This window comes from Alistipes indistinctus YIT 12060, from assembly GCF_025144995.1.
GTDB lineage: Bacteria > Bacteroidota > Bacteroidia > Bacteroidales > Rikenellaceae > Alistipes_A > Alistipes_A indistinctus.
Map to the genome: position 1 here is coordinate 572683 of NZ_CP102250.1, position 57671 is coordinate 630353.

Annotated in this window: 49 protein-coding genes and 1 other RNA gene (2 of these 50 only partly in view); 38 read left to right on the plus strand and 12 right to left on the minus strand. The window is 56.5% G+C overall.

Annotation, left to right across the window (positions count from 1 at the left end; translation table 11 throughout):
- The 6 genes from ettA to NQ495_RS02730 form a co-directional block, all read left to right on the plus strand.
- Positions 1 to 1653 carry the 3' portion of an energy-dependent translational throttle protein EttA gene (ettA, locus tag NQ495_RS02705; protein ID WP_009134505.1) on the plus strand. The gene continues 21 nt to the left of window position 1, outside the view, so only the last 1653 of its 1674 coding nucleotides appear in the window; the start codon falls outside the window, past its left edge; it ends in the stop codon at positions 1651 to 1653.
- A gap of 12 nt (positions 1654 to 1665) precedes the next feature.
- Positions 1666 to 3027 carry a histidine--tRNA ligase gene (gene hisS / locus NQ495_RS02710; RefSeq protein ID WP_009134504.1) on the plus strand — a complete coding sequence of 454 codons (1362 nt, stop codon included), beginning with the start codon at positions 1666 to 1668 and terminating at the stop codon, positions 3025 to 3027.
- The gene (locus NQ495_RS02715) at positions 3024 to 4658 is read left to right on the plus strand and encodes a S41 family peptidase (RefSeq protein WP_181982246.1); all 1635 of its coding nucleotides are present in this window, start codon (positions 3024 to 3026) and stop codon (positions 4656 to 4658) included. The genes hisS and NQ495_RS02715 overlap by 4 nt, the downstream gene beginning before the upstream one ends.
- Before the next feature lie 63 nt (positions 4659 to 4721).
- Positions 4722 to 5756, plus strand: a complete 1035-nt coding sequence (locus NQ495_RS02720; RefSeq protein ID WP_009134502.1) for a tRNA(5-methylaminomethyl-2-thiouridine)-methyltransferase — start codon at positions 4722 to 4724, stop codon at positions 5754 to 5756.
- A 73-nt stretch (positions 5757 to 5829) separates the two neighbouring features.
- Positions 5830 to 6441: a YqaA family protein gene (locus NQ495_RS02725; RefSeq protein ID WP_009134501.1), complete on the plus strand. Its 612-nt coding sequence runs from the start codon at positions 5830 to 5832 to the stop codon at positions 6439 to 6441.
- On the plus strand, positions 6438 to 7184 hold the full coding sequence (locus tag NQ495_RS02730) for a shikimate dehydrogenase family protein (RefSeq protein ID WP_009134500.1): 747 nt from the start codon (positions 6438 to 6440) through the stop codon (positions 7182 to 7184). The genes NQ495_RS02725 and NQ495_RS02730 overlap by 4 nt, the downstream gene beginning before the upstream one ends.
- A gap of 194 nt (positions 7185 to 7378) precedes the next feature.
- Here the strand turns inward: NQ495_RS02730 and NQ495_RS02735 are convergent, their stop codons facing one another.
- From NQ495_RS02735 to ispE, 3 genes are all read right to left on the minus strand, one after another.
- Positions 7379 to 7693, minus strand: coding sequence for a biotin/lipoyl-containing protein (locus NQ495_RS02735; protein ID WP_009134499.1), 315 nt, complete (start codon positions 7691 to 7693; stop codon positions 7379 to 7381).
- A 35-nt stretch (positions 7694 to 7728) separates the two neighbouring features.
- Positions 7729 to 9276, minus strand: a complete 1548-nt coding sequence (locus NQ495_RS02740; RefSeq protein WP_009134498.1) for an acyl-CoA carboxylase subunit beta — start codon at positions 9274 to 9276, stop codon at positions 7729 to 7731.
- A 131-nt stretch (positions 9277 to 9407) separates the two neighbouring features.
- Complete coding sequence (ispE, locus tag NQ495_RS02745) at positions 9408 to 10229, minus strand: 4-(cytidine 5'-diphospho)-2-C-methyl-D-erythritol kinase (RefSeq protein ID WP_009134497.1); 822 nt, start codon at positions 10227 to 10229, stop codon at positions 9408 to 9410.
- A 90-nt stretch (positions 10230 to 10319) separates the two neighbouring features.
- Between ispE and NQ495_RS02750 the strand changes: the two genes are divergently transcribed.
- The 7 genes from NQ495_RS02750 to secA all read left to right on the plus strand — a co-directional run bounded on the left by NQ495_RS02750 (position 10320) and on the right by secA (position 19099).
- Positions 10320 to 11288: a GSCFA domain-containing protein gene (locus NQ495_RS02750; RefSeq protein WP_040294561.1), complete on the plus strand. Its 969-nt coding sequence runs from the start codon at positions 10320 to 10322 to the stop codon at positions 11286 to 11288.
- Between the two features lie 4 nt (positions 11289 to 11292).
- Positions 11293 to 11802 carry a hypothetical protein gene (locus NQ495_RS02755; protein ID WP_009134495.1) on the plus strand — a complete coding sequence of 170 codons (510 nt, stop codon included), beginning with the start codon at positions 11293 to 11295 and terminating at the stop codon, positions 11800 to 11802.
- 117 nt (positions 11803 to 11919) lie between these two features.
- The gene (locus NQ495_RS02760) at positions 11920 to 13557 is read left to right on the plus strand and encodes an alkaline phosphatase family protein (protein ID WP_009134494.1); all 1638 of its coding nucleotides are present in this window, start codon (positions 11920 to 11922) and stop codon (positions 13555 to 13557) included.
- A 61-nt stretch (positions 13558 to 13618) separates the two neighbouring features.
- Positions 13619 to 14041, plus strand: coding sequence for a SufE family protein (locus NQ495_RS02765; RefSeq protein ID WP_009134493.1), 423 nt, complete (start codon positions 13619 to 13621; stop codon positions 14039 to 14041).
- Between the two features lie 5 nt (positions 14042 to 14046).
- Positions 14047 to 14370 (plus strand): metal-sulfur cluster assembly factor, encoded by a 324-nt coding sequence (locus NQ495_RS02770; RefSeq protein WP_009134492.1) that lies wholly within the window; start codon positions 14047 to 14049, stop codon positions 14368 to 14370.
- 75 nt (positions 14371 to 14445) lie between these two features.
- Positions 14446 to 15741, plus strand: a complete 1296-nt coding sequence (locus NQ495_RS02775; protein ID WP_009134491.1) for a DUF2851 family protein — start codon at positions 14446 to 14448, stop codon at positions 15739 to 15741.
- Positions 15742 to 15808: 67 nt separating this feature from the next.
- Positions 15809 to 19099 carry a preprotein translocase subunit SecA gene (gene secA / locus NQ495_RS02780; RefSeq protein ID WP_009134490.1) on the plus strand — a complete coding sequence of 1097 codons (3291 nt, stop codon included), beginning with the start codon at positions 15809 to 15811 and terminating at the stop codon, positions 19097 to 19099.
- Positions 19100 to 19314: 215 nt separating this feature from the next.
- On the opposite strand, the gene xseB is transcribed toward secA, so the two are convergent.
- From xseB to prfA, 6 genes are all read right to left on the minus strand, one after another.
- Positions 19315 to 19509 carry an exodeoxyribonuclease VII small subunit gene (gene xseB, locus NQ495_RS02785; protein WP_009134489.1) on the minus strand — a complete coding sequence of 65 codons (195 nt, stop codon included), beginning with the start codon at positions 19507 to 19509 and terminating at the stop codon, positions 19315 to 19317.
- Between the two features lie 2 nt (positions 19510 to 19511).
- Positions 19512 to 20927 carry an exodeoxyribonuclease VII large subunit gene (gene xseA / locus NQ495_RS02790; RefSeq protein WP_050808007.1) on the minus strand — a complete coding sequence of 472 codons (1416 nt, stop codon included), beginning with the start codon at positions 20925 to 20927 and terminating at the stop codon, positions 19512 to 19514.
- Between the two features lie 2 nt (positions 20928 to 20929).
- On the minus strand, positions 20930 to 23116 hold the full coding sequence (locus NQ495_RS02795) for a RelA/SpoT family protein (protein WP_009134487.1): 2187 nt from the start codon (positions 23114 to 23116) through the stop codon (positions 20930 to 20932).
- 196 nt (positions 23117 to 23312) lie between these two features.
- Entirely contained in the window at positions 23313 to 24746 is a 1434-nt protein-coding gene (gene aspA / locus NQ495_RS02800) for an aspartate ammonia-lyase (protein WP_009134485.1), read from the minus strand.
- A 188-nt stretch (positions 24747 to 24934) separates the two neighbouring features.
- Positions 24935 to 25759: an orotidine-5'-phosphate decarboxylase gene (gene pyrF / locus NQ495_RS02805; RefSeq protein WP_009134484.1), complete on the minus strand. Its 825-nt coding sequence runs from the start codon at positions 25757 to 25759 to the stop codon at positions 24935 to 24937.
- Positions 25760 to 26026: 267 nt separating this feature from the next.
- Positions 26027 to 27115 carry a peptide chain release factor 1 gene (gene prfA, locus NQ495_RS02810; RefSeq protein WP_009134483.1) on the minus strand — a complete coding sequence of 363 codons (1089 nt, stop codon included), beginning with the start codon at positions 27113 to 27115 and terminating at the stop codon, positions 26027 to 26029.
- A gap of 80 nt (positions 27116 to 27195) precedes the next feature.
- Between prfA and NQ495_RS02815 the strand changes: the two genes are divergently transcribed.
- Genes NQ495_RS02815 through NQ495_RS02835 form a run of 5 tightly spaced genes read left to right on the plus strand, consistent with a single transcriptional unit; the run spans position 27196 to position 31467 of the window.
- A complete protein-coding gene (locus NQ495_RS02815; protein WP_009134482.1) occupies positions 27196 to 28134 on the plus strand; it encodes a DUF454 family protein in 939 nt (312 codons plus the stop codon).
- The gene (locus tag NQ495_RS02820; RefSeq protein ID WP_009134481.1) at positions 28118 to 28933 is read left to right on the plus strand and encodes a 1,4-dihydroxy-6-naphthoate synthase; all 816 of its coding nucleotides are present in this window, start codon (positions 28118 to 28120) and stop codon (positions 28931 to 28933) included. The genes NQ495_RS02815 and NQ495_RS02820 overlap by 17 nt, the downstream gene beginning before the upstream one ends.
- The gene (locus NQ495_RS02825; RefSeq protein WP_009134480.1) at positions 28930 to 30045 is read left to right on the plus strand and encodes an aminotransferase class I/II-fold pyridoxal phosphate-dependent enzyme; all 1116 of its coding nucleotides are present in this window, start codon (positions 28930 to 28932) and stop codon (positions 30043 to 30045) included. Before NQ495_RS02820 ends, NQ495_RS02825 begins: the two co-directional genes overlap by 4 nt.
- Positions 30027 to 30719, plus strand: a complete 693-nt coding sequence (locus NQ495_RS02830; protein ID WP_009134479.1) for a pimeloyl-ACP methyl esterase BioG family protein — start codon at positions 30027 to 30029, stop codon at positions 30717 to 30719. The genes NQ495_RS02825 and NQ495_RS02830 overlap by 19 nt, the downstream gene beginning before the upstream one ends.
- A complete protein-coding gene (locus tag NQ495_RS02835) occupies positions 30709 to 31467 on the plus strand; it encodes a methyltransferase domain-containing protein (RefSeq protein ID WP_009134478.1) in 759 nt (252 codons plus the stop codon). Before NQ495_RS02830 ends, NQ495_RS02835 begins: the two co-directional genes overlap by 11 nt.
- 125 nt (positions 31468 to 31592) lie before the next feature.
- On the opposite strand, the gene rnpB is transcribed toward NQ495_RS02835, so the two are convergent.
- An RNA gene (rnpB, locus tag NQ495_RS02840) (RNase P RNA component class A) lies at positions 31593 to 31964 on the minus strand.
- A 123-nt stretch (positions 31965 to 32087) separates the two neighbouring features.
- Here rnpB and NQ495_RS02845 point away from each other — a divergent pair.
- Complete coding sequence (locus NQ495_RS02845; RefSeq protein ID WP_040294560.1) at positions 32088 to 33293, plus strand: S-adenosylmethionine:tRNA ribosyltransferase-isomerase; 1206 nt, start codon at positions 32088 to 32090, stop codon at positions 33291 to 33293.
- Between the two features lie 44 nt (positions 33294 to 33337).
- Here the strand turns inward: NQ495_RS02845 and NQ495_RS02850 are convergent, their stop codons facing one another.
- Entirely contained in the window at positions 33338 to 34288 is a 951-nt protein-coding gene (locus NQ495_RS02850; protein ID WP_040294559.1) for a DMT family transporter, read from the minus strand.
- Positions 34289 to 34427: 139 nt separating this feature from the next.
- Between NQ495_RS02850 and NQ495_RS02855 the strand changes: the two genes are divergently transcribed.
- The 9 genes from NQ495_RS02855 (at position 34428) to NQ495_RS02895 (ending at position 47046) form a co-directional block, all read left to right on the plus strand.
- Positions 34428 to 36191 (plus strand): YgiQ family radical SAM protein, encoded by a 1764-nt coding sequence (locus tag NQ495_RS02855; RefSeq protein ID WP_009134475.1) that lies wholly within the window; start codon positions 34428 to 34430, stop codon positions 36189 to 36191.
- Between the two features lie 36 nt (positions 36192 to 36227).
- Positions 36228 to 37841, plus strand: a complete 1614-nt coding sequence (dnaB, locus tag NQ495_RS02860) for a replicative DNA helicase (RefSeq protein WP_009134474.1) — start codon at positions 36228 to 36230, stop codon at positions 37839 to 37841.
- A gap of 282 nt (positions 37842 to 38123) precedes the next feature.
- Positions 38124 to 39659 carry a YifB family Mg chelatase-like AAA ATPase gene (locus NQ495_RS02865; protein ID WP_009134473.1) on the plus strand — a complete coding sequence of 512 codons (1536 nt, stop codon included), beginning with the start codon at positions 38124 to 38126 and terminating at the stop codon, positions 39657 to 39659.
- 12 nt (positions 39660 to 39671) lie between these two features.
- The gene (locus tag NQ495_RS02870; RefSeq protein ID WP_009134472.1) at positions 39672 to 41357 is read left to right on the plus strand and encodes a ComEC/Rec2 family competence protein; all 1686 of its coding nucleotides are present in this window, start codon (positions 39672 to 39674) and stop codon (positions 41355 to 41357) included.
- Positions 41354 to 42838, plus strand: a complete 1485-nt coding sequence (locus tag NQ495_RS02875; protein WP_009134471.1) for a THUMP-like domain-containing protein — start codon at positions 41354 to 41356, stop codon at positions 42836 to 42838. The genes NQ495_RS02870 and NQ495_RS02875 overlap by 4 nt, the downstream gene beginning before the upstream one ends.
- Positions 42831 to 44297, plus strand: a complete 1467-nt coding sequence (nhaC, locus tag NQ495_RS02880) for a Na+/H+ antiporter NhaC (protein WP_009134470.1) — start codon at positions 42831 to 42833, stop codon at positions 44295 to 44297. Before NQ495_RS02875 ends, nhaC begins: the two co-directional genes overlap by 8 nt.
- A gap of 45 nt (positions 44298 to 44342) precedes the next feature.
- On the plus strand, positions 44343 to 45746 hold the full coding sequence (locus NQ495_RS02885; protein WP_009134469.1) for a YihY/virulence factor BrkB family protein: 1404 nt from the start codon (positions 44343 to 44345) through the stop codon (positions 45744 to 45746).
- Entirely contained in the window at positions 45743 to 46528 is a 786-nt protein-coding gene (locus NQ495_RS02890) for a Rossmann-like and DUF2520 domain-containing protein (RefSeq protein WP_009134468.1), read from the plus strand. Before NQ495_RS02885 ends, NQ495_RS02890 begins: the two co-directional genes overlap by 4 nt.
- Positions 46504 to 47046: a KdsC family phosphatase gene (locus tag NQ495_RS02895; protein WP_009134467.1), complete on the plus strand. Its 543-nt coding sequence runs from the start codon at positions 46504 to 46506 to the stop codon at positions 47044 to 47046. Before NQ495_RS02890 ends, NQ495_RS02895 begins: the two co-directional genes overlap by 25 nt.
- A gap of 148 nt (positions 47047 to 47194) precedes the next feature.
- Here NQ495_RS02895 and xerD read toward each other — a convergent pair whose 3' ends face one another.
- Entirely contained in the window at positions 47195 to 48097 is a 903-nt protein-coding gene (gene xerD / locus NQ495_RS02900) for a site-specific tyrosine recombinase XerD (protein WP_009134466.1), read from the minus strand.
- A 45-nt stretch (positions 48098 to 48142) separates the two neighbouring features.
- Between xerD and prmA the strand changes: the two genes are divergently transcribed.
- The 10 genes from prmA to NQ495_RS02950 form a co-directional block, all read left to right on the plus strand.
- Positions 48143 to 48970 carry a 50S ribosomal protein L11 methyltransferase gene (gene prmA, locus NQ495_RS02905; protein ID WP_009134465.1) on the plus strand — a complete coding sequence of 276 codons (828 nt, stop codon included), beginning with the start codon at positions 48143 to 48145 and terminating at the stop codon, positions 48968 to 48970.
- A gap of 398 nt (positions 48971 to 49368) precedes the next feature.
- Positions 49369 to 50556: a tryptophan synthase subunit beta gene (trpB, locus tag NQ495_RS02910; RefSeq protein WP_009134464.1), complete on the plus strand. Its 1188-nt coding sequence runs from the start codon at positions 49369 to 49371 to the stop codon at positions 50554 to 50556.
- Between the two features lie 5 nt (positions 50557 to 50561).
- Entirely contained in the window at positions 50562 to 51986 is a 1425-nt protein-coding gene (locus NQ495_RS02915) for an anthranilate synthase component I family protein (protein WP_009134463.1), read from the plus strand.
- Between the two features lie 21 nt (positions 51987 to 52007).
- Entirely contained in the window at positions 52008 to 52574 is a 567-nt protein-coding gene (locus tag NQ495_RS02920) for an anthranilate synthase component II (RefSeq protein WP_009134462.1), read from the plus strand.
- A 199-nt stretch (positions 52575 to 52773) separates the two neighbouring features.
- Positions 52774 to 53769, plus strand: coding sequence for an anthranilate phosphoribosyltransferase (gene trpD / locus NQ495_RS02925; protein ID WP_009134461.1), 996 nt, complete (start codon positions 52774 to 52776; stop codon positions 53767 to 53769).
- A 60-nt stretch (positions 53770 to 53829) separates the two neighbouring features.
- Positions 53830 to 54636 carry an indole-3-glycerol phosphate synthase TrpC gene (gene trpC, locus NQ495_RS02930; RefSeq protein WP_009134460.1) on the plus strand — a complete coding sequence of 269 codons (807 nt, stop codon included), beginning with the start codon at positions 53830 to 53832 and terminating at the stop codon, positions 54634 to 54636.
- 145 nt (positions 54637 to 54781) lie between these two features.
- A complete protein-coding gene (locus tag NQ495_RS02935) occupies positions 54782 to 55402 on the plus strand; it encodes a phosphoribosylanthranilate isomerase (RefSeq protein WP_009134459.1) in 621 nt (206 codons plus the stop codon).
- A 2-nt stretch (positions 55403 to 55404) separates the two neighbouring features.
- Entirely contained in the window at positions 55405 to 56178 is a 774-nt protein-coding gene (gene trpA, locus NQ495_RS02940; RefSeq protein ID WP_009134458.1) for a tryptophan synthase subunit alpha, read from the plus strand.
- Positions 56179 to 56359: 181 nt separating this feature from the next.
- Entirely contained in the window at positions 56360 to 56938 is a 579-nt protein-coding gene (locus NQ495_RS02945) for a porin family protein (protein ID WP_009134456.1), read from the plus strand.
- An 89-nt stretch (positions 56939 to 57027) separates the two neighbouring features.
- A protein-coding gene (locus tag NQ495_RS02950) for an SIR2 family NAD-dependent protein deacylase (protein ID WP_009134455.1) crosses the window boundary here: on the plus strand, positions 57028 to 57671 show its 5' portion. The gene runs 61 nt beyond the window's last position; only the first 644 of its 705 coding nucleotides appear in the window; the start codon lies at positions 57028 to 57030; its stop codon lies off the right edge, out of view.

A 57671-nucleotide genomic window follows, 5' to 3' on the forward strand; every position in this document is an offset into this window, starting at 1 on the left:
TTCTCAATGGTAGGCGTCAGCAAGACCTTCACCAACCAGAAAAAAGTACTGAACAACATCTACCTCTCATTTTTCTACGGCGCCAAGATCGGCATCATCGGCCTGAACGGCTCCGGAAAATCGACGTTAATGAAAATCATCGCCGGTCTGGAAAAGAATTTCCAGGGCGAAGTGGTCTTCTCTCCCGGCTACACAGTCGGCTATCTCGAACAGGAACCGCAACTGGACGACACAAAAACCGTCCGGGAAGTGGTCGAAGAGGGATGCGCCGAAGTAGTGGCACTGCTTAAAGAGTACGAAGAAGTGAATGCGAAGTTCATGGAACCGATGGACGACGACCAGATGGCGAAGCTGATCGAACGGCAAGGGGAACTGACCGAAGCGATCGACCACAAGAACGGCTGGGAGCTCGACGCCACGCTCGAACGGGCGATGGACGCACTGCGCTGTCCGGATCCCGACGAACCGGTAAAGCACCTTTCTGGCGGCGAACGGCGCCGGGTGGCACTGTGCCGTCTGCTGTTGCAGGAGCCCGACGTGCTGTTGCTCGACGAACCGACCAACCACCTCGACGCCGAAAGCATCGACTGGCTCGAACAACACCTGCAACAATACAAGGGAACGGTGATCGCCGTCACCCACGACCGCTATTTCCTCGACAACGTGGCGGGTTGGATTCTGGAACTGGACCGTGGCGAAGGGATTCCGTGGAAGGGTAATTACAGCGGCTGGCTCGAACAGAAATCGAACCGGCTGGCGCAGGAGGAGAAGCAGGAGAGCAAACGCCGCAAAACGCTCGAGCGCGAACTGGAATGGGTGCGCATGGCCCCGTCGGCCCGCCACGCGAAAAGCAAAGCGCGCCTGGCCGCTTACGACAAAATGCTCAACGAAGACACCAAACAGAAAGAAGAAAAACTCGAAATCTTCATCCCCAACGGTCCCCGTCTCGGCGACATGGTGATCGAGGCGCAGGACGTATCGATGGGCTACGGCGACCGATTGCTGTATGAGCACCTGAACTTTTCGCTGCCGCCCGCCGGTATCGTCGGCGTAATCGGCCCTAACGGCGTGGGTAAAACCACCCTGTTCCGACTCATCATGGGAATTGAAAAGCCGCTCAGCGGATCGTTCAAGGTGGGAGAAACGGTAAAACTGGCCTATGTGGACCAGCAACACTCGTCGATCGACCCCGAAAAGACGGTTTACCAAGTTATATCGCAGGACAGCGAGCTGATCCAGCTCGGCGGCCGGAGCATCAATGCGCGCGCTTACGTATCGCGGTTCAACTTCAGCGGTACGGACCAGGAGAAAAAGTGCGGCGTACTGTCGGGCGGGGAACGCAACCGCCTGCACCTGGCCCTCGCACTCAAGGAGGAGGGCAACGTACTGCTGCTCGACGAACCGACCAACGACATCGACGTGAACACGCTGCGTGCGCTGGAAGAAGGTTTGAACAATTTCGCAGGTTGTGCGGTAGTCATCTCGCACGACCGTTGGTTCCTCGACCGCATCGCGACGCACATCCTCGCTTTCGAAGGCGACTCGCAGGTCGTTTTCTTCGAGGGCAGTTACAGCGAATACGAAGAGAACAAGCGCAAACGCCTGGGCGACGACACGCCGCACAGGGTCAAATACCGCAAACTTTTAGCATAATCCCACCGACACATGACACAGAAACCCTCCATTCCCAAAGGGACACGCGACTTCGGTCCCGAAGAGATGATCAAACGCACTTACATTTTCGACACGATAAAAAGCGTATTCCGCACCTGCGGATTCCAGCCGCTCGAAACCCCTGCGATGGAAAATCTCTCCACGCTGCTGGGCAAGTACGGCGACGAAGGAGACAAGTTGCTGTTCAAAATCCTCAACTCTGGCGACTTCCTCAGTGGCATTCCGTCCGAAGAGACCGGCCAAGGGAATAGCAACGCGCTTTCGACCAAAATTTGCGAGAAAGGGTTGCGCTACGACCTGACCGTACCCTTCGCACGCTATGTGGTGCAGCATCAGAACGAAATTTCATTTCCGTTCAAACGTTATCAGATTCAGCCGGTTTGGCGCGCCGACCGGCCGCAGAAAGGACGCTACCGGGAGTTTTACCAGTGCGACGTCGATGTGATCGGCAGCCGCAGCCTGATCAACGAGGTCGAATTGATCGAAATCGTCGAAAAAGTCTTTGCCAAACTGGGAATCGCGGTAACGCTGAAGATGAACAACCGCAAAATTCTTTACGGGATCGCCGAGACGATCGGCCATGCCGACAAGATGATGGATATCACCATAGCAATCGACAAACTCGAAAAGATCGGGATCGAAGCGGTCAATGCGCAGCTGCGCGAGAATGGTATCTCGGAAGCGGCCGTGCAGGCGCTGCAGCCGATCCTGTCGCTGAGCGGCAGCAACCGCGACAAGCTGAAACAGCTGCGCGGGGTGATCGGCGCGAGCGAGACCGGACTCAAAGGAATCGAAGAGATGGAAACGATCTTCGACTACACCGAAGCGCTCGGCACTTCGCTGGAAATCGAGCTCGACCTGTCGCTGGCACGGGGATTGAATTACTATACCGGGGCGATTTTCGAGGTGAAATCGAAAGATTTCGCGATCGGAAGTATCTGCGGCGGCGGACGGTACGACGACCTAACGGGCATCTTCGGCATGCCGAACATGTCCGGTGTAGGTATTTCGTTCGGAGCGGACCGCATTTACGACGTGATGACCGGGCTCGACCTTTTCCCACCCGAAGCGAGCGGCACGACCAAGGTGTTGCTGTTGAATTTCGGCGGCGAAGAGGAACGGGCCGCACTCAAACTGACGAAAAGCCTGCGTGAAGCGGATATCGCCTGCGAGATCTACCCCGAAAATGCGAAGATGAAAAAGCAAATGGAGTATGCGAACCGCCGGGGCGTACCCTACGTGGCGATCCTCGGCAGCGACGAGTTGGCCGCCGGTACCGTCACGGTAAAAAACATGGGCTCCGGCGAGCAGCAATCCATCGCACAAGCCGAATTGATAAACCTGTTGAAATGACAAGAAAAATAAAAAGCGGGGCATTGGCCCTGGTGCTGGGCTTAACGGTCTGCTTCGGGGCACTGGCACAGATGCCGGTCCCGGCAGCGGAAACGGCATCGCCGAATGACCCGATGCTGCAATTGCAGAAGCTCAACCAGTTTTACCGCTACCTGAACGGCACATACGTAGATACGGTCCACAACGACGCATTGGTCGAAAAAGCGATCCGCGAAATGCTGTTGCAACTGGACCCCCACTCGACCTACCTGACCGCCGAGGAGATGAAAGGCGTCAAGGAGGTGTTCGACGGCAGTTTCAGCGGTATCGGCATCGAATTCAACGTCCTGAGCGATACCGTTATCGTGGTGAATGTCATCGCGGGCGGCCCGTCCGAAAAAGTCGGACTGCTACCGAACGACCGGATTGTGAAGGCGGACGGCAAGAATATCGTCGGCACGAAGCAGCTCGACGTGCCCAAAATCCTGCGCGGCCCGAAAGGCACTCGCGTCGACCTGGAGGTCGTACGGCACGGGGAGAAGGCTCCGCTGGAATTTTCGATCATCCGCGACAACATTCCGATCAACACGATCGACGCCGCTTACAAAGTCGATCCCTCGACCGGCTATATCCGGGTCAATCGCTTTGCGAACAACACCTACAAGGAGTTCCTCGAAGCCTACCAAAAACTCGGCCCGCTCGATGCACTGATCCTCGACCTGCGCAGCAACGGCGGCGGCCTGCTCGACCAGGCGATCGACCTGAGCAACTTCTTCCTGCCCGCAGGGAGCCTGATCGTTTCGACCGAAGGTCTGCGCGTGCCGCCCGGAGAGGCGAGAGCCACGGCAGACGGTCCGTTTACCACGGGAAAAGTGATCGTGCTGACGAACGAGACATCGGCATCGGGCAGCGAAATCGTGGCAGGCGCATTGCAAGACTGGGACCGGGCATTGGTTCTCGGACGTCGCACTTTCGGCAAAGGGCTCGTACAGCGCCAGTTCCCGCTGGTGGACGGTTCCGCGATCCGGCTGACTGTCGCACGCTACCATACGCCTACGGGCCGAGTCATTCAACGGCCCTTTAAAAACGGGGACCTCGAGGGGTATGAGATGGACTTCATCAACCGCTTCGGTAAAACGGGCGACACGACCCGGGTCGACTCTTCGGAAATGTTCCGGACGCTGCGCAGCGGACGTACGGTTTTCGGCGGCGGCGGAATCACGCCCGACATCACCGTCGAATACGATACGACGGAATATTCCAAATACCTGAGCAACCTGATCCGGAAAGGCATGCTGAACGAATTCGCCGTGGCTTATATGGATCGAAACCGCGATCGGCTCAGTAAGACCTATCCGACCATCGAAGCGTTCAGCCGCAATTTCAAGGTAGACGAGAAGGTACTTTCGGAGCTGACCCAGATGGCAGAGCAAAAAGGAGTTCCGTTCGACAAAGAGGGATTCGACCGCTCGGCACGCCAGATCGGAACACAAATCAAAGCCCTGCTGGCGCAGAAGCTGTGGGGTTTCAACGAATATTTCGTCATCATGAACGCTGAAAACGACGAAGTGTTCGCCAAAGCGCTCGAAGTGCTCAAGAACTGGAACCAATACGGAGACAGCACAGGTACGGTCCTTCCGCAAAAACCTTAGAACGGAAAACGACCGATTGAGACCAAAGAGCGATAAAGAGGACGGAAAAGACAAAAGGATACAATGGCAAAAAGCAAAAGCGTCCTTCTGGGATTCAGCGGCGGTATAGACAGTACCGCCGCTGCTGCTATTTTGCGGGAAGAGGGATACGACGTGCATCTCGACACGCTCGACACCACCGGGGATCCGGAATTATTGCAACGGGCACGGGAGACCGCCCGGAAACTGGGACTCCCATGGCATTGCTCGGACGTACGCGAGCGTTTCCGGAGCGAAATCATCGACTATTTTATCGACGGTTACCGCCGGGGCGAAACCCCGGCCCCCTGCACTCGCTGCAATCCGCTGATCAAATGGGAGTCCCTGTTCAGGACGGCAACAGCTTGCGGATATGACCATATCGCAACCGGACACTATTTCCGCATCCATCGGGAAGGGAACACCCGCTTCGTCCGCATGGCAGCCGATCCGGCGAAAGACCAGTCCTACTATTTGTGGGGGGTGCCGCAAGCTTGCCTGAGTATGGCCCTGACTCCGATGGGCGACCGTTTCAAGAGCGAGGTCAAAACCCGTTACTGCAATGGCGGCCTGCAACGGGAAAGCATGGGCGTCTGTTTTCTGGAAGGTCGCAGCTACCGACAGCTCCTTAGCGAAAAACTCCCGCAACTCGAACCGGGCGAGATCGTGGACAGAGAGGGACACGTGGTAGGATGCCACGGGGGATACGCTTACTACACGATCGGGCAAAAACGCGGACTGGAGACATCGCTCCCAAACGTTGCCGTCGTAGCGATCGACGTTCGGCGCAACCGGGTAATCGTCGGCAACGACTCCGAATTGCTCCACCGGACGCTGATCGTTCGGGAGAGCCATTTGCCCGACCCGCACCGGCTGTTCGATTCGCCGGACATACGGGTGAAAATCCGCGGCATCGGCCGCAACCCGGAAGGATTCGCCTCGATCCGGCCCGACGGGCACGAACGGCTGCACGTCGAATTGACGGATGCGGCCTGGGCTCCGGCCAAAGGGCAACCGGTAGTTTTCTACCAAAACGAACTGGTATTGGGGGGAGGTATTCTGGAAGATTACCGGCCCTGATCTAAATTTAACGCCGGACGCACCTGAAATCTGCCGTTTTTTTGGTAAACTTGCGTTCTCAAACCGCACGAGCATGCTGAAACGACTCTACCACTGGATCCTGAGCTGGGCCGACAGCCGTTGGGGTGCAACCGCTCTTTTTATATTGGCCTTCGCCGAATCGAGTTTTTTCCCGATTCCGCCCGACGTACTGTTGATCGCACTGTGCCTCGGATGCACAACCAAAGCATTCCGGTATGCACTGATCTGCACGGCGGGTTCGGTGTTGGGTGCACTGGCCGGTTACGCCATCGGCCATTTCCTGTGGCTTACCCCTTCGGGGGAGTTCACGGCAGTAGCGGATTTCTTTTTTCGTATTATCCCCGGCTTCACCCATACCGAATACGACAAAATCAGCGAGGTTTACAACCAATACAACTTCTGGGTGGTCTTCACCGCCGGTTTCACACCGATCCCTTATAAGCTGATTACCATCACCGCAGGAGTGTTTTCACTGAATCTTCCGATGTTCGTCCTGGCATCGGTGGTCAGCCGCGGACTCCGGTTTTTCCTGTTCGCATGGCTGATCTGGCGCTACGGCGCACCGATCAAAGTGTTCATCGACAAATATTTCAATATTCTGGCGATCGCTTTCACCGTACTGCTCATCGGCAGCTTCGTGGCTGTCAAATACCTAATCCAATGAACCGACTTTACGGACTGATCGGCTTCCCGCTGGGCCACTCCTTTTCAGCGCGATATTTCACGGAAAAATTCCAACGGGAAAACCTGTCCGGATACGAATACCGCAACTTCCCGCTGGAATCCATCCGCGAGCTTCCGGCCATGCTGGAAAACCACCCCGGACTGCTCGGATTCAACGTAACGATCCCCTATAAACAGGAGGTAATCCCCTCCCTCACCGCACTCAGTGCCGAGGCCCGCGAAATCGGGGCGGTAAACTGTGTCAAAATCACCCCGCAAGGGCTTTACGGACACAATACGGATGCCTACGGTTTCCGGAAATCTCTGCTCGGATTAATCGGCCCGATGCGGCCCGATGCGCTGATCCTGGGAACTGGCGGAGCCTCTAAGGCGGTGGGCTATGTGCTCCGCGAGTTGGGCATTGCTTATACGACGGTCTCGCGCAGCGGCGGGCCCGGCAGGCTTTGTTACAGGGAATTGACGGCAGAAGTCATGCACAGCCATCCGCTGATCGTCAATGCAACGCCGCTGGGCACCTTCCCGAAGGTAGCAGGATGTCCCGCATTGCCTTACGAGACGATCACACCCGCCCATTTCCTGTTCGACCTGGTTTACAACCCACCCCTGACAGAATTCCTGCGGCGCGGTAAAGCGCAGGGAGCCGCCATCTGCAACGGTTACGAAATGCTGGTCGGCCAGGCTGAAAAAGCCTGGGAAATCTGGAACGACCCAGCCCAGCTGTAATACTTCTGCTGCGATTCCGGAAACGATCGAACAGGATAGGCAGTAACCGGGAAAGGCACAAAAATCCAAGCGACACAGGCTTTAATAAACTGCCTACACAAAACAAGCAGGCAGTACAAGACGGCGCAAAGCCATAAAAATTCGGCCGGGCTCTAAGAGTCCGGCCGAATCCCTATACTGAATAACCGCGAGGGTTACTCCATTTCGATCATTACGGTGTGATTCGGCACGTTATCGCCTTCCTTCACATCGATTTTGAGCACCTTGCCGTCTTTGGCGGCGCGGATGTTGTTGTTCATCTTCATTGCCTTGAAGACAATCAGGATGTCACCGGCTTTCACCTGCTGCCCCTCTTTCACACAAACCTCCACGATCGTTCCCGGGATATTCGATTTGATGTGATTCGGATTTTCAGGCTCCCACGGCTTACGTGCCAGATGCTTCTTCGAAAACGTCGTCTGAAAGCATCCGTGCATCGTCTCTAATATGTCGTACTGTTTTTCTGCCATAATTTTCAGATTATAGTCACTCGCTGATACCCGGTCTAGAACGGAGGATTACCGTGCTTTTTATTAGGCTGCGAGCGGCTCTTGTGCGCGGCGACTTTCAGCGCATGCTCAATGAACATGCGGGTCTCGGCCGGAGCGATCACTGAATCGATATAACCTTTCGCGGCTGCGACATACGGATTGGCAAACTTTTCCTTGTACTCCTGGATCTTCAGTTTGCGCATTTCGGCAGGATTCTCGGCCTCCATGATATCCTTACGGAAAATGATATTGGCAGCGCCTTCGGGACCCATTACCGCGATTTCGGCGTTGGGCCATGCAAACACGAAGTCGGCACGCAGGTGGCGCGAACCCATCGCGATGTAACCACCGCCGTAAGCCTTACGTAACACGACGGTAATCGACGGAACGGTCGCCTCGCTGTAAGCGTACAGCATCTTGGCGCCGTGACGGATCACACCGGCATGCTCCTGATCCACGCCCGGCAGGTAGCCCGGCAGGTCTTCGAGGGTCACGATCGGAATATTGAACGCATCGCAGAAACGGATGAAGCGGGCGGCCTTGTCCGAAGAGTCGCAGTCGAGCACACCAGCCATCACCAACGGTTGGTTGGCGATAAAACCGACCGTTTCGCCGTTTACACGACCGAAACCGACCACGATATTGGCAGCGAAGAGCTCCATCACTTCGAGGAACTCGCTTTCATCGACCAACGCCTTGATCACGTCGCGTACGTCGTAAGGTACGGTGGGATCGGCCGGGACGATTTTGGTAATGTCGTATTCGGGCAGCGGCCGGGCCGGAGCGATCTTTTCCGCTTTGGTCGTGTTGTTGGCCGGAATCATCGAGATCAACTTGCGGATCTGAACGAAGCACTCGTCCTCGCTGGTCGCATAGAAGTGGGCGTTACCGGTCATCTCGCTATGTACTTTCGCTCCGCCGAGTTCCTCCATCGAAATCTCTTCGCCGAGAACGGTCTTAATGACTTCGGGACCGGTGATAAACATTTTGGAAATGTTCTCGACTACGAAGACGAAGTCGGTCAAGGCGGGGGAATAAACGGCACCGCCGGCACACGGGCCGAGGATCACCGAAATCTGCGGAATCACGCCGCTCGACAGGGTATTACGGAAGAAAATCTCACCGTACCCGGCCAATGCGTTGACGCCTTCCTGGATACGAGCTCCACCCGAGTCGTTGATGCCGATCAGCGGAATGCGCATGTTCAGCGCATAATCCATGATCTTGGTGATTTTACGGGCGTGCATAAAGCCGAGCGAACCGCCGGCTACGGTAAAGTCCTGTGCAAAGATGGCAACCGGAGAACCCAGAATGGTTCCGGTACCGATAATCACGCCGTCGCCGGGAAGTGATTTGTCCTGCATGCCGAAATCACGGCCATCGTGCTCGACGAACATGTCGTACTCATGGAACGAGTCGGCGTCCACCAGCGCGATGATGCGCTCACGGGCCGTCAACTTACCCATCGCTTTCTGCTTTTCGATGGCCTTGGTTCCGCCTCCGAAGCGGATGCGTTCTTTCCGCTGCTGGAGTTCGAGAACTTTATTATCCTCTACTGACATAAAATAAATTTTTAGTTAGTACTGTGGTTTCTTCATTCAAGGTTCGCAGAACGGTTTTGGCAACCGTTCAAACTGCAAAATTAGAAAAAATATTTCCGAAATACGCTTTTTAATGGCCGAAAACGCCTCCTTTAGCGCATATCTTCCTGATAGACAAACATCTTTTCAAACACCCCGGTCGGAATCTCATGCCGCCGTGGGAAAATCCCGTAAACGGCCGATCCCGAACCGGACATCGATGCATAAAGCGCCCCCAAATCATAAAGCTGCCGTTTGATCTGCCCGATTTGGGGATATTGCGAAAAAACCGACTCTTCGAAATCGTTCACGATCTCCCCGCGCCACCGTTCCACAGGCAAAGCCAGCTTTTCGGTCAATGAAATTTCGGGTTTATGCGGAGTGACCCGAGCATAAGCCTCCGCCGTGCTGACCCCCATATCGGGCTTGACGATTACCAACCGGTAACCCTGCAGTGACAAACCGTACGGAGTCAGCACCTCGCCGCGTCCTGTGGCAATGGCTGGACGATCCGCAATAAAAAAAGAGGTATCGCTGCCGATCTCCGCCGCCAAAGCTTCCATCGTGGAGATGCTCAGCCGGAGACCGAACAGCTGTGAAAGCCCCCTGATGACACAGGCGGCATCGGCCGATCCCCCGCCCAGGCCGGCCCCCATCGGCACCCGCTTGTGCAAATGGATCTTTACTCCGCTGATCGGATAGGCACGCCGCACCTGCTCATAGGCCCGGACACACAGATTTTTTTGTACGGGACCGCCGACGGGCAACCCCGACGAAGTGAACTCCACGCCGGTCGTGCGGCTGCGAATGATCTCCACCGCATCACACAGCCCCCGCACCGGAAACATCAGTGTTTCGAGGTCATGATACCCGTCCGCACGCTTGCTGACAACATGCAGGCCGATATTGATCTTACAACCGGGAAAGAAAATCATAGCGCTAAATTTCAGGTAAAAATAACAAATAAAAATGAATTTATATCTTTGTACCGTTACGGCCGGACAACCCGGCCGCATCCTTGCACAATGGAATTCCGCACACCGCTACATATAAAGCCTTCCCGTTTCAAGATCGGTTACGACACCCCGGGATTGGTGTGCGGTTCATGCTTCGCCGAACGGATCGGACAAAAGATGCTCGCATGCAAAATGCCTGTCACGCTCAACCCGTACGGCCTCCTTTTCAACCCGGCCTCGATCGCGGGCATGCTCGACAACCTCAAAGTATCCAGGTCTTTCTCCAAACGCGACCTGATCCGGCACAACGGTCGCTGGATCAGCCTCCAACATCACGGATCGTTCTCGGCAGACGAGGCGGAGAACCTGCTGCAAGCGATCGAAACCGCGACCCAGCAAGGGCATGAATCACTGGAACGCTCAAATTACCTGATCGTTACATGGGGAACAGCCTGGGTATACGAACATACAGCCACCGGCATGATCGCGGCGAATTGCCACAAACTGCCGGAGAGCGTATTCCGCAGACGACGCCTCACCCCGGAGGAGATCGTAAGGCTGTGGGAAAAACCGTTGAGCACCTACCTCGAGGATAAAGAGGTTATTTTCACCGTCAGTCCGGTACGCCACCTGCGGGACGGACTCGCCGAAAACCAGCTGAGCAAAGCAACGCTGATCGTGGCGGCACATACCCTGCGGGAGCGGTTTGCCAACTGCCGTTATTTTCCGGCTTACGAAATCATGATGGACGATTTGCGGGACTATCGCTTTTACGACCGGGATATGACCCATCCGTCCGAAACGGCTGCCGATTACATCTGGGAACGATTCTGCGAATGGGCGATCGCCCCCGCGGCAACCGGAACCATGCGCCGGATCGAAGCGTTGCAACAAGCGCTCGCACACCGTCCGATCCATCCCGGCAGCGATGCCCACAAGGTTTTCCGGCAACGCCTGCGGGGAGAAATCCAGGCCTTGTCCGAAACCTACCCCGAACTCGATTTCAGCGAAGAGCTGAACTGTTCCGCACACTTCTGATCCTATGAAAACAAGAGGTCATATCACCTGTCCGCGCTGCGGGGCCGACGTAAAAGTCCCGTTATACTGGGCCGTCGGTATCGAAGGTATTTTCCGCTGCCGCGAATGCCGGCTGCCGTTCAAGACCGGTTATAAAATGGGCGCTGTGCTTTCTGCCCTGGGGCTGACACTGGCCGTCGCCACCGTACAGTTACTGGTTTATCTGCTGAGCATCTATTCAATGGCCATCTTCATATTAGCACTGATTCCGCTCTGGCTGGTATACGGATACGGCCTGCGCAAAAGCTATATGCTGTGGAAAATCAGGCGCTATGTCCGTAAGCATCCGCAGGAGGCATCCCCCTCCGAAAACGCGGACGCTCCCGGTTCAAATCGCAAGCTGCCCCGGGACATCGTATTCGACGAAGAAAACGACGAACGCACGGACTCTGCACAAGCAGACCGGTATCCGGACCTCCCGGCGGCTGGAGCGTCCGCCGAGTGGGATGAAGATGGACGGGACTACCGTTTCTAGCCCGATTATTCAACCGTGGTCGACCGCTTTTACAATACTTTTGCTACCTTTGCACATTGTAAAAACCGTCCGCAACGGGATCGGAATGCAAACACACTACCATAGCCGACATACCGCATGAAACCCAAAGCCTTAACCGTCCTGCTGCTCGGCGCATTGTGCGCCGGAAGCGCTTCCGCCCAGACAGGTGCCAAGCCCAAACTCGTGGTCAATATCGTCATCAGCCAGATGCGGGCAGACTATATGGACCGTTTCCAGGACAACTTCTCGGCCGACGGCTTCCGCCGGTTCATGGATCAGGGCGCCTATTTCACCGACGCGCATTACAATTACATGCAGACCAACACGGCCGCCGGACTGGCCACGCTGTCGACCGGCACCAACCCGGACGGACATGGCATCGTAGCCGAAGACTGGATCGATTTTACGACGAACAATCCGGTGAACCTGATCGCCGATCCGTCCGTTACCGGACTGGACTGCGATGCCGGGGTGGGTTGCTATTCGCCGCTGAACCTGACCGCCGCCACGCTCGGCGACCGGCTCAAAGAGAGCGATGCCAAATCCAAAGTAGTCTCGATCGCCGCCACGCCGGTCTCGGCCATCGTCAGCGGCGGCCATACGGCCGACGTATTCTGGATGGATGCGGGCCGGGGCCATTGGATCTCGAGCACCTATTACTTCAAGCAACTGCCGACCTGGGTGACGGCCTACAACAAACAGAACCTCTTCGCCCCGTTCATGGAGCGCAGCTGGGAACCGAGCAAAACGTTAGAAGGCTACAAGAACAGCGAGCACTCAGTGATCGATTTCACACCGGCGAAGACCGGTTTCTTCTCGAAACCTTTTTTCAGAAAAGTCGGTTCGATTTTCAAGAAGGACGACGATAAATTCGATGCCGCAGCGCTACTCTATACGCCTTTCGGTAACTCGCTGACCACGCAATTCGCACGCGAGGCGATCGTAGGGGAAGAGTTGGGCAAAGACGACCATACCGACCTACTGACAATCGTGTACGACACGCCGCGACTGATCGGCGAACATTTCGGCCCCCGCTCGATCGAACTCGAAGACATGTACTACAAACTCGACACGGAACTGGGCATTCTCACCGACTACCTGCTGGCGCAATTCAAGCCGGGCGAGGTGGTGGTAGTCCTCACGTCGGACCACGGCACGAGCGACACGTACAAAGAAGACAGCCGCGTGCCGATGGGACGCTTCAACGCCGAACAGTTCAAAATGATCATGAACGGATTCCTGAGCGCCCAATTCGAGCCTGGCAACTGGGTGATCGATTACCACGACCGCCAACTCTACCTGAACCGTTCGATCATCTATTCGTACGGTTTCAACCTAGCCGAGGTGCAGACCCGCGCCGCCACTTTCGCGCTGCAGTTCCGCGGCGTGAACGGAGCCCTGAGCTCCACGAGCATGCAGAACGGTTATTTCGGCGGAGGTTTCGGCGAAAAAATACAGAACAGTTTCTACCCGAAACGTTCGGGAGATATCGTAATCAACCTGATGCCGGGCTGGATCGAGGAAGACACTGCGAAAGTTTCCCTCAGCGGCTCGTTGTACGATTACGATACGCATGTACCGCTGATGTTCTTCGGCGCAAACATTCCCGCACAACGGATCGGCCGTAACGTGACGATGACGGGCGTGACCCCCACTCTGGCCCGGATTATGCAGATCACGGTACCGAACGCATCGACGGGGAGCGTATTGCCGGAAGTGGTGCCGCAGCAATAACCGGAAGGACGAATCGACAGACAGACAGACAGACAGACAGACAGACAGATTTACGACTGAAATGACACTGAACGAAGTACAGGACCAGATCGTCGAAGAATTTTCGGTTTTCGACGAATGGCTCGACAAATACGACTACCTGATCGAACTGAGCAAGGAACTGCCGCCCATCGACGAAAAGCACCGGACGGAACAATACGTCATCAAAGGTTGCCAGTCGAGGGTTTGGGTCGATGCCGAAATGCACGACGGCCAAGTCTGCTTCACCGCCGACAGCGACGCAATCATCACCAAGGGAATTATCGCTTTGCTGATCCGGGTGCTCAGCGGCCGCACGCCCGAGGAGATCCTCGGAGCCGACCTCTATTTCATCGACCGGATCGGACTGAGGGAGAACCTCTCGCCCACCCGGGCTAACGGCCTGCTCGCGATGATCAAGCAGATGAAGCTCTACGCGCTGGCGTTCCAGAACAAAAAGCCGTAACCACCATGACAACACCCGAGGAGATTACCCGCATAGAACAGGAAATAGTCCTGACGCTCAAAAACATTTACGACCCGGAGATCCCGGTCAACATCTACGACCTGGGACTGGTCTATGAAATCGACGTCGAACCGGACGGCGTGGCCAACATCCGCATGACGCTGACGGCCCCGAACTGCCCGATGGCCGACCAATTGCTCGAAGAGGTACACGACAATGTGGCGAAAATCAAAGGCATCACTTCCGTAAACGTAATCCTGACCTTCGAACCGCCCTGGGACAAGAGCATGATTTCGGAAGAGAGCCTGCTCGAATTGGGACTTCTTTAAGTATAATCGCGACGATTTTTTGCATATCTTTGTCCTGTAGTCTCCCGAAAAGAACGGAAACTAAAGCGACAGGATATGCCCACATCACCCACCGAAGAGTTTCTCAAACTCATTTGGACGCGTCGGCTCTATACGAACCGGGAGCTGGCGACCTGCGACGGACGTCCGTTGCGCGTCATCAGCCACGGCAACATCAACCCCGTGGCGGGAACGGACATCACCGACGCCCAGATCGAAATCGACGGAACCGTTTACAGCGGACCGATCGCCGTACATGCCCAGGCATCGCTCTGGCGCAGGCACCTGCACCACATCGACATGGCCTACGACGAATGCATCCTGCACCTGGTGCTGGAGAACGATGCCGTAGTATGCCGCGTGGACGGATCGGTCATTCCGGCACTCATTCTCGAATATCCCGAATCGCTCAACAACACCTTCCGCAACCTGACCGAGGGCGAAGGCCGTTCGCTCTGCTGCCGCGAACTGAAACGAATGCCGCAGGTAAGCCTTTACAACACGCTCACACGGCTGACAATCGAACGGCTCGAACGCAAATACAACGACTTCCTCCGGCTCTACACCGAAGCGGGAAACGACTGGAACGAGGCGTTCTATATCACGCTCTTCAAATCGGTCGGTGCGAGCCGCAACCGCGAAGCCTACATAAAGCTGGCCCGTACCGTGCGTTACCGCGACCTGTGCCACGTCAAAGAGTCTATCCTTTCGGTCGAAGCGCTGCTGCTGGGCGGGGCCGGAATGCTCGATACCGAGCGAAACGGACGGTTCCCGGACGACTACACTCTCCGGCTGCAGCAGGAATTCGACCACCTCGCCCGACGTTTCGGCATCGTCCCGATGCGTTACGGCGAATGGGAGATATCGAAAACCCGGAGTTTCAGCCATCCCGTGCTGCGGATCGTCGAACTGGCCGGGTTGCTCGCCCGCAAAGAGTTCCTTTTCTCGAACCTGATCAACTGCACCGACGTAACCGAAATCCAACGCATCCTGAGTGCCGAAGCGTCCGAATACTGGGCGACGCACTCGCTGCCGAGCGTGCGCAGCAGCCGATGCGTGAAACGGTTCGGCCAGATGATCCTCGACGTCCTCACGATCAACCTGGTCGTACCGATGATGTTCGCTTACGGCAAAGACCATGCGGACGATGCGATGCAGGAACGGGCCGTGGAAATCCTCGAACAAATCGCCCCAGAAAAGAACACCTATACGGTCCCCTGGTCCGAACGGGGTATCCGTCCCGACAACGCTTTCTTTTCACAGGCGCTGATCCAGCTTTCGAAAGAATATTGCGAGAAAAAACGGTGCGCCACATGCAATATCGGCAAAATGTTACTCTGTTCTCAAGAATAAATCGTATCTTTAGCGAATTAATTTCGATAGCTAAGATTTAATTACGAACAGATTTGCAACAAAAATTATGGGTATAGTTACCGGTATGCTGAAATTGTTCTTCGGAACAAAAAGCGAGAAGGACCGCAAGGAAATCGAGCCTTATGTAGAAAAGATCAAGGCGGTTTATCCGCTCATAGAGCAACTTACCAATGACGAGCTGCGTGCGCGCAGCGCTGCGCTGCAAGCCGCCATCGCCCAGCACATAGCCGGCGATGAAGCACAGATCGTCGAATTGAAAGCTCAACTGGAGAACGTAGACACGTCGCTCGACGACAAAGAGAATATATCGCGCCAGATAGACCATCTGACCGAGGAGATCGACCGCAAAATCGAGGAAAAACTCGACGAAATCCTGCCCGAAGCGTTCGCTATCATGAAAGATACGGGCCGCCGTTTTGCACAGAACAGCGAGATCGTAGTGACCGCGACAGATTTCGACCGCAACCTGGCTGCCGAAAAGGACTTCGTCCGTATCGACGGAGACAAAGCCATTTACAGCAACAGCTGGGTGGCCGGCGGCAACACGATCACGTGGGATATGATCCACTACGACTGCCAGTTGTTCGGCGGAGTGGTCCTGCACAAAGGTAAAATTGCCGAAATGGCAACCGGCGAGGGTAAAACCCTCGTGGCAACGCTTCCCGTATTCCTGAACGCACTGGCCAAGAAGGGTGTCCACATGGTAACGGTCAACGACTACCTCGCCCGACGTGACTCGGAATGGATGGGTCCGTTGTATCAATTCCACGGCCTGTCGGTCGACTGTATCGACCGGCACCAGCCCAACTCGGCCGCAAGGCGCAAAGCCTATATGGCCGATATCACCTTCGGCACGAACAACGAATACGGTTTCGACTACCTGCGCGACAACATGTCGATCTCGCCTGAAGACCTCGTACAGCGCAAGCACCACTTCGCCATCGTCGATGAGGTCGACTCGGTGCTGATCGACGACGCCCGGACACCGTTGATCATCTCCGGCCCCGTCCCCAAAGGCGAGGACCAGATGTTCGAACAGTACCGCGGTGCGGTCGAAAACCTCTTCAACCTGCAGCGCAACCTCGTCACGCAACTGCTCGCCGATGCGAAGAAGCTGATCTCGGAGGGCAAAACCGACGAAGGCAGCATCCTGCTTTACCGCGCCCACAAGGGACTTCCCAAATACAAGCCGCTGATCAAGTACCTCAGCGAACCGGGGATCAAAGCGATGATGCTCAAGACCGAGAACATCTACATGCAGGACAACAACCGCCGCATGCCGGAAATCGTCGACGATCTCTTCTTCGTGATCGACGAAAAACTGAACTCGGTAGAGCTGCAGGACAAAGGACACGAGGCGCTCTCGAAGAGCGTCGGCGAAGAGGGTTTCTTCGTTCTGCCGGACATGGGCAGTATCCTGGCCGATATCGAAAAAGAGAATATCCCGGGCGACCAAAAAGCGATGAAGAAAGACGCGGTGCTGAACGACTATGCGATCAAGTCGGAGCGCGTACACACGGTCAACCAGTTGCTCAAGGCGTACAGCATGTTCGAAAAAGATATCGAATATGTGGTGATGGACAACAAGGTGAAGATCGTCGACGAGCAGACAGGCCGTATTCTAGAAGGACGCCGCTATTCGGACGGCCTGCACCAGGCCATCGAAGCCAAAGAACGCGTCAAAGTCGAAGCTGCCACGCAAACATTCGCGACCGTTACGCTGCAGAACTACTTCCGCATGTACCACAAGCTCGGCGGTATGACCGGTACGGCCGAAACCGAAGCGAGTGAGTTCTGGAACATTTACAAACTGGACGTCGTAGTCATCCCGACCAACCGTCCGATCATCCGCGACGACAAGGACGACCTGATTTACCGCACCAAACGCGAGAAATATGCGGCGGTGATCGAACAGATCGATGAACTGGTCAAGCAGGGCCGTCCGGTGCTGGTCGGTACCACCTCGGTCGAGATTTCGGAATTGTTGAGCCGCATGTTGAAACTGCGCGGCATCAAACACAACGTCCTGAACGCGAAACAACACCAACTCGAGGCACAGATCGTCGCCGAGGCGGGCCAGACCGGCCAGGTGACCATCGCCACCAACATGGCGGGCCGCGGTACCGACATCAAGCTGACGCCGGAGGTGAAAGCCGCCGGAGGTTTGGCGATCATCGGTACCGAGCGCCACGAATCGCGCCGTGTGGACCGCCAGTTGCGCGGCCGTGCCGGGCGTCAGGGCGACCCGGGCTCCTCGCTCTTCTTCGTATCGCTCGAGGATAACCTGATGCGCCTGTTCGGCTCGGAGCGTATCGCCAAGCTGATGGACCGTATGGGCCTCAAAGAGGGAGACGTGATCCAGGCCGGTATGATGTCGAGGGCGATCGAACGGGCCCAACGCAAAGTCGAAGAGAACAACTTCGGTATCCGTAAACGCCTGCTCGAATACGACGACGTGATGAACGCACAGCGCGAGGTGATCTACACCCAGCGCCGCCATGCGCTCTACGGAGAACGGATCGAGGTCGACCTGAACAACATCATGATGGACTACGCGCAATCCTTCGTCGACACGTACAGCGAAGACGATTTCGAGGATTTCAAGTTCAACATGATCCGCCAAGTGGCCGTGCAGCCTTCGTTCGACGAAGCGACCTACAAGTCCGCCAGCAAGGAGATGCTGACCGGCATGGTGGTCAAAGACTTCCAGGATGCTTACATGCGCCGCATCGGTTCGGTAGCTGCGACGGCATATCCCGTTATCAAGCGTGTTTACGAAGAGCAGGGCGATAAATACGAGAATATCTACATTCCCGTGTCAGACGGTTTCCGGGGTTACAACGTACCGGTAAACCTGAAAAAGGCCTACGATTCACAGTGCAAAGAGGTGTTCAAGAGCTTCAGCACGATCGTCGTGCTGACCACCATCGACGAGAACTGGAAAGAGCACCTGCGCGAGATGGACGAATTGCGCCAGAGCGTACAAAATGCCACTTACGAGCAGAAAGACCCGCTGTTGATCTATAAATTCGAATCATTCAACCTCTTCAGCAAAATGCTCGAGAAGGTAAACCGAGAAATCCTTTCGACGCTGTTCAAGGCATTCATCCCGGTACGCGAGAACCCGGAAGCGGCAGCGCCGCAACAACCGGTCGCTCCTCCCAAAACCGACATGTCGCGTATGCAGACTTCCCGGATGGAAGCTGCGGCCGCAGCCGGACAGGGGGATAAAAGCAAGCCCGCCCCGATCCATGTCGAGAAGAAAGTGGGCCGCAACGATCCCTGCCCTTGCGGAAGCGGTAAGAAATACAAACATTGCCACGGCCAGAACGAATAACTTTCCGGGAAATAACCATTAAGAATACGATACGAAAAAGCGGAGAAACCCGGGTTTCTCCGCTTTTTTACGGATGCTTGGAACCAAGCGCTATTACATCCTAAAAACAACATTTAAGAGAAAGTCGCATGATCGATGTTCGTATTTGCATGTATCCACTACATGCTATGAACCGCAACTAAAGTGTTGGCATAACGGGAAACGGGATATCGTCCCTATTCCTCTTTTAACGCTTCGGCGACTTCAGCTTCGGCTTTGCGCAACTTCTCGCGGCAGAGCTTGATCAGCTCCGAGGCCCGCTTTACCTGTGCCCCCAGTTCATCGACATTCATCTGCGAATCGTTGAACTTTTCGAGAATCTGTTCGATTTCCCCGATCGCCTGGGTATAAGTCGGTTGTTTTTTCTCCATGACTATTTCAATTTATCGTTTTCCTTTCGGGAACTCTTCCCTGTCGGATGCAGCCGTTTGATTTCGGCATCGGCCGAACCATCCCGCCACAATACGGTAATCTCGACACCCGGTTGCACATCCCCGACAGAGGTGATATGCCGTCCGCCGGACCGCACCATCGCAAAACCCATCTCCAACATACGCCGGGGATCGCGCGCAGCTACCCGGTCGCCGAGCCACGCCAATTGCTGCCGCTGCGTTTGCAGCAGCTCCGTACTGCGCAAAGCCAAAACACCTTGCATCGCATCGAGATTCTGCGTACAGGCAGCCAGGTTGTAACGCGACGCCTGTGAAAGCCGAACGTCCAGGTTGCGCAAATCCGCCAAGCCACGGTAAACGACCTGTCCGGTCAGCCGTATCAAGTCACCGTGCAATCGCCCCAACTGCAGTTGCTGATCATGCATCCGGTCGGAGGATCCCATTTTCAACGTCACGGCCGCCTGGCGTAACTGCTGCCGGCTGTTATCGAGCAGTGTCAGCGCCGCGCCGGAAAGTTCGTCCAGCCGCTCCTCCAACCAGCCGTCGAAGGCCCCCGCCTCCTCCTTGAGGTACACGGCCACGGCCGTAGGGGTTTTCACGGATACCGCCGCTACGAGATCGGCCACGCTCTGATCCTTATCGTGCCCGATGCCGGCTATGACCGGCAACGGAAACTGAGCGATATGGCTGCACAGGCGATAGCTGTCGAAACAGCCCAAGTCGCTCTGCGAACCGCCGCCGCGGATTACTACCACTGCATCGAAATCGTCGGCACGGTCGGCAACCGCACCCAAAGCCTCGATGATCGAATCTTCAGCGCCGGCACCCTGCATAAAGGCATCGAAAAGCGTAACTTCAAACCGGTAAGGACTGTCGGAAAGTTCGTTACAGAAATCCTGATAACCGGCGGCATTGCGGGACGAAACGACCGCCAAACGCTGAATCACCACGGGCAACTCCAATTCACGGTTCATTTCGAATACGCCGTCGGCCTGCAACCGTGCAACGGTCTCCTGCCGCTGCCGCTCCATGTCCCCGAGCGTATAGGCCGGATCAATGTCGGTAATTTGCAACGAAAGGCCGTACAACTCGTGATACGATACCACCACTTTCACCAACACCTGCAATCCGGCCGCGAGCACTTGCCCCGTCAACTGACGGAAATAAGGTTCCAGCATCGCATAAGTATTGCGCCAGATGACGGCGTTCGCCTTGGCCTTCGGGATGTGATTCGCACCACCCTTCTCGACCAGCTCGAGATAACAATGCCCCGAATAGTTCACTTTCAGTTCGCTGATCTCGGCCGCCACCCAATAAGGCAACGGATGCGCCTGGTCGATGCCCGTCTTGATCATCGACTGCAACCTGCTGAGCGATATGGGGTCCATCTGCGGCATCGTCAGTTATTCACCCGGTAAACCTTCTGAACGCCTTTGAGTTTCATCAGCTTGTAAACGACCGTATCGACCACCTGCGTACTGGTCACCTCGATATTGATCAGCCCTGAGAGAATCCCCCCGGCCGAATTGAGGCTCATCGAACGGATATTGATCTTCAGGTCGCGATTGATTACCTCGGCGATCTTGTTGACCAGACCGGGAACATCGTCGGCCTGCACGCGAACGGTCGCCCGGAACGAACCCGGCACTACCTCTTTCTGCCAGCGGGCCGGCAGGATGCGGTAGGGGTATTTCTCCCGGAGACGCAACGCGTTGGGACAATCGTGACGATGGATCGTAATGCCGCTGTTGATCGTAGTAAAACCGAAAACTTCGTCGCCGTAGATCGGGTTGCAGCATTTGGCCAGCTTATATTCGATATTGCTCAACGACTCGTCGATTACCAATGCATCGTCGGCGCCGCCCAGCGGTTTCGCGGACACTGAGGTCTTAACCGGGCGCTCCTCTTCCGGCAGGTCGTTGCTGAGCAGGCGCGTCAGGATCTCCTTGATGTCGCCGATCACAATCTTCTGCTGCGCGATCTGGCCGTACAGTTCGGTGCCCGTTTTGAGCTTGTAGTATTTGCAGAGCATCGTCACCGCATCGTCTATGGTGACGGGCAATTTCCAGTTCTTGAGCTTGCGCTCCAACTCTTCGCGGCCGAGGCTTGCGGCCTTCGCCTGCTCTTCGCGCAGGTAAGCCTTGATTTTGTTGCGCGCCTTGCTCGTCGTGACGATATTGAGCCAGTCGGCTTTCGGTTTCTGCGATTTGGATGTAAGGATTTCGACGATATCGCCGTTTTTGAGTTGCTCTTTGAACGATACGTTGCGGTGGTTAACCTTGCCGCCGGTACAGCTCGCACCGAGGTTGGAGTGGATGTCGAAAGCAAAATCGAGCACGGTAGCCCCTTCATTGAGCTTGCGCAGATCACCGTTGGGCGTAAAGACAAAAATTTCACCCGACGAAAGCTTAACGTTGAATTTATCCGCGCGGGGCTGGTTCTCGGTAGCCTCGATCAGTTCGCGGATCCTGCTGAACCACTCTTCGGTTCCCATGCCGTCGCCCTTCACCCCTTTGTAGCGCCAATGAGCCGCCACTCCACGTTCGGCCACCTCGTCCATGCGTTCGGTGCGGATCTGTATCTCGACCCAACGGCCCTCGGGGGTCACGACCGTCGTGTGCAGCGATTCGTAGCCGTTCGATTTGGGAATCGAAATCCAGTCGCGCATACGGTCTGGATTGGGTGTATAAAAATCGGTCACGATCGAGTAGACCGCCCAGCAAAAAGCTTTCTCCTGCTCACGCGGGCAATCGATCACGATCCGGATCGCAAAAAGGTCGTACACTTCGTCGAAACCGATGTGCATCCGCTTCATCTTACGCCAGATCGAATAGATCGACTTGGTGCGGCTCTTGAGGTGGTACTTAAATTTCTGCTGCCGCATCTTCTCCTCGATGGGTCTGACGAATCCCTTGATGAACACTTCGCGTTCGGCCGCCGTATCTTCCAGGCGACGCCGGATATAATTGTAATCCTCCGATTCGAGGTATTTGAGCGAAATATCCTCCAGTTCCGATTTAATGCTGTAAAGCCCCAGTTTGTGAGCGATCTGCGCATACAGGTTCAGACTCTCCCACGATTTCTTCTGCCGTTTTTCTTCCGGGAACATGTCCAGCGACCGCATCACCTCGAGCCGGTCGGCAAGCTTGATGAGGATCACCCGCGGATCGGACGAATAGGAGACGATCAGCTCGCGGAAATTATCCACCTGATCTTCGGCGGCTTTGGTATCGACGTCCGAAATGTTGCACAACCCTTTCAGAATACCGATACATTGTTCGCCGTAATGACGCCCGATACGGTTCAGGTCCATCAATTCCAACCGGACGACATCGTGCAGCAGGGTTGAGATCACCGAATTACGTCCCAACCCGATCTCGCACATCACGATCGTCGCGGTACCCACCGAGTGTAAGACCAAAGGAGTCCCGTCGTAGCGGGTCATGCCGTCGAGTTTTTCGACGGCCACACGCAATGCGGCCTTTACCAACTGGTGGCTGGCCTCACTAAAATACTCCTGCGAAAGCTGCAGGAAGGGTTCTACATACGGGGGCAGCGACTGCACTTCCAACATTTCGGCTTCCATATGTTTTCGGGATTTATCTCGCCTTAAATATAGTAAAAAAATTTAAGAATGCCGGGTATTTTCCGCTCCATTCGTATCCGGAACAGCTCCGGATTCGCGTGCGGCCCAAGAATCATGCAAAAAAAAGCCCGGGAACGCCCCTCTTCGGCATTCCCGGACCTATCCGTCAGAAAGCGACGCATTTATTCCGCCGCAATTATTTGCGATGAAACTTACGCGGCTTGATCATATTTTCGGGAGAGAGCACATTATCGAGCTCCTCTTTGCTCATCAGTTTCTTTTCCAGTACGAGGTCATAAATGCCCTTACCGGTTTCGAGCGCGGTTTTGGCCAGCTCGGTCGAAGTCTCATAACCCAGATAAGGGTTGAGTGCCGTTACCAGTCCGATGCTGTTGTAAACCAACCGGCGGCAGACCTCTTCGTTAGCCGTAATACCGGCCACACAACGGTCGCGCAGCGTGTTCATGCCGTTGCTCAGCAGGTCGATGCTCTCGAAAAGGCTGTGCACGATGATCGGCTCCATCACGTTCAGCTCGAGCTGTCCGGCCTCGGCGGCGATCGTTACGGTCAGGTCGTTGCCGATCACTTTGAACGCTACCTGGTTCACCACTTCGGGAATCACCGGATTTACTTTGCCCGGCATGATCGACGAACCGGGCTGCATCGGCGGCAGGTTGATCTCATTCAGCCCGGTACGCGGTCCCGACGAGAGCAGACGCAGGTCGTTGCAGATTTTCGACAGCTTGACCGCCAGCCGTTTCAGCGCCGACGAGTTCATTACAAACGCTCCAGTATCGTTGGTCGCTTCGATCATGTTGGTAGCCGCCACGACAGGCAGTCCGGTGATTTCACGCAGGTATTTGATGCAAAGCGGCGAGTAATCGGGATCGGCATTGATACCGGTACCGATCGCCGTCGCACCCATGTTCACCTCGAGGAACAACTTGTAGTTCTGTTCGAGCCGTTCGACCTCCTCGGCTAGATTCGCAGCATAAGCTTCAAATTCCTGACCGAGGGTCATCGGCACGGCATCCTGCAACTGAGTACGGCCCATCTTGATTACGTGCGCAAATTCGGCCCCCTTGGCGTGGAAAGCCTCGACGAGCCATTTCAACGAAGCCTGAAGTTTCGTAATGCTGTTGATCAGCGCAATTTTCACCGCCGTCGGATAGGCATCGTTGGTCGACTGCGACATGTTCACGTCGTTGTTCGGATGGCAGTATTTGTACTCGCCCCGCTGATGTCCGAGGATCTCGAGCGCACGGTTCGCAATCACTTCGTTCGCATTCATGTTGGTCGAGGTGCCGGCTCCGCCCTGCACCATGTCCACGACGAAATGCTCGTCGAATTTGCCTTGACGCACCTCTTCGCACGCTTCGATGATCGCCTGTGCCACATGGCCGTCGATCAATCCCAGATCACGGTTCGCACAGGCAGCGGCCTCCTTGACCATCGCCAGAGCCTTGATCAGCTCCGGGAAAAAGTGAAGCCGCACGCGGCTGATGTTGAAGTTCTCCAACGCGCGCATCGTCTGTACGCCGAAATAATACTCTACCGGCACCTCTTTGTTGCCCAGCAAGTCATGTTCCGTACGGGTCTTACCCGAAAGCTGACGTTTCGTAATATCCATAATTTTAGGAGAGTATAGAATTTAGGGTTCGACTAAATAAAAATTTACGCGAAATTAAGCAATTCCGCGTAAAAAAGTAATAATTTTCAACAATATTTCAGCCTCCGGACTAAAGATTATCGCCGGATCAGGGATTAAGATTCCGGATTATAAACAAAATAGTGTCAAACCGAACGACAACGAACGGTTCACAGGTATTTCGTCAGCAATTCCGACATCTGCGAGGCGAGTTCGGCAGCTTTTTCCGCCGCCGCATTGGCGAAACGTTCGGTGTTGTCGGCATAGATGATCCCGCGCGACGAGTTGACCAACAGCCCGCACTGGCGGTTCATACCGAACCGGGCGACCTCTTCGAGACTCCCCCCCTGCGCGCCGACACCCGGCACCAGCAGGAAATGGTCCGGCACAAGCTCGCGGATACCCTTCAGCATCCGGGCCTGCGTCGCCCCGACCACATACATGATGTTATCGGCCGTCCCCCACTCTTTCGACGTGTCGATCACCTTCTCATAAAGGAAGCCCCCCTCTTCGAGCCGCTGCATTTCGAAATCGGCCGCACTCGGATTAGAGGTTAACGCAAGGATAACGGCCCATTTGCCGTCGAACTGCAGGAACGGTTCGACCGTATCGTAACCCATGTAGGGCGAAAGCGTCACCGCATCGACCAGATTCCCGGAGAAAAAGGCCCGGGCATACATTTTCGACGTGTTGCCGATATCCCCCCGTTTCGCATCGGCAATAATGAAGATATCGGGATACCGTTCCCGGATGTACTCCACCGTCCGGCGGAAACTGACCCAACCCTTCTCCCCGTTGTCCTCGTAGAAAGCCAGATTGGGCTTGTAACACACCGCATAGGGTGCGGTAGCATCCACGATAGCCCTGTTAAAGGCGAAGACGGGATCGTCCCCGGCCCACAAATGGCGCGGAATCTTGTTCATATCGGTATCGAGCCCCACGCAAAGAAAACTGCGTTTAGCCTCGATCCGGGCGAAAAGCTGTTCGGCGTTCATATCTCTTGTAATTGAATTATTCCTCTCTCCATGGCGTCCGGTGTGCCGGCGGTCAACCTGCTTCCCGGCAGGATTAGATTCGCGGCCGATAAATACCTTCGCCCGGGCCTTCCTAGGTTACGGTTACGTCTCCGGCGGAAGCGGCCCTACCACCAATGCGACTTGCCGCAATCTTTGCAACTGCGAAACAAGCGCTGTTTCCGGACCGGACAAGTCACGTTTGTTTACAGACAACTTTCCGTGTCTAGCAACGTTTTTTCCTGCAACCTAATTCTCCTCGCTGGCACGCAGACGCTCGGCGTTTTCGGCTACCTGCAACTTGTCGATGATCTCCTGAATATCGCCGTCCATCACCGCCGCGAGGTTGTAAAGCGTCAGGTTGATGCGGTGGTCGGTCACACGGCCCTGCGGGTAGTTGTAGGTGCGGATCTTCGCACTGCGGTCGCCGGTAGAGACCATCGTCTTGCGTTTCGAAGCGATCTCGTCGAGGTATTTCTGGTACTCGAGGTTGTAAATACGGGTACGCAACTCCTCGAAAGCCTTGTCGAAGTTCTTGAGCTGCGATTTCTGGTCCTGGCACTGCACGACGATACCGGTCGGGATATGGGTCAGGCGGATGGCCGAATAGGTTGTATTGACAGACTGGCCGCCGGGACCCGACGCACAAAAAATATCCTTGCGCACATCGTTCATATTGATCTCCAGATCGAACTCCTCTGCTTCGGGCAGTACGGCCACCGATGCGGCCGACGTATGGACGCGTCCCTGCGTCTCGGTCTGCGGCACGCGCTGTACGCGGTGCACGCCCGACTCGTACTTCAACACGCCGTACACGCCGTCTCCGGTCACCTTCATCACGACCTCCTTGAAGCCGCCCGAGCTGCCTTCGCTGGCGCTGTTGATCTCATACTTCCACCCTCTCTTTTCAACGAATTTGGTATACATGCGCAACAGGTCGCCGGCAAAGATCGCCGCCTCGTCGCCGCCCGTTCCGCCGCGAATCTCGACGATCGCGTTCTTGCTGTCCTGCGGATCGGCCGGAATCAGTAACAGTTTGATCTGTTCCTCCATTTGCGCTACGGCAGGCTCCAGTTCGGATACCTCCATACGGGCCATTTCACGCAATTCCTCATCCTTTTCGGTTGCCAGAATCTCTTTGGCACCTGCAAGGTTATTGAGCGCGGTGCGGTATTTTTCGCTGGTGTGGACGATCGGTTCGAGCTCTTTGTACTCCTTGTTCAGCGCGATGAATTTCCTGACGTCGGCGATTACTTCCGGATCGGTCATCTGCTGACCGATCTCTTCATATTTGATTTTCAAGCCATCGAGGCGTGAAAGGATCGAATTATCCGGCATACGGCATCTCCTGTTTTTAAGGATACAAAGGTAAACATTTTTTTGTTTTTTCGTATCTTGTGGCGCCGAAGCGGGACCTTATGAAAAAAACCTTCCTGAAAATAGTCGGATACCTCTCTGTCGCGTTGGGATTTGCCGGGGCGTTCCTGCCGCTGGTTCCCACCACGCCGTTGCTGTTGCTGGCCCTGTGGTGCTTCTCGAGAAGTTCGCCGAAGATGAATGCATGGCTGCTGGGCAACCGCATGTTCGGGCGTTACCTGAAAGATTACGAACAGGGCCGGGGTATCCCGAAGGTCGTAAAAGTTTCGTCGGTCATCATTCTCTGGAGTTCCATCCTCTTCACCACGATCGTCTTCACCGAAGCATGGTGGTTGCGGGCGCTGCTGCTCCTGATGGCTTTGCTGGTCTCAGTCCACATCCTGAACCTGAAGACGCTGCTGACCGGATCGAAAATCCTGGTTCTGATTCCCACTGCAATGGAAGGAGAGAAATTCGCCGCAAACCTGCCGCCGAACGTCGCGGTCGAAACCATCGGCATCGGCCCTTACCGCAGCGCATTCAACACCTACCACCATATCCTGCGCCACCGTCCCCGTATGGCGATCCTGGCGGGGATCGCCGGAACCTATCCCGGAAGCGGATTGTCCACGGGAGAGAGCCGGTTGGTAAAGGCCGAAAACGCTGCCGACCTGGGTTCGTTCCTGCCGGAAGGATTCCAACCCAAATTCGCGGAGCGGTTGGAATGCCCGCACATCCCGCAGGAGACGACGTTCTCAACGGCCGACAGCAACACGCTCAGTGCCGCCTCGGCCCCGTTTGTCGAGCGCAGCGGCGCACAACTCGAAAATATGGAAGGCGCTTCGTTTTTCTATGTTTGCACACAAAGCGGAACGCCGTTCCTCGAACTGCGGACCATTTCGAACCGCGTCGGCGAACCGTTCCCCGACTGGGACATCGAAACCGCCACGGACAACCTGGCCCGCGACCTAAACCGATTGATCCATGAACTTGAAGCTTAACATATCGACCTGCCCGAACGACACGTTCATGTTCGAAGCGATGCTGCACGGCCGCATCGACACGGAAGGACTCGTATTCGACCTGCACCTCGCCGACATCGAACAACTCAACGGGGCGGCACTCTCAGGGGAACCGGACATTTCGAAGCTGAGCTATGCAGCAGTCCCGCAAATCAGCGACCGGTACAAAATTCTCAACAGCGGCAGTGCGCTGGGCCGCGGCAACGGCCCGCTACTGGTAAGCCGTTACAAAATTTACCCCGACGAACTGCACGATGCACGGGTGGCCATCCCGGGCGAACACACCACCGCCAACCTGCTGCTGAACAAAATCTATCCGTCCGTCAAAGACCGGCGTGCCTACCTCTTTTCCGACATTGCCGAGGCGGTAATGACCGGAGAATGCGATGCGGGCGTGCTGATCCACGAAGGCAGGTTCGTCTACCGCAAAATCGGGCTGCAACTGGTAGCCGATCTCGGCGTCGAATGGGAAAGACTCACAGGACTGCCGCTGCCGCTCGGGGCCATCGTCGTATCGCGGCGGCTCGACGCCCCACTGCAACGGAAAATAGACCGGGTATTGCGCCGCAGCATCGAATATGCACGGGCCAACCCGGCGGTATCGGCCGGATTCGTCAGACAATACGCACAGGAACTGAGCGAAGAGGTCACCCGAAGCCACATCGAACTCTTCGTGAACGACTATTCGGTCGATCTGGGAGCGGAAGGGCGCAAAGCGGTCACTGGACTGCTCGGCACGGAAACGTTTGGCATAAAAGAAGAGGAGGTGTTCGTATGATACGCGAAACCCTTGCTTCGCTGACGGCCGAAGAAAACCTGCGAACCCTGCCGGAAATAGCTCCTGAAGGGATTTATATCGAACATGAAGGCAAGCGTTACCTCAACCTTTCATCGAATGACTATCTGGGCATCGCGTGCCGCGACATGCACCGGGAGTTCATGCACGAAATAGACGAAAGCGACGCGTTTTTGCTAAGCAATCCCTCTTCCCGGCTGATTACCGGGAACAGTCCGGAATATACCCGCCTCGAACAGACCCTTTCCGATCTGTACGGCGGCAAAGCCGCGCTGGTACTCGGCTGCGGGTACATGGCCAACTCAGGCATACTGCCGGCGATAACCGAAAAAGGCGACCTGATCCTGGCAGACAAGCTGGTGCATGCGAGCCTGATCGACGGGCTGCAACTCTGCAAAGCGGAGTGGCAGCGTTTCAACCACAACGACATGGATCATCTGGAAAGGCTGCTGGTCCGTCACCGTGGACATTACCGCAACGTCTGGATCGTCACCGAATCGATCTTCAGCATGGACGGAGACTGCGCGCCGCTCGCAACTCTGCAAGCCCTAAAAACAAAATACGACCTGAAACTCTACGTAGACGAGGCGCATGCCTTCGGAGTCTGCGGCCCCGGCGGCCGGGGGCTGGCAGCTGCCACGGGTACGGATTGCGACATCCTGGTCGCCACGCTCGGCAAAGCGATCGCCTCGCAGGGTGCATTCGTAATCACGGACGGGGAAATACGGGAATTTCTGGTCAACCGCCTGCGGACGCTGATCTTCTCCACGGCACTGCCGCCCATCTCGCTACGCTGGTCGGACTACGTTATCCGGCGACTGCCGCAAATGGAGCCGTGGCGGGAACACCTGAACCTTTTGTCGCATCGACTGACCGGTTCGCCGTCCTCGACGCACATCATACCGCTGATGGCCGGGGAGAACCACCGCGCCATCGAAATGAGTAAAAAGTTCCGGGAAGCGGGCTTCTGGGTAATGCCGATCCGCTACCCCACCGTACCGCAGGGCAAAGCCCGCGTGCGCGTTTCGCTGAACGCTGCGCTGAACACCGGGGCAATCGTAAAATTCAAAGAGGTATGGAACAGCATTGGATAGTCAAAGAGCGTAACCGGGACCTGATCGTCTTCGCATTGGGATGGGCCTCGGATTTCCATGCCGTCGCACACATCCGTCCCGAAGGTTACGATATCCTCTGTACGGACGATTACCGCACCATCGAATCGGTCGATCCGGCGACTGTCGCCGGATACCGGCGGATTTACCTGTTCGCATGGTCGTTCGGGGTCTGGGTTTCGGAGCTGATTTTCCGGGGTATTCCCTTTTACAAGACGGTCGCACTGAACGGCACCCCCCTGCCGGTAAACAATCGCTACGGCATTCCGCCGAAATCATTCGCAGTCACGCTCAAAGGGATCGCCCACACCGGAATCGAAGCTTTCAACCGCCGCACGTTCGGCGACTTTTACGACACGATCGCCCCTTGGCTCGAAACACGACCCTTCGAGGAGAAATACGAAGAGCTCTGCAACCTGTTCGATGCGTCGGCCAAAGCCTACCGTCCTTCGATCACATGGAGCGAAGCCGTGATCGGGCTTCAGGACATCATCTTCCCGCCGGACAACGTAAAAGCCTACTGGACCGAAGAGTCTCCCGCAACAGAGGTACAGTTATGTCCCGGCATGCCGCACTATCCGTATGCCGACCCGGCAATCGTACTGTCGAGGCTGCACACCGAACAACCGATGCAATCCCGCCGCCATGAGCGATAAAGACCTGCTGAAAAACCGTTTTGCGGCGAATCTGCGCAGCTACAATTCACTGGCCGTCGTGCAGGAGCGTATTTGCGAAGAACTCGCGGAATTGATCGGGACGCATGTCCCCGGAAAAATCACCCGGGGATTGGAAGTGGGTACCGGAACGGGCTTCCTGACCCGGCGGCTTCTGGAGCGCTACCCCGACGCAGAATGGACGCTGAACGATCTGGTCGAAGCGTCGGAATGCTTCCTGCAGCCCTACGTCGGCGGCCGTAAAACGCAATGTTATTGGGGAGACGCCGAATCGCTGCCCGCGTTCGGCAGGCCGTTCGACCTGATCGCCACCGCTTCGACGGTACAATGGTTCGACAACCTGCCCGCTTTCCTCAACCGTACCCAAGAGATGCTCGCTGCCGGGGGCAGATTGGCGCTCAGCACCTTCGGCCCCGACAACTTCGAAGAGATCCGGGCGACGACCGGGGACGGCCTCGTTTACTACACCTCTGCGGAACTGGCCGGTTTACTGAAACAGGCAGGATTGACAATCGAAGAACAAAAGGAGTACGCACGCCGCCTGGAGTTCGGCTCCCCGACCGACGTACTGCGGCACATCAAGGCGACCGGGGTAAACGCAATCCGCAAAACCCGCTGGACCCCGCGACGGCTGACAGATTTCGAAACGCTCTACCGCAGCCGGTTTTCGACTTCTTCAGGCACAGTGACACTTACTTATCACCCGATCCTGATCGTGGCGAGAAAATAGAAACGCTGCGCGGACAAGCAGAAGCACCCGGCACAAAAACATACACGTCAAACCGAAGCTAGTACGCTTTCGAAACGAGCCCAATAAAAAAGCGGCCCAAAACCGGAACCGCAACAAAATAAAAAAGCACAGCAGGGCGTATAAGCCGGGTTCTGTACCTCCGAAGAGGCCTCTGCCATTTATCTAGGCCGGCGGTCACCCGCACGGCTCGTCAGCAACCTACCCCCCGACATCGGACGAGCCATCCTACTGCGTCGGTATACATGGTCTTGCAACCCGTCAGGCGTACGGCCAAAGTGTGTCGCCACACCCGCGGTGGGCCCTTACCCCACCTTTTCACCCTTACCGGACCCGCAAGCGGGCCTTAGGCGGTTGTTCTCTGTTACACTACTATTCCCTTGCGGAAATCTTCCCGTTAGGAAGGACGGCGCTCTGTGTTGCCCGGACTTTCCTCCCCCTCCGGCTGAACCGAAGGCAGCGGCAGAGCCTCCCTGCTGTGCGGGGCAAAGGTAGTGAACAATCGCCACACGGCCATACGCGATTGCCATTTTATTGCTACTTTTGCGCGGGACCGCCCGCTACAGGGCGGTAACCGCGATTCGCATCCAATCCTTCCTGCCGTGAACAACGAACTGCTCATATCCGACTACAACTATCCGCTGCCAGAAGACCGCATCGCCAAATTTCCGCTCGAGCGACGCGAAATGTCCAAATTGCTCGTTTACGAGAAGGGCGGCATCTCCGAAAGCCGCTTCGCACGCATCGGCGAAGCGCTTCCCGCCGGAGCGATGCTCGTATTCAACAACACGAAAGTGATCCGTGCACGGCTGGTTTTCTACAAACCTACCGGCGCACGCATCGAAATTTTCTGCCTCGAGCCCCACGATCCGGCCGATTACGAGCGGGCTTTCGCCGTCAAAGGATCCTGCCGTTGGAGCTGCATTGTCGGGAACCTGAAAAAATGGAAAGACGACGAACTGCACATCGATTTCGAGGCGGAGGGCCGGGCGCAGCGCCTGACGGCACGGAAAGCCGGCCAGACCGACAAGGAACAAATCATCGAATTTTCGTGGAACGGCGACCAAAGTTTCGGCCAGTTGCTCGAAGCACTCGGACGCATCCCGATCCCGCCTTACCTCTGCCGCGAAAGCGAAGAGCTCGACAACAGCCGTTACCAGACCGTCTATTCGAAATTCGAGGGTTCGGTCGCAGCACCGACCGCAGGGCTCCACTTCACGCCGGAGATCATCGCGGAACTGCGAAATACCGGGCACCTGACGGATGAAGTGACGCTTCATGTTGGAGCCGGTACATTCCTGCCTGTCAAGACCGACGAAGTAACACGGCACAAGATGCACACCGAACATTTCGAGATCCGGCTCTCGACGATCCGCAACCTGATCGACCACTTGGGAGAGGTTATCGCCGTAGGCACCACCAGCGTCCGCACCCTCGAATCACTCTGCGCGCTCGGCTGGCGCATACTTTCGTCCGGATCGCCCGATGCGGAGCGGCCCGTCGGACAGTGGGAAATCTACGACGTTCCCGTCCAGCGGGAGACGAGGGAACTGCTGGAGGCCCTGTCCGTTTATTTGGAACAAGAGCGTCTGGCTAAGCTGAAAACGGCTACGCAGATCATGATTATGCCGGGGTACCGCTACCGGATCGTCCGCGGCATCATTACGAACTTTCACCAGCCGCAAAGCACGCTGCTGCTGCTGGTCTCGGCATTTATCGGCGAAGATTGGCGCAAAGTTTACGATTTCGCGCTGAATAACGACTTCCGGTTCCTGAGCTACGGAGACAGTTCGCTGCTGCTTCCCTGACTCAATACAGATCATGATGCGGCCGGTTACGCACTTTTCGATGATTATGCTCGGGGAGAGGTTTGGGCTGCCGAAGCGGCCTGCTGCCGGGCGGCCCGTTCCGCATCCAACTGTGCACGGGATTTACTTTGGTTAACGATATAAACGCCGAGGCAAACCATCACTGCGGCAATCCCCTTTGCAAACCCGAACCGGTCGAGCCCGGCCAGTACGGCCACCACCGACGCGATGAAAGGCTGCAGGTAGGTATACATGCCCACCACCGTCGGACGCAGGTACTTTTGCCCGACGGGAATCAACAGGTAAGAAAAGAAAGTGGCGCAGCAAACCACATAGAGCACGCCGCCCCAAAGAGCGGGGGACAAATGCGCATAATCGATCGCCGCCGCATCGCCGCCGCACAGCGGAATCGCGCAAATCGCAGCATACAGGAACATCCATTTCATCAACGTCACCGACGAATAACGGGCGATCAGGCGCTTGAAGACGGCCAGGTAAATGGCAAACGACAGCGCACCCATCAGGCAGATCATGTCGCCTGCAATACTGCCCGACCGTCCCGCCGTATCGACCGTTCCGTTACTCAGGATCAGCAACAGCGCACCCGAAGCGCCGACTGCGACGCCAATCGCCTTTTTCCACGTAATCGGCTCTTTGAGGTAGACGGCGGCGATCAGCATCGTCAGGATCGGCACGGTGGAAGCGGCAATCGATGCGTCGATCGGCGAGGTCATGGACAACCCTATCAGGAAAGAGGTCTGGTTAAGTTGGATGCTGAAGAGCGATGCGAAGAAAAGCAAAACGAGGTCCTTTCGGCTGACTTTCTCGCGGGGAGCGAAGAGCGATGCGATCCAGAAAAGCAAAGCGGCCCCGCCCATACGGAACAGATTGAGCGCATAGGGCGACACCATGCCGCTTGCAAGCACCCCTTTGGCGATCGGCACGTTGAAACCGAACATCGTATTCGCCAGCAACAATGCCAAATGCCCTTTCATGCTATGATCGCCCGCAGAGACCGCAGTCGTTGTATTTCGTTCAGGATGTCCCATCGTGTCGCCTCTTTTAAATGGCAAAAGTAGGGATTCCTTTTGACTTTGACGCGGAATCAGCTACTTTTACCGCAAAATTGCAACGTTGACCGTACACGATACACATACACCGGGACGCAAGGCACCCGCCTATAAACCGGCAGACTGGCTGCCCACTTCGCTCAAGGAGGTGCGGGCACGGGGATGGGATGAACTCGACGTAATCCTCTTCTCGGGAGACGCCTACATCGACCACCCGTCGTTCGGCGCAGCGGTGATCGGACGCCTGCTCGAAGCCGAAGGTCTGCGAGTAGCCATCGTGCCGCAGCCCAATTGGAAGGACGACCTGCGCGACTTCCGCAAACTGGGACGGCCGCGCCTCTTCTTCGGCGTCTCGGGCGGAGCGATGGACTCGATGGTGAACCATTATACGGCCAACAAGCGGTTGCGCAGCGACGACGCCTACACGGCCGGGGGTAAAGCGGGTTTCAGGCCCGACTATGTCGTGACAGTCTATACCCGCATCCTCAAGCAGCTCTATCCCGATACGCCGGTCATCATCGGCGGCATCGAAGCATCGTTGCGGCGCACCACACACTACGACTACTGGAGCGATTCGCTCAAGCCTTCGGTATTGGTCGAGAGCGGTGCCGACCTGCTGATTTACGGCATGGGCGACAAGACGATGCCCGAAATCGCACGGGCGATGCGCGGCGGCTATAACCTGAACCTGCTGCGTAAACTGCCGCAAGTGGCCTTCCTGGCCGCACGCAAACAAATCGAAACACTGCCCGAAAACCGGATTATGCTCCACAGTTTCGAGCGGTGCCTGAAAGATAAAAAAGCCTTCGGCGAAAATTTCGTCCGGATCGAAACCGAATCGAACCGCATGCAGGCCGCCACATTGGTAGAACCGGTGGGAGACCGGTTCGTGGTGGTCAATCCCCCCTATCCTTCTATCTCGGAAACAGATTTAGACCGCAGTTTCGCATTGCCCTACACGCGCCTGCCGCACCCGCGCTACAACGGCAAAGGGGATATCCCGGCCTACGAAATGATCAAATTCTCGGTCAACCTGCACCGGGGATGCTTCGGGGGATGCAGCTTCTGCACGATTTCGGCCCACCAGGGCAAGTTCGTTTCGAGCCGCAGCGAAGAGTCGATCCTCAGAGAGGTTTGCCAAATCGCTGCAATGCCCGGTTTCAAAGGCTACCTTTCCGACCTGGGCGGCCCGTCGGCCAACATGTACCGCATGAAAGGCAAAAACCAGGCGCTCTGCGCCAAATGCAGCCGTCCCTCATGCATCCATCCGTCGGTATGCCGGAACCTCGACAACAGTCACCGTCCGCTGATCGATCTATACCGCAAGGTTTCGGCTGTCAAAGGAATTAAAAAAGCCTTTATCGGCAGCGGCATCCGCTACGACCTGTTCGAACAGGACGGCGGCGCTTACCTGCGCGAAGTGATCCGAAACCATGTGTCGGGACGGCTCAAAGTCGCCCCCGAACACACCGAGGAACATGTCCTGAAACTGATGCGCAAACCGCCGTTCGACCGATTCCGTGAGCTCAACGCGCAATTCAACCGCATCTGCTCGGAAGAGGGGCTTAACTATCAACTGATCCCATATTTCATTTCGAGCCATCCGGGCTGCACCGAGATGGATATGCGCCACCTGGCCGACGAGACGCGACGGCTCCACTTCCGGCTCGAACAGGTGCAGGACCTGACCCCGACGCCGATGACCCTCTCTTCGGTCATGTTCTACACCGGAGAGAACCCGTACACGGGAGAAAAGGTCTACGTGGCCCGCAGCCAAGAGGAAAAACGGCGGCAGAAAAGCTACTTCTTCGGCTGGAAAAAACGGTAGAAATTTTATACCTTTACCCACCGAACGAGGAAGATTATGGCCAAACAATATACCCACAAGGAAAACAACGCCCGTGCGGCGGCAGCGCTCACATCCGACCCGATGGCCGTCGTGCCGCCGCAGGCGGTCGAGCTCGAAGAGGCGGTGCTCGGCGCACTGATGCTCGAAAAGGACGCGGTGATCGAAGTGCAGGGACTCATCACTCCCGAGGCCTTCTACAACGAAGCACACCAGATTATCTACAAGGCCATCGTCGACCTGTCGATGGAACTCAAACCGATCGACCTCTACACCGTCACCGAAAAGCTCAAGCAGATCAAGAAGCTGACGGCAGTAGGCGGCCCCTCTTACCTCGCACAGCTGACCCAGAAGGTCGGTTCGGCCGCGCACGTCGAATTCCACGCGAAGATCATCGCCCAGAAATACGTCCAGCGCGAACTGATCCGCGCGACGACCGAAATCCAGAAAAAATCGTTCGACGAGGCGACCGACGTGACCGACCTGATCGATTTCGCCGAGGGTGAAATCTTCAAAGTAGCGGAAGGGCACGTCAAACGGGACGTGCAGAAATCACGCGACATCCTGACCAAGACGCTGCAGATGATCGAAGAGGCTTCCAAGCGGGAAGGCGGATTCAGCGGCGTACCGTCAGGATTCACGCATCTCGACCGGCTGACGCTGGGATGGCAGCCGTCGGACCTGATCATCATCGCGGCCCGCCCGTCGATGGGTAAAACGGCTTTCGTACTTTCGCTCGCACGAAACGTCGCGGTGGACTTCGAGAAAGGGGTGGCATTCTTCTCACTCGAGATGAGCGCCCAACAGCTGATGATGCGTTTGGTCGTAGCCGAATCGGAACTCGACTCGCGCAGCGTCCGCAACGGCGACCTCACCCCGGAGCAGTGGAAACACATGGAGACGGCGATCAAGCCGCTCTCGACCGCCCCGCTCTTTATCGACGACACACCCGCTCTATCGATTTTCGAATTTCGTTCAAAAGTACGACGGCTCAAGACTCAATATGATATCCAGCTGATTATCATCGACTACCTGCAGCTGATGACGGCCTCCACAGACAACCGCAACAGCAACCGTGAACAGGAGGTGGCCATGATTTCCCGGTCGCTCAAGGCGATCGCCAAGGAGCTCAACGTACCGATCATCGCACTCTCGCAGTTGAACCGTTCGGTCGAATCCCGTGGCGGCAGCAAGCGCCCGCAGCTCTCCGACCTGCGGGAATCGGGCGCCATCGAGCAGGATGCCGACCTGGTGGCCTTCATCCACCGTCCGGAGTATTACGGCCTCACGGTCGACGAAGACGGCACACCGACGCAGGGCATGGCCGAGATTATCGTCGCAAAACACCGTAACGGAGCGGTCGATACGGTCAAGCTGCGTTTTCGCAAGGAACAGGCGCGCTTCATGGATTTCGACAGCGATACGGACAGTTACAGCGCGATCGACAGCAGCATGAACACCGAATTCAGCTCTACGCTGGGCGCAGGACAGGGCCTGAACGATCCGGGAGGATACGGTAATTTCGGCGTGCCGTCAGGATCTTTCGGAGGCACGTTCGGCAACTCGCCCTCATCGCTGGGAGGAACCTTCGGCAGCAACACGCCGCCCGACGACGAAGGATCACCGTTTTGACATTCCACTGAACAGATATAACCGTTAACACACGAAGGCTGACACGGCTTCCCTGCACGAGAGAGAGAAGAAGTATGCAGAGAGAATCAAAAGAGAGAACAGAAAACATCCGCATACAGCCGCATTGCGACGCTCCCCGGTTGACCGATACGGTAATTCACACGAATCGACGAATTGGTGACCGGATTGTTTTATCAACCGACTGTCGACACAAACGAAAACCCGTTTCGGGATAACAGCCGGAACACAATATTACTAACCCAACTTTCCCCGGGAACATTTATGTTCGTCAAAAGTTATTGCAGTTCGATATCCGGCATCGAAGCCGTGACGGTCGCCGTAGAGGTCAACATCACGGCGGGGATAGGTATGTACCTGGTAGGCCTGCCCGATAACGCCGTACGCGAAAGCCAGGAGCGCATCCGCGCCGCATTCGAAAACTGCGAATATAAAATGAGCGGCAAGAAAGTAGTCGTCAACCTCTCCCCCGCCGATTTGAGGAAGGAGGGATCGGCCTACGACCTGCCCATTGCGGTGGCGATGCTTGCCGCCTCGGGACAGATCGATGCAGCCCCGCTATCGCGTTATATCCTGCTCGGCGAACTGTCGCTCGACGGATCGATCCTGCCCGTTAAAGGGGCATTGCCGATCGCAATGCAAGCACTCAAAGAGGGATTCGCCGGCATCATCTTACCCGAAGAAAACGCCCGTGAAGCCGCAGTGGTGAAAGGATTGGACGTATACGGTATCGGCAACCTGCGCGAAGTAGTCAATTTCTTGCAGGGATTTACCAATTTAACTCCTGCCAGGATCAATCTGGACGAAACGTTTACCGAAGCCCAACGATCGTTCGACGGCGATTTTTGCGACGTAAAAGGTCAGGCCCAGGTCAAACGGGCACTCGAAGTGGCTGCCGCAGGCGGGCACAACGTGCTGATGATCGGCCCCCCGGGCTCGGGCAAAACGATGCTCGCCCGACGCATGCCGTCGATCATGCCGCCGCTAACCCTGCAGGAAGCGCTCGAAACGACACGAATACATTCGGTAGCCGGGAAAATGGGCTATCGGCAGGGATTACTCACCGTGCGGCCGTTCCGCACGCCGCACCACCTCACCTCGCAGGTTGCACTGGTGGGCGGCGGCGCGAATCCCCAACCCGGTGAAATTTCGCTTGCGCACAACGGCATCCTGTTCCTCGACGAACTGCCCGAATTCAGCCGCAATGCGCTAGAATCGCTGCGCCAACCGATGGAAGAGAAACAAATCGTCGTCTCCCGCGCAAAGTATACGGCCCGGTACCCGGCCAACTTCATGCTGATCGCGTCGATGAACCCGTGCCCGTGCGGTTACTACAACCATCCGACCCGGGAGTGCGTCTGCTCGCCGGGAAGTGTCGGGAAGTACCTGAACCATATTTCGGGTCCGATGCTCGACCGGATCGACCTGCATATCGAAGTGACTCCGGTTCCGTTTGCGGACCTGACGCATAATCGCCCGGAAGAGGATAGCGCAACCATTCGCAAACGCGTCGTGGCGGCCCGGAAAATCCAGCAGGCACGTTTCGACGGGATGCCGGTCCACTCCAACGCCATGATGGGCAGCAGTCAACTGCGGGAATTCTGCCCGCTCAACACCGAATCGGCTCGTCTGCTCGAAACGGCGATGGAGCGGCTGAACCTCTCGGCCCGAGCGTACGACAGGATTATCAAAGTGGCGCGCACGATCGCCGACCTCGACCGAAGCGAAGCCATCCGTTCCAACCACATCGCCGAAGCCATTCGCTACCGCAGCCTCGACCGGGCATCGTGGGGCGCCTAGCACCTCAACGCCATGCAACTCCCGGACAAAATCGCCCTCTCTCCGTTCGTGCGAATTATCGTACCGCTCGCCGTTGGCATTATCCTTTCTTCCCGGGTAACGGCCCCGTTGTGGCTCGTCATTACCATCACCGCCGGGGTTTACGGTGCGGCATGGCTGCTGCGGGAAACCGATGCGGGCTGGTGGTATGTAACGGCCGCGGTTTTCGTCACCGGAGTGCTGATCATGCAACTGGACGACACGCAGCAAGAGGTGCCGCGTGGAGAACGGCTGCTTATGGTCGTCCAAATAGACGATACGCCGTATACCCACGGGCGGTGGCAACGCACTACGGCGCATATCGGCTACTTCCGATCCTTTCCGCGCCGGCCCGAAGGGCCTGCTTCATCGGCCTACGACCCTTCCATGTCCCTTACCCCCGGACATGCCGCTCCTCCCATGGAATATGCCCGTTCCCGAACAATACGGGATACCACCCGCGGCAATTACCCGAAGGCGGGCGAATCTCCGGCAAACCCTGGAAAGTGGGTCTCCGTATCGGAAAAGATACAACTCTACATAGACACCTGCTACCGGATCGGGGCAGGCGAACAAATTACCTTCCGGGGATACCTCAACCCGATCGACACGACGGGCAGCAGTTACGGCAGACTGATGCGCAGCCGGGGCATGAGCGCCAAAAGCTTCCTCACCCCCGGTGCACTGATTGCCCGGACAACCTCCGAATACCGTTCAGCCGGATATCGGGCCGCCCAGGTCCAGCACGGAGCCGTGGAACGGATCATGCGGCTAGACCTAAGCGAAGCCGACCGCAACCTCGTCGCCACACTGGTGGCCGGGGAACGCCGGGGGATCGACCCGAAACTGCGCAACGACTATGCGGTGACCGGTGTTGCACATATCCTTTCGGTATCGGGCCTGCACATGGGTTTCGTACTGGTGATCGCCAACCTGCTGCTCGGATGGATCGTGCTGTTTCGCCGCGGACACCTGATCAAAAACGTACTGGTCATCCTCGCCATGTGGAGCTACGCGGTAGTAGCGGGACTCTCCGCCCCGGTCGTCCGCGCTGCGCTGATGATGTCGTTCGCCCAACTGGCCCTGGGCACTTCGCAGCGCGGCAACGGTTACAACCTCGTGCTCGGCGCCGCCACGCTGATGCTCGCCATACATCCGGGTTACCTCTACGACGTCAGTTTCCAGCTCTCATTCGTCGCCGTACTGTCGATCCTGTTCTTCTACCCGCGGCTTTACCGCTATCGCAAACGCCTGGGTAAAATCCCGAACGGCATCCTGAGCTGCGTCATGCTCGGCGCAGCCGCGCAAATCGGCACACTGCCGCTGGTGGCATACAGTTTCGGCAACATTCCGCTGATCGCACTGCTGATCAATCCGATCGTGATACTCACCTCGTTCGTCATCATCAGTACGGGGCTGCTCTGGTTGCTCCTGCCGCTCGGAATACTAAACCCGGTATGCAGTTTCGTTATTAAAACCGCACTGTGGATACAGAACGGGCTGATCGAATGGGCGGCCGGCATACCCGTAGCGGCCATAAAAGACGTCCGCATGGACGGGATGAGCGTACTGATGCTCTATGCCGCATTGGGCCTGTTGGCCGTGTGGATTAAAATCAGGGAAGATGCACGAACCGAAAAATTGGCCGTTACTAAAAAATCACGGATATTTGCACGATGATCACCAGCAACGACATAGCCACCCTGCTCGACCCGCAGCTACGCGACTACATCGCCGGGCACCTGAGCGACGATCCCGGACGGGTGGCCCTCTCGCTGCGTGAACACGGGGCCCTCATAGCCACCCAGATTAAGTATCTACAACGCGCGCGCGTCAAACTCCCCTCGTACTACGCTGCACTGTGCATCCTGCCGCCGCTCTCCTTCGAGCAAAGCAGCAGCGAAGAAACGGCTTCCGTCAAACGATATTCGGGAGACACCTGCCTGGATCTGACCTGCGGGTTGGGTGTCGATGCCTTTTACCTGAGCAAACGGTTCCGACAGGTCATCGCAGTCGAGCGCAACGCCGAACTGAGTGAAATCGCACGGATCAACTTCCGCCTGCTCGGAGTACAGAATATCCGGGTCGTGAATAGTCCGGCCGAGGCTTTTCTCGAACAACTCCGGGGACAAACGCAAACCACCCCGGACAGGAATTCCGGCACGATCGACCTGATCTACATCGATCCGGCACGGCGTGACGATCAAGGTAAAAAAGTATGGTTGCTGGAAGACTGCTCTCCGGATGCGAAGGCCCTGATGCCGCAGTTGCTCGCGCTTGCCCCGAAGGTAGTCGTCAAAGCCTCTCCGCTGTTCGATGTGGACGAAGCTTTCAGGTTGTTCGGAGATACGGTTTCGGTCGAGATCGTATCGGTTCGCGGCGAGTGCAAAGAAGTACTGATCGAAGTTTCACGGCAAGCGCCGCAACAACAAGAACAGCCAGAAAAACAACAACCGTGGCAGGAGGCCGGGCAAGCACCTCAACGGGCATCGCAGCCGGCCGCAGCAATGGAAAACCGAAAAGACGGCCAAATCCGGCTAACCATCGTCGGCAGGCCTTCGCTCTGCTTCGACCGCACCTCGGGCACATGGACCTACCCGGAAACATCCGGTGCAGGATCAGGAATATCAACGATCGAACAAGCTTCAAAACACGGTCAGGGACAAAAAACGGAATTACAGCAACCGGATACGAATGCGCCGGTCCGAACAGCCGAAGAGCGTACCTGCCCGGCAGCCGATACTCCGGCTGCGGAACTGGCCGCTGCGCCCGGTTACCTGCTGATTCCGGACGTCACGCTGTATAAGGCCAGACTCGTACAAGCGTACGCCTCCCGGTGCGGCTGCACGGCCCCGTCCCCGGGCGGTTACTGTTTTGGCGACCGGATACCGGCCAATTTCTTCGGCCGCGCCTATCCGATACGCGAAATGCTTCCCTACCAGCCGAAAATACTGAAACGACATTTTAAACAAGCGGGAATCACCCGCTGCAACCTGCTGAAAAAAGAGTTCCCGCACAACGCCGACGCCATTGCCCAAGCGTTGGGTATCCGGCAAGGCGGTACCCGCTACGCGGCCTTCACCCGTATCGGCGAACACTTGTACGCACTCTTGCTAGGCGATGAAATACGCTTACCCGCCGAAACCACACCGCATGTCTAAAAAACCGACCATATTCCAATCTCTGATCCCGATCCTGACCCTGATCGGCCTGATCGGCCTCAATGTTACGCTACTGGGCGACGATACGCTCTCAGGGGCAAACCAGATGTCGCTGCTGATCGCCTCGGGCGTAGCCGCCTGCATCGCGTTCTACAACCGCAAACATTGGAACGATATCCTCAAAGGGATACTCCACACGCTGACCGGAGCGATACCTGCGATCCTGATCCTGCTGATGATCGGGGTGCTGGCCGGGACCTGGATGCTCAGCGGTATTATTCCGGCGATGATCCATTACGGACTGTACATCCTGCGCCCCGACTATTTTCTGCCGGCGGCGGTCGTGATTTCGGCCGTCATCTCGGTAGCGACCGGCAGTTCGTGGTCCACGGTGGCCACGGTAGGCGTCGCACTGCTGGGTATCGGGCAAACACTCGGTTTCAACGATGCGATGATTGCCGGGGCCATCATCTCGGGCGCCTACTTCGGAGATAAGATTTCACCGCTGAGCGACACGACGAACCTGGCCGCAGCGACCGCCGAAGTAAGCCTCTTCACGCACATCCGCTACATGATGTTCACCACGGGTCCCACGATGCTCATCACATTGGTCATTTTTGTGATCCTCTCGCTGTGCAGCGACATCGCCCCCACGGGAGCATCGGTCGAATCGGTTCAGCAAACCATCACCACACACTACAACATTTCGCCGCTGCTGTTCATCGTGCCGGTCATCGTAATCGTAATGATCGTCCGGAAAATGCCGCCCGTACCGGTGCTCTTCATCGGCGGAATCCTGGGCGGGATCCTCGCGCTGATTTGCCAACCGTCGGTCATCGCCCAACTGAGCGGCGACGCGGAACTCACGGCCGGCGGAGCCTACCGGGTCATCACCAAAGCAATGTACGGTACCATCTCGATGAACACGGGCGATCCGGCGGTCGATGCCCTGTTCACTTCGAAAGGGATGGCCGGGATGCTGAACACCGTCTGGTTGATCGTCACCGCGATGATTTTCGGCGGAGTGATGGAAGCAGGCCATTTTCTCGAACGCCTGACCTCAGCCCTGATCCGGCGCGTACACTCGACCGGGGGGCTGGTAACGACCACTGCCGCAACCTGCGTCCTGTTCAACACGACCGCATCGGACCAATACATTGCGATCGTCATCCCCGGCAAGATGTTTGCGAAAGCCTACCGGCGAAACGGACTGGCGCCCGAAGTGCTGAGCCGTACGCTCGAAGACGCCGGAACGGCCACCTCGGTGCTGATCCCGTGGAATACCTGCGGCGCGACCCAGTCGAGCGTACTGGGCGTTGCGACGCTTACCTACCTCCCCTATGCGTTCTTCTGTTACCTCAGTCCGCTGATGTCGATCCTGTTCGCCTGGTGCAACATCAAAATCCGGCGTCTCGTACAAACCGATCCCGGCACGGAAGCGGAAAACCGGAACAATTAGCTATCTTTGTTCAGTCGGCCATTTCGGCCCGTCAGCCTCGGCATCATGATAAAAAAGATCATCCAATACATCTCCTACGACATCTGGTTCAAAAAGGAGCACGAGTACCGCTCGTCCAAAGTGCGGTGGGCGGTGCGCCAGTTCAAAGTGTTCCTCTTTACCGCACAGGGATTCGCCGAGCACAGTATCCTGGTGAAATCGGCCGCACTCACGTTCTACACGCTGATGTCGCTCGTGCCGATCGCCGCATTGGTGTTCGGTATCGCCAAAGGCTTCTCCCTGGAGACGAAACTCAACAGTTACCTATACGCCGAATTCCCGCAGTACGGCGCAGTAATCGATCAGGTGATCGAGTTCGCAAACGCCATGCTGCAACGCACCAGGGGGGGGCTGATCGCATCGGTCGGTCTGGTCGTCCTGTTCTGGTCGGTGGTCAAGGTGTTCAACAACGTCGAGAAGGCTTTCAACGACATCTGGGAGGTCCGCAAACCGCGCAGTATCGCCCGCAAGGTGAGCGACTACATCGCCGTTGTGGTAATCGTACCGATCCTTTGGATACTCTCTAGCAGCATCCGGCTCCAGGCCCAGGACCAGCTGCTGCATTTCACCCCCGGCCCCGCCGTGGATTTCCTTTTCGGAATCTTGTCGCTTGTAACCCTCTGGATCATGTTCGCTTTCCTGTACAAAGTGATTCCGAATACGAAAGTCCGCCCGCGCAGCGCACTGACGGCAGGGATCATCGCCGGAACAATTTTCCAGATTTTCCAGATCGTTTATGTCTACATCCAGTCTTCACTGACCAGTTACAATGCGATCTACGGCAGCTTCGCGGCTTTTCCGCTCTTCCTGATCTGGCTGCAAATCAGTTGGCAAATCGTACTTTTCGGTGGCGAATTATCGTTCGCTTACCAGAATATCAAGAAATTCGAATACGAGAAGCGGGCCAGCGAAATGAGTTACGAATACCGCAAACGGGCACTGCTGTTGGTCATGCAACAGATCGTCCGGCATTTCCTGCACAACGAAGGCGGCATTTCGTCCGAAGCGGTCGCCCAACAGCTCAACATGCCTGTACGCATCGTACGCGACGTAATTTTCGACCTCGAACGGGCCGGATTGATCGCGCCGATCCTTAGTCCGGATGAAAAGACGAACTTCTACATCCCGGCCCGCGACGTGCATACGCTCAGTGTTTTCGATGTCATCCACCAGGTAGCGACGACCGTGCAATCGAAAGCGAAAAACATTCCGGAAAGTTACCGTGAAGCGCTTTGGAAAGACCCGCTCGACATCGGCATGAGCTCCGAATACCGCGAGATCAACACGATCCTCGACAACATGGACCGAATCACGAAAAACTCCCCTTACAACATTCTGTTGATGGATATCGCCCCGGCCCCTAATGCCGCGAATATGCCCGGCGAAGATCGGAAGGAGGCGCAGGCATGAAGCGTATCTGCCTGATCGGAAGCGGGAATGTAGCCGAAGCGTTTGCCGTCGCTTTAGGCGGACTGCATCCCGCCGGAAGATTCCGCCTCGGACAGATTTACGCCCGGAACCGGGCCCGCGGAGCGAAACTTGCCCGGATGGCGGGATGCGACCATACGGACGATCCGGCACAGCTTGTCCCGGCAGATATCTACCTGATTTCGGTCAGCGACACACAAATCGGGGCAATAGCGGAAAACCTCGATTTCGGCAACGCCATTGTCGCGCACACAGCCGGGAGCGTCTCGCTGAACGTCTTGCCCGACCGCTTGTCCCACCGGGGGGTGTTCTACCCGCTGCAAACGTTTACGGCAGGGAGGCGGATAGATTTCCGGCAGGTTCCGCTGCTGATCGAAGGGGAACATCCGGACACGGCCGCGGCACTGCGCTTACTTGCCTCGGAACTATCCGATTCGGTATACGAAGTTTCGGAACAGCAGCGCGCGCAACTCCACCTGGCCGCGGTTTTCGCATGCAACTTTACCAACCACATGTATGCGATCGCACAAGAGTTGCTCGCCGAAAAGGGCCTGCCACCGCAGTTGATCGGCCCGTTGATCTCTGAAACCGCAGCCAAAGCGCTGGGCTGTCCGTCGGCTGCAGCGGTACAGACCGGACCGGCCCGACGGGGCGACCGACAAACCCAGCAAAAACACCTCGGATTGCTCGAAGGGCATCCGCAGTTACAGGAATTGTATCAAAAAATCAGCACAGAGATATGGGAAACTTCAAAGAAGATATAGCGCGCGTACGCGTTATCGTACTGGACGTGGACGGCGTGATGACCGACGGCGGCATCATCGTGACCCCAGAAGGGGAATTCATCCGGAAATTCCATGCAAAGGACGGCTATGCACTTTCTTACGCGATGAAGCGGGGTTACCACGTGGCGATCATCACCGGAGGCCGGGGACGCAGCCTGACCGTCCGCTTCGAAATGCTGGGGGTGGAGCATGTCTACACGAACTGCTTCCATAAGATCGATGCATTGCACGAACTGATGCAGAAACTGGACGTGCAGGCCGAAGAGATTCTCTACATGGGCGACGACATCCCCGACATCGAACCGATGCTGCACGTCGGGATGCCGGTGTGCCCGGCCGACGCCGCCACCGAAGTGGTCGAAGTCTCTCGCTACGTTTCGCAATTCAAAGGCGGCGAAGGGTGCGTGCGCGACGTGGTGGAACAAGTGATGCGTGCGCGCGGCGATTGGTACAAACCCGGAGACAAGGCCGTAGCGGTGACTGTCGCATCGAGGTAATCCGTTTCCGGACACCTGGGCTTCTTCCAGTAAAAGAAGCCGGATCCATTCATTTCCCGCGCCGGATGACGTCGGCCCAGTCAAAAAAGGCAATCGGCGACCCGGATGGAAAAGAAGCGCCCTGCGGCCGGCAACCGCAATGCCCGAATCAGTAGTCCGACAGCGGATGATGGTGTTCGATACTCCCGCGCAGACTCTCGCGGTCGAGATGCGTATAAATTTCGGTCGTCAGGATCGATTCATGGCCCAGCATCTCCTGCACCTGGCGGATGCTGGCCCCCCCGGCGAGCAGATGCGTGGCGAAGGAGTGGCGGAACGTGTGCGGGCTGATTTTCTTCGTAATCCCGGCTGCCTTCGCACACTCCCGAATGATGTGGAAAACCATCACACGGGTCAGGCCCTTCCCTTTGTTGTTCAGAAAAAGCGTATCGGCATGGTGTTCATCCACCGGCAGCGAAGCCCGCTGATCGAGATAATATTCGATCAACCGGACCGCCGTGGAACTGACCGGCACCAACCGCTGCTTGTCGCCTTTGCCGATTACACGGATAAATCCGTCCTTGAAAAAGAGGTCGCTGATGCGCAACGTCACCAGTTCGCTGACGCGCAGGCCGCAGCTGTAAAGCGTTTCGAGCATCGCCTTATTGCGGTGCCCGAAACGGTTGCTCAGATCGACCGAGCCGATGATCGCATTGACTTCATCGAATGAAAGCACGTCGGGCAGTTTGCGTCCGATCTTCGGCGCATCGATAAACTCGGTGGGCAGCGCCTCGATCCGGTCATTCAGCATCAAATAGTTGAAAAAACTTTTGATCCCGCTCAATACGCGGGCCTGCGTCGCTTTTTCGACGCCGGTATCGTACAAATGCGACAGGAACATCTCGATTTGGCCTGCTGTCACCAACTCGGGCTCGGCGATCGAAAACTCCCGTTCCATGTAGTCGGCAATCTGCGAGAGGTCGTGCAGGTAGGCACGCACCGTATTGTCGGAGAGTTTTTTCTCCAACTTGAGGTAATAGCGATAATCTTTCAGCTCTTTATCCCAACCCATACGTCAAAATTAGTAAATTTGCAGCAATCCAAACCCTTTCGGACGATGAATTATATTGATTTGAACATCCGCACAAACGACTCCGAACAGTCGGAAATCTTCATCGCACAACTGAGCGACTGGCCGTTCGACAGTTTCGACGACCAGGAGGGCGTATTGCATGCCTATATCCGCGAAACCGATTTCGCCGCCTGCCGAGAAGAAGTAGAGAACCTGCTGCAGGAGAGCGGCGCGAGTTTCGGCACCGAACTGATCGCCGACCGGAACTGGAACGAGGTGTGGGAGTCGAATTTCGAGCCGATCGAGGTCGAGGGACGCTGTTCGATCCGCGCACCGTTCCACGTACCGCGTCCCGACCTGCCGTTCGACATCGTCATCATGCCCAAAATGGCGTTCGGTACCGGCCATCACGCCACGACACAACTGATGGTCGAAGAGATCCTCGACATGCCGCTGGACGAACTCTGCGGGTTGGATATGGGCAGCGGAACCGCGGTACTGTCGATCCTCGCGGTAAAAAAAGGCGCTGCACGGATGGACGCGATCGACATCGACCAGTGGGCCTATGCGAACAGCCGTGAAAACATCGCAGCGAACGGGCTCGAAGACCGCATCACGCCTCGGCAGGGCGATGCATCGCTGCTTGCCGGACGCCGTTACGACTTCGTCCTGGCCAATATCAACCGCAACATCCTGCTCGCGGATATGGATGCCTACACCGCTACACTGCCCGCAGGCGGACGGCTCGTGATGAGCGGCATTCTGGAGGCGGACATCCCGTGTATCGTCGAAAAAGCCGGGACACTGGGTCTCGATTTCGGCGGGAAACGGCTGCTCAAAGGCTGGGCTGCGGTTCGTTTCACAAAAAATTAACGTCCCAATAACAGGTTCATCGAACGACATTTAATTCCCACACGATTATTATCCGCTGAAATTTTCCATCGAAAAATTTGCATTTTGCACATCCGTTGCTTTAATTTGCGACAAACGAACCCCAAGCCGGTCCATCGCGACCGCACGTAACAAAACAGACCGAATCCATGAACCGCATCGCACTGAACAGCAATTTCTGGTGGTGGCGCTCGCAACTAACAAGTCGTGAGTGTCGGATGCGTGTATGTATGTGGATGGATTAGCAGATAATCATCAGAACTATACCGAAAGGCTGTCGAACTCACGACAGCCTTTCTTTTTTTACCCCGTTTACTTTGCCCCATAAAACCTGAAAAAGCACCTCACCCTTCCAATCCGGAAAACAAACAAAACCGATAATGACCATGGAATACAATGTTGACGAAAACGGCTACTACGGCACTTTCGGCGGTGCGTACATCCCCGAAATCCTCTATGCAAACGTCGAAACGCTCCGCAACAATTATCTGAACATCATCTCGGAAGAGGGTTTCCAAAAGGAACTCGACACTCTGATGCGCGATTACGTGGGACGCCCCTCCCCGTTATACTATGCAAGGAGGCTTTCGGAAAAATACGGTGCGAAAATCTACCTCAAGCGCGAGGACCTGAACCATACCGGCGCGCATAAGATCAACAACACACTGGGACAAATCCTGCTCGCACGGCGGATGGGCAAAACGCGGATCATCGCCGAGACGGGCGCCGGCCAGCACGGCGTGGCGACCGCAACGGTCTGCGCACTGATGAACATGCAGTGCATCGTCTACATGGGCGAGACCGACATCCGGCGGCAACACCTCAACGTACAGAAAATGCAGATGCTCGGTGCGGAGGTGCGGTCGGTCACCAGCGGCAACAAAACGCTCAAGGACGCGACGAACGAGGCTATCCGCGACTGGTGCTGCAACCCGTCTGACACCTACTACATCATCGGCTCGACGGTCGGCCCGCATCCCTACCCCGATATGGTGGCCCGGCTGCAATCGATTATCAGCCGTGAAATCAAACGACAACTGTTTTCGCAACAGGGACGCGACTACCCGGACTACCTCGTCGCCTGCGTCGGGGGAGGCAGCAATGCCGCCGGGACGTTTTACGAATACCTCAGGGACGACCGCGTGAAACTGGTCGCCGCCGAAGCCGCCGGGCTGGGCATCGACACGGACCAGTCGGCCGCAACGATCCACCTGGGCCGTAAAGGCATTATCCACGGCAGCCGCACGCTGGTGATGCAAACCGAAGACGGGCAGATTACCGAACCCTACTCGATCTCAGCGGGGCTGGACTATCCGGGAATCGGACCGCTGCACGCACACCTAGCCGCCACGCACCGCGCCGAAGTGCTGGCCGTCACAGATAGGCAGGCCGTAGATGCCGCATTCGAACTGACCCGACTCGAAGGAATCATCCCGGCGCTCGAATCGGCACACGCGCTGGCGGCACTCGGATGCAAAAAGTTCCGGCCCGAAGAGGTGGTCGTGGTGACCGTTTCGGGCCGGGGCGACAAGGATATGGAAACCTACGTCAAACTCTTCAACCGGTAAAGAAGATGAAACCTGATAAAACCTCTCCGGATCAAGCCGTCCGCATCCAGGCCGAAAGCCGCACTTTCCTCGCCGACCTGCAAACCCCGGTCGGTATCTACCTCAAAGTCCGCGACCTGTTTCCGGAATCGGCGCTGCTCGAAAGTTCGGACTACCACACTTCGGAAAACAGCTATTCGTTCATCGGCGTCGAGCCGATCGCCCGGTTCGCGCTCCAGCGCGACACAATCACGGAACAATATCCGGACGGCCGCGTACAACAGTTTGCGGTCGACCCGGCACACCCGCTGAGCGAGCGGATGAACCGCTTCCTCGCCCGCTTCGACGTACAGGGAGACAAGGGACGCATCAACGGACTGTTCGGTTACACGGCTTATGACTGTGTATCCCATTTCGAGAGTGTAGGGATTACCAAACCGTCGATCGACGAAGTACCGCAAATGGTCTACATCCTCTACCGCTATGTCATTGCGGTGAACCACTTGCGGGGCGAAATGACCGTTACCGAGAACCGGCCCGAAGGATCGGCGAGCGGAATGGATCGCCTGATGAGCGTACTGCAAAGCAAGAATTTTCCTTCGTACGACTTCCATACCGTAGGCGGCGTCTCATCACCGATCACCGATGAACAGTACAAGGAGATGGTCCGCAAAGGAATCGGACACTGCCTGCGGGGCGACGTGTTCCAGATCGTGCTCTCCAGAAGGTTCATGCAGGAGTACCGCGGTGACGATTTCAAGGTATACCGGGCACTGCGTTCGATCAATCCGTCGCCCTATCTCTTTTATTTCGATTTCGGATCGTACCGTATTTTCGGTTCCTCCCCCGAAACACACTTGAAAATCGAAGGCGACACCGCGACGATCGATCCGATCGCTGGCACTTTCCGCCGTACGGGCGACGACGCGAAAGACCGCGAACTGGCGCTCAGGCTGCTCGACGATCCGAAGGAAAACGCCGAACACGTCATGCTGGTCGACCTGGCTCGCAACGACCTGAACCGCAATACGACCGGCGTGTATGTCAAGTCGTACAAGGAGATCCAGTTCTACTCGCACGTCATTCACATGGTTTCGCGTGTCTGCGGTCGGGTGGCGTCCGAAACGAACCGCATCCGCCTCTTTGCCGACACATTCCCGGCAGGCACCCTTTCGGGAGCGCCGAAAGTACGGGCCATGCAACTGATCGACCAGATCGAAAGCCATGCGCGGGGTATCTACGGCGGCTGCATCGGCTATATCGGTTTCGACGGCAACCTGAACCAGGCCATCACGATCCGCACTTTCCTCAGCCGGGACAACGTACTGCACTTTCAGGCAGGAGCGGGCATCGTCGCAAAATCCGATCCCGAAAGCGAACTGCTCGAAGGCAAAGGTAAACTCGGCGCACTGCGCAAAGCGATCGAACTGGCAAACGAACTGAAGAATTAACCGCACCAAACGCTTACGACGATGAAATTACTGGTTTTCGACAATTACGACTCGTTTACATACAATATCGTACAGTTGCTACGCGAGGCCGGGGCGGACGACATCACGGTAGTCCGCAACGACCGGATCGCACTCGAAGCAGTCGGGCGCTTCGACAAGATCATTCTTTCGCCCGGCCCCGGCATTCCTTCCGAAGCGGGCATCCTGTTGCCACTGATCCGGGAGTACGCACCGAGCAAAAGCATCCTCGGCGTATGTCTCGGCGAACAGGCGATCGGCGAAACATTCGGGGCTTCGCTCAAGAACCTCACGGATGTCTACCACGGCATCGCGAGCCGTATCCGGATTACGGCGCCCGACCCGCTTTTCGCAGGAGTGCCAACGGAATTCGATGCGGGACGTTATCATTCGTGGATCGTCAGCCGCGACGGACTGCCGGATGAACTTCAAATTACGGCCGAAGACGAAGCCGGACAGATCATGGCCCTGGCACACCGGCGCTACGACGTGCGCGGAGTGCAGTTTCATCCCGAATCGGTACTCACGCCCGACGGCCGGAAAATGATCGAAAACTGGTTGAAAATATAAATTCCACCCGACAAACTTTTGTCAAAGCAACCGCGTCCGCTCAGCACTTAAAATCCAGCCAGCCAGACACCGGGAAACATTGCGGATGTACCAAGCACACGCAACCGGCCCGGCACCACCATCAAAAAGGAATCCGCTCGATCCCCCTGACAAAACGGATCGCACAAACGACAAGAAACAACAACGATAAACAAGCTTTATGAAAAATCTCCTATACCGCCTTTTCGAAAACAGCTACCTCGACCGTAACGAAGCGCGCGACGTATTGCTGAACATGGCCCGCGGACAGTACAACGACAGCCAGATCGCCGCCTTCATCACGGTATTCCTGATGCGGAGCATTACGCTCGACGAACTCGTCGGATTCCGCGAAGCGCTGCTTGAAATGCGCGTACCGGTCGACCTGTCCGACTACGATGCAATCGACATCGTCGGTACGGGCGGAGACAACAAAAATACCTTCAACATTTCGACCGCAGCCTGCGTGGTAACCGCCGCAGCCGGATTTCCGGTAGTCAAGCACGGCAACTACGGAGCGACTTCCGTGAGCGGTTCGTCGAACGTCATCGAGGCGCACGGCGTAAAATTCTCCCGTGAAATCGACCGGCTCAAACGCTCGCTGGACGGCTGCAACATGGCATTCCTGCACGCACAGTTCTTCAATCCCGCCCTGAAGGCCGTCGCCCCGGTACGGAAGACGCTCGGTGTGCGCACCTTCTTCAATATCCTGGGACCGCTGGTCAATCCTTCGATACCGCACCGGCAACTGCTCGGGGTTTACAGCCTGAAACTGGGCCGGCTTTACAACTACCTCTACCAACAAACCGACACACGCTATACGATCGTCAATTCGTTGGACGGTTACGACGAAATTTCGCTGACAGACGACTTCAAACTCTTTTCGAACGACGGCGAGGAGATCGTCTCACCCGAGGCCCTGGGCTTCGAACGCTGCCACGACGGCGACCTGTACGGCGGGGAGACAGTTGCCGAGGCTGCCGCAATCTTCGACCGGGTACTCGACAATACCGCATCCGAAGCGCAAAAAAATGCCGTGATCGCCAATGCCGCTTATGCCATCCGCACGTTCGACACCAAGCGTCCGATCGAAACATGCGTCGCACTTGCACGAGAAACGGTCGAAAGCGGGCGGGCCAGAGCGACTTTCCGCAAATTCATCGAACTCAATTCGTAACCCATCCGTTAGCCTTCCAAAATTCCCTTCATTCCCCTATTCCCCCGAAAACCGACTCCCATGAATATCCTCGAACAGATCATCGCCACAAAGCGCAGGGAAATTACCTCCGCACAGGCAGTCAAAAGCATGGCCCGGATCGAAGCCGAAGCTTCCGTCCTAACACGGCAGGCCGTTTCGTTCCGGAAAGCCCTGCTCGCATCCCCGACCGGCATTATCGCAGAGTTCAAACGCAAATCGCCGTCGAAAGGCTTTATCAAACAGGAAGCCGATACCGCAGGGATCACCACAAGTTATGAACGGGCCGGAGCCGCTGCCGTTTCGGTACTGACCGACCGCGACTATTTCGCAGGCTGCCTCGACGACCTGATCCCGGCACGCAAAAACCTATCGATACCGATCCTGCGCAAAGATTTTATCATCGACCCGTACCAGATTTGCGAAGCCCGGATCGCCGGAGCCGACGTCGTCCTGCTGATCGCAGCGGCACTGACCCCGGCCAACGTCCGGTCGCTGGCCGGATACGCGCACTCGCTCGGGCTGGAAGTACTGCTCGAAATCCACAACGAACAGGAGCTCGGGCACCTCTGCGACGAGGTGGATGTAGCAGGGATCAACAACCGCGACCTGAGCTCTTTCCGCACCGATCCGGCACGCTCGTTCGAACTGGGCGGGCGCATTCCGGAGCGTTTCGTTAAAATCTCCGAGAGCGGCCTTTCCGATCCCCGCACCGTGCGGCAACTCCGTTCTGCCGGATTCCAAGGCTTCCTGATGGGCGAGAACTTTATGAAGCAACCAGATCCGGGGGCGGCTCTGCACGACTTTATCGAAAAGCTCGAAACCGCGCAACCGGAGGGCCCGGCATAACCACTGTTAACCATAGAATCCTCCCGCGACAGGAAAAGGTTTACGGCTTGAACACTCCTCCACCGACTTCCCCCGAGGTACTGGAAACAATGGGGTCTGTTCATCGAAACCGACACAGAAACACCAATAATACGATACCAAACCGATGAAACTGAAAATATGCGGCATGCGCGAACCCGAGAACATCCGCGCGGTAGCGGCGCTCGGCCCCGATTACATGGGGTTCATCTTCTACCCCTTATCGCCCCGGTATGCAGGCGACTTGTCGCCAGAGAGCGTCCGGGCGCTCCCGCGCCCGATCCGCCGTGTGGGCGTATTCGTCAACGAAACGGAACAGCAGGTAATCCGAACCGCTGTGCACTACCTGCTCGACTATGCGCAATTACACGGGGACGAGACGCCCGAGGAATGCCGCCGCCTGAACCGCATCCTTCCCGTCATCAAGGCCATAGCAGTCCGTACCGAAGCCGACCTTGCCGAAACGCAACGGTACGAAGGCTGTTGCACGGCATTGCTCTTCGATACGAGAACCGAACGATTCGGCGGGTCGGGACGCCGGTTCGACTGGAATATACTGAACGCCTACTCCGGGGAAACGCCGTTCCTGCTGAGCGGGGGTATAGGACCCGGTGATGCGGAGCGACTGCAGGCAGTACGACATCCGCAACTGGCAGGCGTAGACGTGAACAGCCTTTTCGAAAGCAAACCCGGACACAAAGAGTGCGGTTTGCTGCAACCTTTTATAGAACAACTAAAAACGTTATAATCATGAACAGAATAGATCATCTTTTCCAGACAAAACCCACCGGAATCCTGTCGGTATATTTCACCGCCGGATACCCGAACCTCGGCGACACGGCCGAAATCATCCGCACGCTCGCCGCACGCGGCACTGACCTGATCGAAGTCGGCATCCCGTTTTCAGATCCGATGGCCGACGGCGAAACGATCCAGCGCAGCAGCCACACCGCATTGCAAAACGGCATGTCCTTGCGAATTTTGCTCAATCAGCTGAAAGATATCCGGCGCGACGTGTCGATCCCGCTGATCCTGATGGGCTACCTGAACCCGATCATGCAATACGGGATCGAAGCGTTCTGCAAAAGGTGCGCGGAGACAGGAATCGACGGCGTAATCCTGCCCGACCTACCGCTGGCAGACTACCTGCGCGATTACAAACCGCTGGCCGACCGCTACGGACTCCGTTTCATCATGCTGATCACTCCCGAAACTTCCGAAGAGCGCATCCGGCTGATCGACGAACACACCGACGGTTTCATCTACATGGTCTCGACCGCCGCCACGACCGGCACGCAGGAGTGTTTTCCGGACGAGACGCTGCGTTACTTCGAGCGTATCAATGCAATGGAATTGCGCAATCCCCGGCTCATCGGTTTCGGAATATCGAATCCCCAAACGTTACGGGCTGCACAGCGACATGCCGCAGGAGCGATTGTCGGCAGCGGATTCATCCAGGCGCTCGGCCATCGCCCCACGATTCAGGAAGCGGTCGAAACGCTCTTCCTGAACCTGGGTTTGTAATTCCCGCCGGACCGGACGATGCAGCTTTACAGACCCGGTTCCACTGGCATGCAGGGCTCTCTGAAACGGGAATAGGATAAAAAGAGATAATTGGCACAAAAAATGTCTGCTTTTACACCAACAAAAAATCCCGAGAAACATTATCTTTGTGATGTTATATTAATTTAGAAATTATTAGATTATGAAAAAATTACTCTTTTTTGCTTTAGGGCTGGTAGGTATCTGCACGGCAGCATCGGCACAGACCGGTTTCGGCTGGGGTGTTAAAGGCGGTCTGAATATCACGGGAATGACCAACAGCGAAGAAGGTCAATCGAAAACCGGATTCGTAGTGGGCGCTTTTGCCGACTACCGTTTCACCCAAAAGTTCGCGCTTTCGGTGGACGCACTCTATTCACGCCAGGGCGTAAGTTTCGGAAAGACGGACGATGTGAGATCCAAAACCCGTCTTAACTACCTGAATGTCCCGATTCTGGCCAATTATTATATTTTTGACGGCCTGGCCGTCAAAGCCGGTATCCAGCCGGGATTCCTGCTTTCGGGAAAAGCGGTGGCAAAAGGTGACGGACACACGGACAAAGAGGATATATCGGGTGCCCTGCACGGTGCCGACTTCGCCATTCCGATCGGTATCTCGTATGATTGCCCGTTCGGAATCATCCTCGAAGCCCGCTATAATATCGGAGTATCGAACGTTTTGTCTACCGAGGGGACCTCACGCAACAGCGTATTCGCACTGACGGTCGGCTACAGGTTCTAACCCGAGCCCGACAGAATTACCAAAAAGAGCCGCTTCGCGGCTCTTTTTTTTACGATTTTATTAACTTGCAAGGACAAATCAATTCCGTCATGAGCAAGAAAATCGTCGTTTTCACCGGTGCCGGCATGAGTGCCGACAGCGGACTCTCCACATTCCGCGACGCGGACGGATTGTGGGACAGATACCGGATCGAGGATGTCTGCACACCGGAAGCCCTGGCGAAAAACAGGCAACTGGTGATCGATTTTTACAACATCCGGCGCAAAGAGCTGCTTTCGAAAGAACCGAATGCAGGCCACCTCGCCATCCGCCGGCTGGAGGATTATTTCGAGGTCGAGGTAATCACCCAGAATATAGACGACCTGCACGAACGGGCAGGCAGCAGCCGTATCACACACCTGCACGGCGAACTGCGCAAATTGCGCAGCAGCATCGACGAAACCCTCACCGTCCCGATCGAAGGCTGGAAACAGGAGTACGATACCCGCTGCAAGGACGGCTCGCTGTTGCGGCCGTTCGTGGTCTTCTTCGGGGAGAGCGTACCGATGTTCGACCGGGCGGCGCAAATCGCCTCGACTGCCGACATTTTCGTGATCGTCGGCACGTCGCTGGCCGTCTATCCGGCTGCATCGCTGGTGCGCTATATCCGTCCCGACGTACCGGTCTACCTGGTCGATCCGAACGAACCCGACATGCGCGGCATCCGCAATCCGCTCGAAGCAATCCGAATGCG

What these genes read in the sequence shown, in the direction of transcription:
- hisS (WP_009134504.1), top strand. Translation starts at nt 1,666, where the DNA reads ATGACACAGAAACCCTCCATTCCCAAAGGGACACGCGACTTCGGTCCC.
- NQ495_RS02715 (WP_181982246.1), top strand. Translation starts at nt 3,024, where the DNA reads ATGACAAGAAAAATAAAAAGCGGGGCATTGGCCCTGGTGCTGGGCTTA.
- NQ495_RS02720 (WP_009134502.1), top strand. Translation starts at nt 4,722, where the DNA reads ATGGCAAAAAGCAAAAGCGTCCTTCTGGGATTCAGCGGCGGTATAGAC.
- NQ495_RS02725 (WP_009134501.1), top strand. Translation starts at nt 5,830, where the DNA reads ATGCTGAAACGACTCTACCACTGGATCCTGAGCTGGGCCGACAGCCGT.
- NQ495_RS02730 (WP_009134500.1), top strand. Translation starts at nt 6,438, where the DNA reads ATGAACCGACTTTACGGACTGATCGGCTTCCCGCTGGGCCACTCCTTT.
- NQ495_RS02735 (WP_009134499.1), bottom strand. Translation starts at nt 7,693, where the DNA reads ATGGCAGAAAAACAGTACGACATATTAGAGACGATGCACGGATGCTTT.
- NQ495_RS02740 (WP_009134498.1), bottom strand. Translation starts at nt 9,276, where the DNA reads ATGTCAGTAGAGGATAATAAAGTTCTCGAACTCCAGCAGCGGAAAGAA.
- ispE (WP_009134497.1), bottom strand. Translation starts at nt 10,229, where the DNA reads ATGATTTTCTTTCCCGGTTGTAAGATCAATATCGGCCTGCATGTTGTC.
- NQ495_RS02750 (WP_040294561.1), top strand. Translation starts at nt 10,320, where the DNA reads ATGGAATTCCGCACACCGCTACATATAAAGCCTTCCCGTTTCAAGATC.
- NQ495_RS02755 (WP_009134495.1), top strand. Translation starts at nt 11,293, where the DNA reads ATGAAAACAAGAGGTCATATCACCTGTCCGCGCTGCGGGGCCGACGTA.
- NQ495_RS02760 (WP_009134494.1), top strand. Translation starts at nt 11,920, where the DNA reads ATGAAACCCAAAGCCTTAACCGTCCTGCTGCTCGGCGCATTGTGCGCC.
- NQ495_RS02765 (WP_009134493.1), top strand. Translation starts at nt 13,619, where the DNA reads ATGACACTGAACGAAGTACAGGACCAGATCGTCGAAGAATTTTCGGTT.
- NQ495_RS02770 (WP_009134492.1), top strand. Translation starts at nt 14,047, where the DNA reads ATGACAACACCCGAGGAGATTACCCGCATAGAACAGGAAATAGTCCTG.
- NQ495_RS02775 (WP_009134491.1), top strand. Translation starts at nt 14,446, where the DNA reads ATGCCCACATCACCCACCGAAGAGTTTCTCAAACTCATTTGGACGCGT.
- secA (WP_009134490.1), top strand. Translation starts at nt 15,809, where the DNA reads ATGGGTATAGTTACCGGTATGCTGAAATTGTTCTTCGGAACAAAAAGC.
- xseB (WP_009134489.1), bottom strand. Translation starts at nt 19,509, where the DNA reads ATGGAGAAAAAACAACCGACTTATACCCAGGCGATCGGGGAAATCGAA.
- xseA (WP_050808007.1), bottom strand. Translation starts at nt 20,927, where the DNA reads ATGCCGCAGATGGACCCCATATCGCTCAGCAGGTTGCAGTCGATGATC.
- NQ495_RS02795 (WP_009134487.1), bottom strand. Translation starts at nt 23,116, where the DNA reads ATGGAAGCCGAAATGTTGGAAGTGCAGTCGCTGCCCCCGTATGTAGAA.
- aspA (WP_009134485.1), bottom strand. Translation starts at nt 24,746, where the DNA reads ATGGATATTACGAAACGTCAGCTTTCGGGTAAGACCCGTACGGAACAT.
- pyrF (WP_009134484.1), bottom strand. Translation starts at nt 25,759, where the DNA reads ATGAACGCCGAACAGCTTTTCGCCCGGATCGAGGCTAAACGCAGTTTT.
- prfA (WP_009134483.1), bottom strand. Translation starts at nt 27,115, where the DNA reads ATGCCGGATAATTCGATCCTTTCACGCCTCGATGGCTTGAAAATCAAA.
- NQ495_RS02815 (WP_009134482.1), top strand. Translation starts at nt 27,196, where the DNA reads ATGAAAAAAACCTTCCTGAAAATAGTCGGATACCTCTCTGTCGCGTTG.
- NQ495_RS02820 (WP_009134481.1), top strand. Translation starts at nt 28,118, where the DNA reads ATGAACTTGAAGCTTAACATATCGACCTGCCCGAACGACACGTTCATG.
- NQ495_RS02825 (WP_009134480.1), top strand. Translation starts at nt 28,930, where the DNA reads ATGATACGCGAAACCCTTGCTTCGCTGACGGCCGAAGAAAACCTGCGA.
- NQ495_RS02830 (WP_009134479.1), top strand. Translation starts at nt 30,027, where the DNA reads ATGGAACAGCATTGGATAGTCAAAGAGCGTAACCGGGACCTGATCGTC.
- NQ495_RS02835 (WP_009134478.1), top strand. Translation starts at nt 30,709, where the DNA reads ATGAGCGATAAAGACCTGCTGAAAAACCGTTTTGCGGCGAATCTGCGC.
- NQ495_RS02850 (WP_040294559.1), bottom strand. Translation starts at nt 34,288, where the DNA reads ATGAAAGGGCATTTGGCATTGTTGCTGGCGAATACGATGTTCGGTTTC.
- dnaB (WP_009134474.1), top strand. Translation starts at nt 36,228, where the DNA reads ATGGCCAAACAATATACCCACAAGGAAAACAACGCCCGTGCGGCGGCA.
- NQ495_RS02865 (WP_009134473.1), top strand. Translation starts at nt 38,124, where the DNA reads ATGTTCGTCAAAAGTTATTGCAGTTCGATATCCGGCATCGAAGCCGTG.
- NQ495_RS02870 (WP_009134472.1), top strand. Translation starts at nt 39,672, where the DNA reads ATGCAACTCCCGGACAAAATCGCCCTCTCTCCGTTCGTGCGAATTATC.
- NQ495_RS02875 (WP_009134471.1), top strand. Translation starts at nt 41,354, where the DNA reads ATGATCACCAGCAACGACATAGCCACCCTGCTCGACCCGCAGCTACGC.
- nhaC (WP_009134470.1), top strand. Translation starts at nt 42,831, where the DNA reads ATGTCTAAAAAACCGACCATATTCCAATCTCTGATCCCGATCCTGACC.
- NQ495_RS02885 (WP_009134469.1), top strand. Translation starts at nt 44,343, where the DNA reads ATGATAAAAAAGATCATCCAATACATCTCCTACGACATCTGGTTCAAA.
- NQ495_RS02890 (WP_009134468.1), top strand. Translation starts at nt 45,743, where the DNA reads ATGAAGCGTATCTGCCTGATCGGAAGCGGGAATGTAGCCGAAGCGTTT.
- NQ495_RS02895 (WP_009134467.1), top strand. Translation starts at nt 46,504, where the DNA reads ATGGGAAACTTCAAAGAAGATATAGCGCGCGTACGCGTTATCGTACTG.
- xerD (WP_009134466.1), bottom strand. Translation starts at nt 48,097, where the DNA reads ATGGGTTGGGATAAAGAGCTGAAAGATTATCGCTATTACCTCAAGTTG.
- prmA (WP_009134465.1), top strand. Translation starts at nt 48,143, where the DNA reads ATGAATTATATTGATTTGAACATCCGCACAAACGACTCCGAACAGTCG.
- trpB (WP_009134464.1), top strand. Translation starts at nt 49,369, where the DNA reads ATGACCATGGAATACAATGTTGACGAAAACGGCTACTACGGCACTTTC.
- NQ495_RS02915 (WP_009134463.1), top strand. Translation starts at nt 50,562, where the DNA reads ATGAAACCTGATAAAACCTCTCCGGATCAAGCCGTCCGCATCCAGGCC.
- NQ495_RS02920 (WP_009134462.1), top strand. Translation starts at nt 52,008, where the DNA reads ATGAAATTACTGGTTTTCGACAATTACGACTCGTTTACATACAATATC.
- trpD (WP_009134461.1), top strand. Translation starts at nt 52,774, where the DNA reads ATGAAAAATCTCCTATACCGCCTTTTCGAAAACAGCTACCTCGACCGT.
- trpC (WP_009134460.1), top strand. Translation starts at nt 53,830, where the DNA reads ATGAATATCCTCGAACAGATCATCGCCACAAAGCGCAGGGAAATTACC.
- NQ495_RS02935 (WP_009134459.1), top strand. Translation starts at nt 54,782, where the DNA reads ATGAAACTGAAAATATGCGGCATGCGCGAACCCGAGAACATCCGCGCG.
- trpA (WP_009134458.1), top strand. Translation starts at nt 55,405, where the DNA reads ATGAACAGAATAGATCATCTTTTCCAGACAAAACCCACCGGAATCCTG.
- NQ495_RS02945 (WP_009134456.1), top strand. Translation starts at nt 56,360, where the DNA reads ATGAAAAAATTACTCTTTTTTGCTTTAGGGCTGGTAGGTATCTGCACG.